Genomic DNA, 56264 nt, shown 5'->3' with positions numbered 1-56264 from the left:
GTATTCGAGCTTGCGCAGTTTATTGCCACCGAAGGCAAGGCCGGAATTGCAATCCTCCCGCTTGGCATAGAGATCGACCTTCCCGCCGAGATGACCACCAAGCCGCTCCAGTTTCTCGATATGGGTCGGCCCGAATGTGAGCGGATAACGTTCGAATTTCTCGAGCATGAGAGTGCCCTCGCTTGTTCCATTCATTGCGGTGTGGTGCGATGAACACTATCAGCTCTGCCGTGAAATGTACTCTCAAAGATCGAGCCAGAATATCCAAAATATCGCTTCATGGCATTGAAATGTCATATATATTCGAGTCTTAATCCGAATAACGGAAGAATCTTTCATGCGCGCAGCGCTCGACCGGATCGACCTGAAAATGTTGCGCCTGCTCCAGGGCAATGGGCGACTGACCAATGCGGAGCTGGCGCAGTCGGTCGCTGTTAGCCCGGCGACGTGCCACCGCCGGACGCAACGCCTGTTCGATGAAGGCTACATCAGCCATGTCAGGGCGATGGTGACCCCGCAGAAGGTCGACAGAGGCGCGTTGGTGATGGTTGGCGTCGTACTCGACCGTTCGACCCCGGAGAGTTTCGCGGAATTCGAAAAGGCCGTCGCCAAGCTGAAATTCATCCTCGACTGCCATCTGGTGGCAGGCGACTTCGACTATTTTCTGAAGATCAGGGTTGGTGACATGGCGGATTTCAACCGAATCCACGGGGACCAATTGATCGCACTGCCTGGCGTTCGCCAGACGAGAACCTTCTTCGTGATGAAAGAGGTCGTCGACAATGCGCCTCTGGATTTTTGAACGGACGGCTTCGAAGCGTCAAACCATTGCACTCAGCCAGCAGACGCGATCGGCGCTGGATTTTCACTGCAGAACCGTCGGCGACATTGCCCCCTTACGGGGTCTGGCTGCTCTTTTCCTCGAAAAGCTCAAAAAGCGATAATCATTTCAGCCGCTTGTCCGGTTTTGGCGGCTGCTGTCTTGAATCGCCGTTTTCTTCATCCCATTTCGATTCCACGCAGCCGGAATTGGCTGTCTCCAACTGAAGGATTGGGAGAAATGAACACATCTGCATTGATCCGTCCGGCCTGGACGCCGGCGACCATCGCGTTGATGGTGATCGGGTTCATGGTGTTCTGGCCGCTCGGCTTAGCCATGCTCGCCTACATCATCTGGGGCGACCGGCTCGAGGGCTTCAAGCGCGACGTCAACCGCGCCACCGACGGCATCTTCGCCGGTTGCCGCCGCGGTTCCGACAGGGCCGCGCGCTGGGGCCATGGCTCCGCACGCACCGGCAACGTCGCTTTCGACGACTGGCGCGAAAAGGAACTCGAGCGGCTTGCCGAGGAACGCCGCAAGCTCGACGAGATGCTGAGCGAGTTCGATGAATATGCCCGCGAATTGCGCCGCGCCAAGGACCAGGAAGAGTTCGATCGCTTCATGGCCAACCGCAACAAGTCGACGTCGCCCACGACGGGTGGGTCAACTGGCTCGACGACGAACAACAAACGCGGCGGCAACTCCACGCCAGGCCTGCTCGACGAGTAAGGTCCCGTGCCCAGATAGATAATCCAACGGCGTCGCGTTAGCGGCGCCGTTTCTTTTTTGTTCTAGTCGTTTCCCTCGAATCACGTATCGTCCCGGAATGTCCTTCGGCTTCTTCCGCACCCCGACGAAACCCAAGCCCACGCCCGTCGTGGAGCGCGAGCATTGCGTTGCCGGCCGCACGCTGCCGCTCAAGATCGTCGAGAACGACCGGGCGCGGCGCCTGACGCTGCGCATCGATTCCGGCGGCCGTGGTCTGCGCATCACCGTGCCGCCGGGGCTGCGCCGCGGCGAGGTGGAAAAATTCCTCGACCGCCATCAGGACTGGCTGGAGCAAAGGCTGGCCAAGGTACCCAACCGGCCGCAAGTGCGGCCCGGCATCAAGGTACCGGTGCGCGGCGTGCCGCATCGCATCGTCCATGAACCGTCGAAACGCGGAACCGTCACGCTGTCGCGCGACGATCGCGGGCCGCTGATGATCGTGCATGGCGAACGCGTGCATCTGCCGCGCCGCATCGCCGATTTCCTGAAGCGCGAAGCCAAGCGCGAGATCGAAGCGCTGGTGACCAAACACAGTGCGGCGGTCGGCAAGCGCGCCAAGGCGATCCGCTTCAAGGATACGTCGAGCCGCTGGGGATCGTGCACGTCGGATGGCAATCTGTCGTTTTCCTGGCGCATCATGATGGCGCCGCGGCCGGTGATAAACTACCTCGTCGCGCATGAGGTGGCGCATCTCAAGGAGATGAACCACGGCCCGAAATTCTGGAAACTATGCGAGCAGCTTTGCCCGGATACCGAGCGCTGCAAGGATTGGCTCAAGCGCAATGGCGGCGCGCTGCAGGCGATCGCGTTCGAGTGATTGATGCCTGCGCGGATCGAATACCGGCTGATTGGAGCGGGCTGGGCGATGTGCGATGTCACGGTTGGGGACCTTCAGGCGACCGTGTCGGCGTCTTATCTGGGCGATGCCCTCAACGAGCTGCTTGGCGCTACGCTGAACGCGCTGAAAGGCACCAGGTATTCGGTCGCACGCTTCTGTGATGAACCCGGTGAGTATCGCTTCGTACTGGTGCCGGAAGGCGCTTTTGTCAGAGTGCAGATACTGGAATTTTCAGAAATTTGGTCTGACGAGCCAGACGACTTCGGCGAGGTGAAACTTGAAGCCACATGCGGGTTGCGAGAGTTCGCAGAAGCAGTTCTCAGTGCCGCGCGTGAGGTTTTGAACACACATGGCCTCGAAGGTTATAAGGAAAACTGGCGCAAACATGACTTTCCGTTGGAGGCCATGAACAACCTAAGTCGCGCGTTGAGAGGAGGAACACTCCATTGACAGAGTGCGCTTTTGATCAGGGCTTAATTGCTCAATCGTCATTCGCCGCGTTCAACTCCTCCGGCCGCAACCCCTCATCGACATGGCGCGGCCAGGGCAAGAAATCCTTCTCGAAGCCATCGTTGCTGAAATAAGCCAGCGCCCGGTGCGCCTCGGCGCCATTGAAGGCTGCCTTGTCCATCAAATGAGCGATGACCTCATGGGCCTGCGCCAGCTTTTGCCTGAGTTCCGCGACGGTCTTTTCCGGCATGATCTTTGTTCTCCCGCCTCTGTGCCTGAGCAAGTAGCGTTGCGCTCTTATATTAGCAAGGCAGCGCGTTGCGCTCTTACTTAGCAAGGTAGCGCGTTCCGCGCTGGCGGCAAACAGGACGCTTTTTCTCGACTCTTTGGCCGTTTCGTGCCAATCCCGCGCCATGGCGCTCGACATCAAGATATGCGGGTTGAAGACCGACAAGGCACTGGCTGCGGCATTGGCCGGCGGCGCCAGCCATGTCGGCTTCATTTTCTTTGCCAAAAGCCCGCGCTATGTCGAGCCGGCGGAAGCCGGCCGCCTGCGCGAAGCAGCGCGCGGCAAGGCCAAGGCGGTTGCCGTGACGGTCGACGCCAGCGATGCGTTCCTGGACGAGATCGTCGAAAAGATGCAGCCCGACATGCTGCAGCTTCACGGCGCCGAGCCCCCCGAGCGGGTGGCCGAGGTGAAGGCCCGCTACGGCTTGCCGGTGATGAAGGCGCTGCCGGTCAGCGAGGCCGCCGATCTCGGGCGGGTCAAACCCTTCATCGGCATTGCCGACCGCTTCCTGTTCGATGCCAAGCCGCCTAAGGGTTCGGAATTGCCGGGCGGCAACGGCCTTGCCTTCGACTGGCGCGTTCTGGCCGGCCTTGACGCCGGCGTCGATTACATGCTTTCCGGAGGGCTCAATGCCGGCAATATCGGCGACGCCCTTCGGCTGGCGAACCCGCCCGGAATAGATGTTTCCTCGGGCGTGGAGAGCGCGCCGGGCATCAAGGAACCGGCGCTGATCGAACAGTTTTTCCGGGCCGTCGGGGCAGCACGCGACAACCGCGCCGCCTGACCGCGCTTCAAACCACAGACCAGGAGATCGGCGATGGACAAGCCGGCGATACCGAATTCCTTCCGCACCGGCCCCGACGAGCAGGGCATGTTCGGCATTTTTGGCGGTCGTTTCGTTGCCGAAACGCTGATGCCGCTGATCCTTGAGCTGGAGCGGCACTGGAACGAGGTCAAGAACGACCCGGATTTCAAGGCCGAACTGACCGATCTCTCGACGCATTACGCCGGGCGGCCGTCGAAGCTCTATTTCGCCGAAGGCCTGACCAGGCATCTTCGTGAGGTGTCCTCGGCGAAGGGCCTCGGCGGCGGCGCAAAGGTCTATTTCAAGCGCGAGGACCTGAACCACACCGGCTCGCACAAGATCAACAACTGCCTCGGCCAGATCCTGCTCGCCAAGCGCATGGGCAAGACGCGGATCATCGCAGAGACCGGCGCCGGCCAGCATGGCGTCGCTTCCGCTACGGTGGCGGCGCGCTTCGGGCTTCCTTGTATCGTCTATATGGGCGCGACCGATGTCGCCCGGCAAAGCCCCAACGTCTTTCGCATGAAGCTTCTGGGCGCCGAGGTGCGGCCGGTGACGGCCGGCCACGGCACGCTGAAGGATGCCATGAACGAGGCCCTGCGCGACTGGGTGACCAATGTCGAGGATACCTATTACCTGATCGGCACCGCCGCCGGCCCGCATCCCTATCCGGAGCTGGTGCGCGACTTCCAGTCGGTGATCGGCACCGAGGCGCGCGCCCAGATCCTCGAGCAGGAAGGCCGGCTGCCGGACACCATCATCGCTTGTGTCGGCGGCGGTTCCAACGCTATCGGCCTGTTCCATCCCTTCCTCGATGACAGGCAGGTCCGCATCATCGGCGTCGAAGCCGGCGGCCGCGGGCTCGACGGCATCGAGCATTGCGCCTCGATGAGTGCCGGCGCGCCCGGCGTGCTGCATGGCAACCGTACCTACCTCCTGCAGAACGCCGACGGCCAGATCATGGACGGCCACTCGATCTCGGCCGGCCTCGACTATCCCGGCGTTGGGCCGGAGCACTCATGGCTGCGCGATTCCGGCCGCGTCGACTATGTGCCGATCCTCGACGACGAGGCGCTGGAGGCGTTCCAGCTGACGACACGCGTCGAGGGCATCATTCCGGCGCTGGAATCGGCCCATGCCATCGCACAGGCGGTGAAGATCGTGCCTGATATGGACAAGGACCAGATCGTCATCGTCAACCTGTCGGGCCGCGGCGACAAGGACGTGCATACGGTGGCCAATATGCTGGGCATGGAGATCTGATCATGGCCACCCGTATCGACCGCCGCATGGCAAAGCTGAAGGCCGAGGGGCGACCGGCACTCGTCACCTATTTCATGGGCGGCGATCCGGACTACGACACGTCCCTGTCGATCATGAAGGCGCTGCCCGGCGCCGGCAGCGACATCATCGAGTTAGGCATGCCGTTTTCCGATCCGATGGCCGACGGCCCGGCGATCCAGGCGGCCGGCCTGCGGGCGCTGAAGGGCGGCCAGACCTTGGTCAAGACGCTGAAGATGGCCTCGGAATTCCGCGCCGGCGACAGTGAAACGCCGATCGTCTTGATGGGCTATTACAATCCGATCTACATCTACGGCGTCGAGCGCTTCCTGAGCGATGCGCTGGCCAGCGGTATAGACGGGCTGATCGTCGTCGACCTGCCGCCTGAGATGGACGAGGAACTTTGTATCCCGGCACTCAAGGCCGGCATCAATTTCATCCGGCTGGCGACGCCGACCACCGACGACAAGCGCCTGCCCAAGGTGCTGCAGAACACCTCCGGCTTCGTCTATTATGTGTCGATGACCGGTATCACCGGTTCGGCGCTGGCCGACACCGGCAAGGTGGCGGCAGCGGTTAAGCGCATCAAGAGCCATACCGACCTGCCGGTCTGCGTCGGCTTCGGCGTCAAGACCGCAGAGCAGGCGCGCACCATCGGCGCGTCGGCCGACGGCGTCGTTGTCGGCACCGCGATTGTCAATGCCGTCGCCAACGTGCTCGGGCCGAAGGGCGAAAAGACCGCCGATCCGGCCGAGGCCGTCGCCACGCTGGTCGGCGGGCTTTCGCAAGGGGTTCGCGCGGCTCGCCTTGCTGCGGCCGAATAATCTTCCTACGTCTTCTTAAGGGACAGGAGCCGAAGCGATGAACTGGATCACCAATTACGTCCGTCCGAAGATCAATTCGATGCTCGGCCGCCGCACCGACATGCCGGAAAACCTGTGGATCAAGGATCCCGAGACCGGCGAAATGGTGTTCCACAAGGATCTGGAGCAGAACCAGTTCGTCATCCCGTCCTCCGGCCACCACATGAAGATCTCGGCCAAGGAACGGCTGAAATTCTTCCTCGACGACGGCAAATACGAGACACTGGAAAACCCCAAGGTGGTGCAGGATCCACTGAAGTTCCGCGACGAGAAGCGCTATGTGGACCGGCTGAAGGATGCCAAGGCCAAGACCGGCCTGGAAGATGCCATCATCAATGCGCTGGGTACGGTCGAAGGCCTGCCGGTGGTGGTGACGGTGCAGGATTTTGCCTTCATGGGCGGCTCGCTCGGCATGGCGGCCGGCGACGCCATCGTGCATGGTTTCGAGGTCGCCTTGCAGCGCAAGCGGCCGCTGATCCTGTTTGCGGCCTCCGGCGGCGCCCGAATGCAGGAAGGCATCCTGTCGCTGATGCAGCTGCCACGGACCACGATCGGCGTTGACAGGCTGAAGGAGGCCAGCCTCCCCTATATCGTCGTCCTGACCAACCCGACAACCGGCGGCGTCACCGCCTCCTACGCCATGCTGGGCGACGTGCATATTGCCGAGCCCGGCGCCCTGATCGGCTTTGCCGGACCGCGCGTCATCGAGCAGACCATCCGCGAAAAGCTGCCCGACGGCTTCCAGCGCGCCGAATATCTGATGGAACACGGCATGGTCGACATGGTGGTGTCGCGGCTGGAGATGCGCCAGACGGTTGCGCGGCTGCTGAGAATGCTGCTCAAGCTGCCGGAAGAGCAAAACCCGCGGGAGCCGGAAATCCTGCCGCCGGTGGCGATACCGGCCGAAGCCCGGCCGCAAGCCTGACGCGACATCACGCGGCGCGAGCGGCTGTTGTGTGCCGTTGTGCGCGCGCGTAGGATTCCTTCATGACCACGCTTGCCGCCGACCGCGAAATCGAAAGCCTGATGGCGCTTCACCCGAAGGGCTTCGACCTTTCGCTCGACTGCATTTCGCGGCTGCTCGAGCGGCTCGGCAATCCGCAGGACCAGCTGCCGCCGGTCATCCACATCGCCGGCACCAACGGCAAGGGCTCCTGTGCTGCTTTTTCACGGGCGCTGCTCGAAGCCGCCGGCTACCGCGTCCACGTCCACACCTCGCCACATCTGGTGAACTGGCACGAGCGCTACCGGCTGGCCGCAGATGGCGGCGGCAGGCTGGTGGACGACAAGGTCTTCGCCGAAGCCATCGCCCGCGTCGCCAAAGCCAATCAAGGCCAGAAGATCACCGTCTTCGAAATCCTCACCGCCGTCACCTTCCTGCTGTTTTCCGAACATCCGGCCGATGCCGTCATCCTCGAGGTTGGCCTTGGCGGCCGCTTCGACGCCACCAATGTCATCGCCGAGCCGGCCGTGTCGGTGATCATGCCGGTGTCGCTCGACCACGAAGCCTATCTCGGCGACCGCGTCGAGCTGATCGCCGCCGAGAAGGCCGGCATCATCAAGCGCGGATGCCCGGTCGTCATCGGCGCGCAGGAAAGCGAGACGGCCCAGCAGGTGCTCATCGAAACCGCCGAGCGGCTCGACTGCCCCGCCTTCGTCTATGGCCAGGATTTCCTTGCCTATGAGGAAAACGGCCGCATGGTCTATCAGGACGAAGACGGATTGATGGACCTGCCGCCGCCGCGCCTGCCGGGGCGCCATCAATTCGCCAATGCGGCGGCGGCGATCGCGGCGGTCAAGGCGGCCGGCTTCGAGATCAGCCACCGCGCTGCCGAGAAGGCGATGGCGAACGTCGCCTGGCCGGGCCGCATGCAAAAGCTGCCACAAGGCCGGCTGAGCGAACTGGCGCCGAAGGGCGCCGACATCTGGCTCGACGGCGGCCATAATCCCGGCGCCGGCGTGGTCGTCGCCGAGGCCCTGGCCGAGCAGGAGGAAAAGAACCCGCGTCCGCTGTTCCTGATCTCGGGCATGATCAACACCAAGGACCAAAGCGGCTATTTCCGCGCCTTCAAAGGGCTGGTGCGGCACGTCTACACCGTGCCGGTGAGCCTGAGCGACGCCGGCGTGCCGAACGACGAACTGGCGACCCGCGCCATTGAGGCAGGCTTGTCGGCCGAACCGGTTAGTTCCGTTGCAAACGCACTGATGCTGCTGCGCGACACATGGGACGGACCGCCGCCGCGCATCCTGATTGGCGGGTCACTTTACCTGGCCGGCGCGGTATTGGCCGAAAACGGCACGCCGCCGGTTTGAGGCGTGCTTCAGCCGGGCCACGGTGACGCCACATTTATCAGACCACCGCGAGGAGCCAATCATGATCAAGGTAAAGCAGCTCGCTCACGTTTGCATTTTCGCGAATGACCTGGAGATGACGCGAAGCTTCTATCGGGACGTCCTCGGCATGGACACCCAGTTCAATTTCCTGCGCGACGGGAAGATTTTCGGCTTCTACCTCAATTGCGGCAGCCGTAGCCATGTCGAGGTGTTCCAGAAAGACGGCGCCAGCTATGGCGACTTGAACCAGATCAACCACTTCTGCCTCGAAGTGGAAAACATCGACGCCGCGATCGCCCATCTGAGGTCAAAGGGCGTTGATGTCACTTCAAAGAAACGCGCGTGCGATGACACCTACCAGGCTTGGATCCGCGACCCCAACGGCGTGAAGATCGAACTGTTTGAATATACTGAGAAAAGCGCACAATTCGTCGGTGGCGATCGTATCGCGGATTGGTGATCGCGCCTCGCCGGGACAATTGTAGCGGCGCAGCCGATGGTAGGTGGACTACCTCAGCTCGACCTCGATGAAGGCGAATTCGCCATCGTTTGCGCTGATGACGTCATGTTCGACGCCCTCGTTGCGGAAATACGGCGTGCCCTTCTTCATCTCGGCAAAGGATTCGCCATCCTTGGTCAGGAGCTTCACCTTGCCGTCGGTCAACGGCACGATCACATAGTCGTGGCCATGGCGATGCCAGCCGGTGTTGTCTCCCGGGGCGAAGCGGTATTCGGTGACGATGACGCGCTCATTGTCGATGAAGACGGTGGCCTTGGCGGATCCGGTCATATCGCTTCTCCTTTGAATTCAGAAGAGAAGAATACCGGGCGGCAAGCCGCGAGTGCCAGAGCGGCCCACCAATGACGCCAGCAAAAGAAGGCCCGGCGCGAGGCCGGGCTTTTCTGCAAAATTTTGATCGGATCAGGCGAGGCTGCCGTTGATCCAGTGCGACAATGCCGTTTTCGGCGCAGCACCGACCTTCATGTCGGCGACTTCACCGCCCTTGAAAATCATCAGCGTCGGGATCGAGCGTACGCCGAACTGCGCGGCCAGCTCAGGATTCTCGTCTATGTTGAGCTTGGCGATCTTTATCTTGCTGCCGAGTTCGATGGCGATGTCCTCGAGCGCCGGGGCGATCATCTTGCACGGGCCGCACCATTCCGCCCAGAAATCGACCACGACCGGCTCCTTGGCGTTGAGCACGTCGGCCTGGAAATTGCTCTTGTCGACCTTGACGGTGGCCATGCTGAGATCCTTTCGATTTGTTCGTCGCACCAAATGTGGTGGTGATCGCGTCCGTCTTCAAGCAAGTGTTGTGTCACGCTCCCGTGAGTCTAGCAAGCGCATCGTCCATGGCCGCCGCCGGCAGCTCGATCAGCCGCGGCACCTCGGTGAACAGCAGCGCCGCCGAGACCTCGCGTCCCGGATAGAGCGGCTGAAGCAGCGCGCGATAAAGTGCGAGTTGCAGAACATAGGCTTGCGGCACTTCGGCGAGCGTAGCTGGCGCTGGCCGATTGGTCTTGTAGTCGACGATCGAAACCTTGTCCGGCGTTGCTGCCAACCGGTCGATCTTGCCGGAAATCGAGCGCAGTTTGCCCCATACCTCCAGGCTGCCCATGATGGCGACTTCGGCGCGCGAGTTTGGCGCAAACAGCGGCGCGAAGCGGCTGTCGGCAAGAATTCTGAAAACGCCAGCCACGGCCTTGTCGTGCTCGTCGTCGGGCCATTCCGCGCCGGCTCTTGCCAGATAGCGTTCGGCGGCATCCCGGCGTTTTCCCTCGGCGATGCCGGGCAGCATCTGCAGCAATTTGTGCAGCGCCAGCCCGCGCATGACGGCAAAGCCGGGCTCGGCGTCGGCATCCAGTACCGGCGAACGCGTGTCGGCCACCGCTTGCCGCGCCTCATCGATCAGCACCGAGGCGCCGGACGGTGAGAGCGGCCGCGGCAATTCCTCGAAGGGCGGCAGAGGCCGGAACAGGGTTTCAGGCAGTGGTGCAAAGCGTTCCGCCTGTCGTGCCTCATTCACTGCCGCCAGTGGCATGGGCGGCAGTTTCGTCACCTGGAAACGATGCACGGTCTCGCCAGTGGCGGGATGCCGGCGTTCTTCGCTCTCCGCGGCACCGACCAGTGCGCGGCTGACGATCGAATGCCAGGTGCCGGTATTCGGCGCCCGCTTGCCATGGTAGCCGCAGACGATCAGCCGATCCTCGGCGCGGGTCATGCCGACATAGAGCAGCCGGCGGTATTCGTCGTCGGCGAGCTCGCGGGCGCGGGCCGATGCGGAGCGTGAAAACCCATTGGCGACATCGCTGGCCGAACGCCAGAGATAGCCCTTGCCCTCCCAGCAGTCGCCCGAGCCTTCGAACGGCATCAATCTCGGCAGATGCTGGTCGCTGAACGGCGCGGAGCCGCCATCGACAAGGAATACCACCGGCGCTTCCAGGCCTTTGGCGGCATGCACGGTCATGACGCGAACCTCGTCGCGGGTCTGGTCCATTTCGCGCTTGATCTCGGGGCCGGCGTTTTCCAGCGTCGACAGGAAGGATTCCAGCCCTGGCAGGCCGGTTCGCTCCTCGGCCAGGCAGAAATTCAGGAATTCGTCGAGGATATCGCCGGCTTCCGGACCGAGCCGCCCAATCATCTTCTTGCGCAGGCCGTCGCGGGCGAGAGCTGCGGCATAGAATTCGAACACCGGCTTGAATGCGGCCTCGTTCGACCATTTGTCGAGCCGGCTGACGACGGCGGCCAACGCCTCGCTTTCGCCGGCATGCCGGCGCAGCGAGGCGATCAGCGAGACGCCCGACGGCCTCTCGGCAGCAAGCGCGAAAAGCTGCTCTTCCGAAACATCGAAGATCGGGCTGCGCAGCACGGCGGCCAGCGACAGATCGTCCTCGGGCTGGATGAGAAAATGGCCAAGTGCGATCAGGTCTTTCACCGCGACGTGGCCGGGCAGGCTGAGCCGGTCGGCGCCGGCCACCGGAATGTCGCGGCGCTTCAGCGCCCGCGTCAGCGCATGGACGAAGCGATCGCGCTTGCGCACCAGCACCAGCACGTCGCCGGGGCGGAGTTTCTTGCCGCGGCCTTCGATGACCTCACCGTTGCCGATCCAGCCGGCAATCGTTGCGGCGACGTTTTCAGCGACGCGGACTGCCGGCGCGTGGGCATGGTCGACCGCTTGCGTCCAATCGTCTGGTTCGTCGACGACGTCGGCGCCGATCGACGGCCAGACCTCGACATGACCCGGCGCATCGGTGCGGATCGCCTTGTGGTCGAGCGGATCAGGATCGTGGCTGATGCCGCGCCGCACGTTCGGGTCGGCAAAGACCCGGTCGACGGCGGCAAGAACATCTTCGGTCGAGCGGAACGACCAGGTCAGCTTGAGATCGGCGAAGGCGGCGGCGGCGGATCTAACTTTGCCGGCAAACAAAAGCCGGCTGTCGGCAAAGGAATCCGGGGCGGCTCCCTGGAAGGAATAGATCGACTGCTTTTCGTCGCCGACAGCAAAGATGGTGCGGTGGACCGCATCGCGTGCGCCGAGCCCGGCAAAGAACTCCTCTGCCAGCCGCTTGACCACCTCCCACTGGTCGGGACTGGTGTCCTGCGCCTCGTCGAGCAGGATGTGGTCGATGCCCTGGTCGAGCTTGTACTGCACCCAAGGGCCGGCATCGGGCCGTGCCAAAAGGTTGACCGTACTGGTGATCAGGTCGTTGAAGTCGAGGAAGCCGCGGGCGCGCTTCAATTGCTCGTAACGGGCGATCAGCCAGTCGGCGATGGTCAGCGCCGCACGCGTGCCTTCCAGCATCCTGAACAAGGCCAGCCGGTCGGAGATTTCGAGAAGGGCGTCGACCGCCGCCAGATAACGTTCGGCAAGATCGGGCAGCCGGTCAAGCAATGCCCTTTTAAATGTCTTTGCCGGATAGTAAGGCTCGCCGTCGGCCCTCAGGAAAGCCTTGGAGATCAAATTCAGGCGACGTACCGGATCCTCCTCGGCAAAGGCAAGGCGGGCGTAGGGTAAGAGATTGTTCAGCACGATGCGCGCATCGGCGGCCTCGGCCGCCCGTGAAAAGGTGACGAGATAATCCGGCAGGAAGCCGGGCAGCGGCCAGACCGAGGCGGCTATACCTTCGGCCGTCTGGCCGGCGCGGAAATGGAACTCGTCGAACAGCGCCTGAAACCCATCGCCGCCGGCCGCGGCGATGAACGCACGCAAACCATCGCGCTTGCGCACGATCTCGGCCAGCAGTGCGTCGAGCCCATGCTCGCCGCCGCGCTCCAGCACGGTGGCGAAGGCCTCGGACAATGCCGCATCGCCTGCAACGCCGCCCGAAATCATGTCGCGGCGGGCGGCGGCAAACAGCGAAGCCTCCATTTGCGGATCGAGCATTTCGAAATGCGCAGGGATATTGGCTTCCAGCGGGAACTGATGCAGCACCGATTCGCAGAAGGCGTGGATGGTCTGGATCTTCAGCCCGCCGGGTGTTTCCAGCGCCTCGGCAAACAACCGCCGCGCCCGGCGCATGGTTTCGCGGTCGGGCTGGCGGCCGTCCAGCGCCTCTATCCGTGTCGAGAGCTCGGCATCGCCCAGGGCCGTCCATTGCGACAGGGTCGAAAACACCCGGTTCGACATGTTGGCGGCGGCGGCACGCGTATAGGTCAGGCACAGGATCTTGGACGGATCGGTGCCGCGCAGCAACAGCCGGATAACGCGCTGGGCGAGTACATGGGTCTTGCCGGATCCGGCATTGGCCGACACCCATGCGGAATTGCGCGGATCGGAGGCGCTTGCCTGACTGGCGGCAGTGTCGCTTGGAATGGGATAGGCCTTTTTCATGCCTCCCCTCCCTCGTCATCGGCGTCGCCGCCGGCGGACCATTCGAGCACGCGGGCGAGATGGTCGTAGTCGCCGTCGGTCTCGCCCTCGCGGAACGGCAGCGCCCGCGACAGATAGCCGGTCGCCGGGTCGGCGTAGTGGATCAGCAGTTTTTCCAGCCGCGCCCACGCTTCTTCGGCGAGATCGGCGGCGGTTCGCGGCTTGCGGTTGTATTCGAGGATGGATTCCTCGAACACTTCGCCATTCGGCCTCAGCCGCACGAAGGCCAGTTGCGACGGCTCGCAAGCGCCAAGCTCCTTGAAAGCGCCGCGCCTGAGCAGCGCGCCCTCCAGTGCCAGTTGCGGCGCGAGCAGCGTGTGCGCCTGTGCTTTGGATGGCGAGGAGCCGGTCTTGTAATCGAGGATGTCGGCCATGCCGCCGGCCAGCAGATCGATGCGATCGGCATAGCCGGACAGGGTCACACCGGATCGGCCGACACCGGTCTTTTCGGCGCGTTCCTCGGCGTGCCGCCGTGCCACGGCTGCGGCCCGGCCGCGCTCCCATTCGATGATGCCGGCGGCAAGCTTTTCGAAGCGTGGCCACCACACCGCCTCGACATCGGCGGGCAGGGCCGCGCCTGCAAAGCAGGAGCGGCCTGCGGCGATGAGCCCGACCAGCGCCTCCGGCGCGCACGGGTCGGCCACCGTCGCTGAGAAGAGGTGCAGAACGGCGTGAAACAGCGTGCCACGCTCGGCAGCGCCCGGATCGCGAATGACCGGATCGAGCGGCATCAGGCCGAGTATCCTTCTGGCATAGACCGCATAGGGATCGCGACGCAGCGTTTCGATCTCGGTGACCGAGAAGTGGTGCGGCCGTGCGGCGATCGGCGGTTTCGGCTGCGGCCGCGGCGCAAAGTCCTGCTTTTCGCCGGCATCGAGCACACGCGCCCAGGCAAGCAGTTCATCGCCGCGCCGGCGAAGTGCAGCAGCGTGGTCCTCGCCAACGAATGTAAGGATGCGCTGCAGCCAGCGCGAAGGTACCGACGGTGCGTCGCCGGAGCGGCCGGAGCGAGCCAGCACCACTTTTTTGGCGCCCATGGCCATCTGGAAATCATGGGCGGCAAGGCCGATGCGCCGCTCGGGCGGTTCAAGATCGATGCCGGTCTTCATCAGCCGCGACATGAAGCGGTCGCTCTCCGGCTTGCGCGGCCACACGCCTTCGTTGAGCCCGCCGACGACCAGCGTGTCGACATCCTGAAGCCGCGCTTCCAGCACACCCCAGATTGCGATGTTCCTGTCGGTGCCCTGCGCCGGCTTGACCGTCTCGGGCGCGATCAGCGCCTCCATCACGTCAGGCCATTCGTCAGCGGCGAAGGAGAACGACACCGAGGCCGCGACCAGCCCGCGCAAGAGCTCGGCGAGCTTTTCGCCGGCATCGCCCGCATAGAGTTCGCTCAGGCTGCCGTCAGCGGCGCGGCCGAGACTTTCGAGCGCAACGACGCTGGCGCGCACAAGGGTGGCAAGATCGGCATTCTCGTCGCCGCGAAAAGCAACCAGCGGCGCCAGCGCGGCCGTTAGCCGGATCAGCAGGTCGCGCGCCTGTTCGATGCGCCTGACCGAAAGCCGCGGCCACCAGAAGGGTGGGCGGCGATTGCCGCCGCCGTCGAATTCGAGGAGCCGGGTGTCGAAGAGCTGCGGCAGCGACGCCACGTCCGGACGCCCTGTGCCGCCGCGCAGCCCCACGAGTTCGACGATTTCGGCCGCATAGCGCACGCTTGCCCGCTCCAGGCCGAGGCCAAGCAGGGGATGCTTGAGCAGCGACAGCAGGGCGACGGGGTCGCCCGGGCGGAAGGCTGCCTGAAGCGCCAGCCTGAGCAGGCTGGCGGCTGGTGTGTTGATCAGCGGCGTGCCGCCGGAATCGTCGGCGGCAACGCCGAAGCGCAGCAGCTCGACTGAGACGCGCCGCGCCAGAGCGCGGTCGCCGGTGACGAGTGCGGCGCGCTGGCCGGGCCGTTCGACGGCCTGTTTGAGCGCGACGGCGATCGCCACGGCTTCGTCGCGTTCGCTGGCGGCTTCGAGAAGCGTCACATCGGCGAAGGCCTCGGCAATATCGCCGGCCCTAAAGCGGGCGCGCGTCTCGGCCCAAAGCTCGGTGGTCTCCGCCGGGCGCAGCGCGTCGCCGACAAGTGCGGCGCGCAGCGCAAGCGGTCGCGGCGCAACAGCAATCTCCTCGACATCGGCGCGCGGCACGCCGATCTTGCCGATCAACTTTGCCAGGCCGTATTGCGGGTGGCCAAGCACGGCTGGGCGCGCGCCCGGTGTGGTGATCGCGGCAAAGGACGGCTCGTCCAACGCCCGGTCGAGCCCGGGCAGCACAACGGCGCCATTGGGCAGACCGGCGATCACGGCAAGCAGCTCGGCCGTGGCGGGAATGGAGCCGGTGGAACCGGCGGCGATCACCGGTCCGGCTGGCGGATTACGCTTCAGCCGCGCCGCCTCCAGCCTTATCAGGGCATTACGATGCGCGGCCGGATTGGAACGATGGCGTTCCTCGAGCAGGTTCGGCCAGTTCTCCGTCACGATGGTCAGGAAGTCGAGTGTCACCTGCCACCAGCCTGCAAGATTGCCGGTTACAAGCTCGGCGAGCCTTGCCCAATCCGTGCCTTCGGTGTCGATCTCATCCATCAGGCGTGCAAGGTCGCGCGCCAGCCAGATGGCGTCGGCGGCGGAGGCCGGTATGACGATCTCCTCGTCGAACAAAGCCGCGACATGTGCCGGCAGGCGGCGTTTCCACGCCCGCACCAGCGGCGCAAGCAGCAGAAGACGCTCGACCGCGGCGATCGGCGGCGCAAGGTCGATGGCGGCCGAAGCTCCTGCCTCGAAGGCGGCTTCATCTTCATCGAACTCACCAAGCGGGCGGATGACCGGCAGGATCGCCGAGCGGCTTCCCGAGCGCGAGAGAGCATCGACGAAGACGCCGCGAAGCGCCCGCGCCGCACGGCGCGTCGGCACATAGATGGTGAGATCGGCCAGCGCCAGCGGATCGCCGTCATAGGCGAAGCCGGGAACCAAGCGCCCCGCAAGCAGCGCCTCGGCCAGCGTCGGCAGGAACGGCGCTCCGGGCGGGATCGAGAAAACGCGGCGGGAGCCGCTCATTTCGACTCGGTAAGAGCGCCGGGTGCCTCAGCAACAGCATTGGGCGTGCCGGCAAGCGCGGCGGCGACCGCTGCTTCCGCCCGCGGGATCGCGTCAGGTGTGCCGACAGTAATCCAGTGACCCTGCATTTTCATGCCGAACAGGCGGCCGGCGGCGATTGCCGCATCGAAATAGGCGTTGAGAGAGTGTGGACCGGCCGGCGCATCCTTGAAGATGCGCGGATGGACGATTGCGGCGCCGGCATAAATCAGGCCGGCCGGATCGTTGTTCGCACGCCGCAAGGCGCCGTCCGGCGCCACCAGGAAATCGGTGCCGCCGCTATGTCCGGTTGCCGACTGGAGATCCGCAAGCATCAGCAGAATGTCCATTGTCGCGCCCTCCCATGCAAGGGCAAGACGCCTGAGATTGGAAACGCCGCTGTCGATCCAGAAGGTGTCGGCGTTGAGCACATAGAAGGGCGCCCCTAACCTGGGCAATGCCTTGACGATACCACCGGCGGAGTCAAGCAAGCCCCTACTCTCATCCGAGATGACGATTCTCGGCGCACTGCGGCGGGCTACATGGTCCACGATCTGTTGCGGGAGGTAATGGACGTTGACGACGGCCTTGGCGACGCCGGCTTCGGCTAGGCAGTCCAGCCCCCAGTCGAGCAATGTCTTGCCGGCGACCTTGACCAGCGGCTTCGGCATGGTGTCGGTGATCGGCCGCATGCGCTTGCCGAGCCCGGCGGCGAGCACCATGGCGGTCGTCGGCATCGGCTGCTCATCCGACGCCTTCGGGCCCAAATCCTTAGCCGTCAAATCGAGCGTTCCTCCAGCAAGCCGTGGGCGATGTAGAAATCCTGCAGCCCGGCCAGCGCCGGATGCGCCAGTGCCCGGCGAAGATAGTCGCGGATGCGCGGCAGATGCTTCAGATAATAAGGCTTGCCGTCGCGTTTTTCGAGCCGCACGAAGATGCCGAGGATCTTGGAATTGCGCTGTGCGGCCATGATTGCATAGGTTTCGCGGAATTCGTTCTCATCGAAGGCACCGGCCGCGCGTCGCGCGGCGATGTAGGCGGCGAGCGTGTGCTTTTCGATTTCGGGTGAGATAGTGACGCGCGCGTCCATGGCGAGCGAGGCGACGTCGTAGGCGGACGGCCCGATCAGCGCATCCTGGACATCGACGACGCCGAGGCGGTCATGACCGGAACGGTCAGCACGCCAGATCAGGTTGGGCGAATGGAAGTCGCGCAGCATCAGCGTGTATTCGCGCCCCTCCAGCCGATCGAGCACCGCACTCCATTCGCTGCGGTAACCGGCGCGCAGCGCCTCTCTCGGCGGAGCGCCTGATATCGCCGGGACATACCAGTCGACCAGCAATTCGGCCTCGATCATCATGGCGTCGCGGTCGAAAGGCGGCACCTCGTGGAAGACGCCGGGGCCGGCCTGCATGCGAGCCGGCCATGTTTTGCCGTGCATCATGGCAAGCAGTTCGGCCGCCGCCGCATAACGCGCGGCCACCGGCTGGCCGCGCTTGTCGAGAAACCCTTGGGAACCGAGATGCTCCAGCAGGAGAAAACCCTGCTCGAGATCCTGGGCATGGATTTCCGGGACGCTGACGCCGCCGGCCCGCAATGCCCGGTCGATGGCGACGAACGCCGAAACGGATTGCGCGGTGTGAGCGATCTCGGCATAGGGTTTGCCGTCGCGGACTGGCGGTCCGAGCACCAGCCTTGGCGAGTTCATCAGCACCCGTGGCGGAAATCCGGCGAGCGTGACGATCTCGTAGGAGCGAGCCGAGGCATCACCGATGAAATATCGTCGCTGCGCTTCGCCCCAACCGGCCTGCCCGAGAAAATCGCGCATTGCCAGCGATCGCGCCGCGCGCTCGAAGGCGGCGCCCTCTCCCGATAGTCTCGCCAGTCGGCCGTCGCCCTGCTGGAGAAGTTCGACCAGCACCGAGGTTTTCGGCAGATATGCCTCTGCCCGCTCCGGCCATTCGACCAGCGCGGCGCCTTGCGTCAGCGCCTCGTCGAAGCCCAGCTCGTCCAGCTCGGATGCCGTGCCCAAGCGGTAGAGATCGAAATGATGAACCGGCACACGCGTGTCGTAGCTCTGGACCAGCGTGAAGGTCGGGCTCGGCACGTCGAGTCCGGCATCGTCGGCCAGTGCCCTGATCAGCGCCCGTGCCAAGGTCGATTTGCCGGCGCCGAGATCGCCCTTGAGGGCGAGCACGTCGCCAATGCGCAGCGACATGGCGAGATCCTCGCCGAACCTTGCCGTCGCAGCCTCGTCGGCGAGAAAACGCTCCAGCACCAATACCGCCATCGAACGCGCTACTCGGCCGCCGCGCGGATGCCGGACGGCGTGTCGGGAAAGGCGCAAACAACCGTGGTGCCCTTATCCCTGCCGGTCTCGATGCGGACGCTGCCGCCATGCAGTTCGACAAAGCTCTTGACGATCGACAGGCCGAGCCCGGCGCCACGGCGGCGGCCGCCATTGGTGCGCGGCTCGAAGCGCCGGAACACTGAGTCAAGCAGGTCCGGCGGCATGCCGGGGCCGTCATCGTGAACGGAAAATTCCACGCCGTCGGCAAGTTGGCGGCAGGCGAGCGTTATGGTGCTCGCCTCCGGCGCGTAATTGGCGGCATTGCTGAGCAGATTGTAGAGGATCTGGCGGACGCGGATCTCGTCGCCGTGGAAGGTTTTCGGCGCGGCCGCCGCGTCGATCCTAAGCTTGATCGCATGTTCCTCCAGCCGGTCGGCGACCAGTTCGGCGGCAGCCGTAATGGTTCGATCGATGTGAACTTCGGAAATGTCGAGTTCCATGATGCCGGCATCCACCGTCGCCAGGTCGAGGATGTCGTTGACGATGGTGAGCAGGACCGAGGAGGACGAGCCGACATGCCCGATATATTCGCGTTGCTTCTGGTTCAGCGGACCAGTCGACGGCAGTGAAAGAAGCTCGGTAAAGCCGATGATGTTGGTGAGTGGCGAGCGCAGCTCATAGGAGACGTGCTGCACGAATTCGTTCTTGATCTGGTCGGACTTTTGCAGCGCCTCATTCTTGTCCTTCAGCGCCCGCTCGACATTGACGCTGTCGGTAACGTCGACGAAGGTCATCATCACCTGGCCGTTGGGCAAAGGGATGACGGCGTAGCGCAAAACGGTGCCGTTGTTCAATTCGGTTTGGCCGTGGCGGTCGCGGCGCTCGTTGTCGAAGCCGGTGATGGCGGCAACGAACCCGCCCCACGGACTGTCGACGGCACGGCGGTCGCAAAGATCGCGGATCGTCGAGACATGGACGTTGGGTTTTGAGGCATCGGCATCCAGCCCCCACAATGCCGCGAACGCCGGGTTCGACAATCTCAGCCTGCCGTCGGGGCCGAACACAGCGACGCCTTCGGCGAGGTTGTCGAGCGTCTCGCCCTGGACCCGGACGGCGGTCTGGTAGCGGCTTTCAAGGTCCATCTTCTCGGTCAGGTTCTCGAACACCCAGGTGACGCCGCCCTTGGGCTGCGGATTGGCGACGACGCGAATGGTCTTGCCGTCCGGCAGATGCCACCAATGCTCCTGCGATTCAACCGCGCGGTAAGCGCCGAGCAGGCTCTCTTTCCAGCGCCGCCATTCGGGCTGCTCGGCGATCTTGCCTTCGCTGCGCAGGCGGTCGAGCAGTAAGGCGTTGTCCGGCGCGCTGTGCAGGAAGCCGCTGTCGAGGCCCCATAGTTTCTGGAACGCCTGATTGAAAAACCGCAATTTCTCGTCGGTGTCGAAAATCGCCACGGCGGAGTTGAGCTGATCGAGCGTGTCGGCGTGGCTCTGCATGGTCCGCTCATATTCGGCGCGAATGGCCTCGATAGCGCTGATGTCGCAGGCAAGACCAGCCGAACCATCCGCTCCGGCAAAATCGGTCACGGCAAACATACGGCGGTCGCCTTCGATGACCGTGGAGAGCGTCTGTTCAAAGACCGCGCGCGACTTGTGCTGCGCAGCGATCGTGTCGCGCGCCTGGCCGCCGAGGAATTCCTTGCCATCGCGGACCGCCGCTTCGGCATTCTCGGCCTCGACCGCTTCGGCATAGGCGCGGTTGACCCATTTCAGCCGCCCGTCGACAGTACGCAGCCATGACGGCATCTTGAGCGCATCCAGAAGACCGATCAGCGTCTCATGGTCGGCGGCTAAGCGCTGGTTCTCGATCTTCAGCCTGGCCTGGCTTCGCTGTGTCTCCGAAAGCGAGACGAAGCGAACCAGCACATGCGCCGCACTCTTGCGGCCGTGAACCTCGAGCGGCTGGCCGGCCTGCGATTCGATGACCAGATCGAACGGCTTTGCCTTGTCCCGCAGTGCCGCGACGGCATGTTCGAGTGCGGCCGCCGAACGCGGCATCAGCCAGCGGCCGAAAGCCAGGAAGGCCGCCCGGTCCTCCGGCGCGCCGCTCTCGATCGGCAATGTCCCGACAAGCTCGGGCTTCTTGTTCTCGGCCGCCCATACCACCACGCGCTGATCGCGGGAATGGAGCAGCGCCTCCGAGCGCTGCAGCGCGGCATTGACGTCGGCGATACGGGTCCTGAGCTCGGCATTTTCCGCCGCGGTGCGCGCCCGTTCGCGGATCAGAAAGATGGCCGACAGCAATGCCGCCCCCATGACGCCGACGAACATGGCGAGTTGCATGACCTCGACCGTGCTGACCGACAGCCCGGCCTTTTGCGCCACGCGGGTTTGGGCATGTGCAGTAAAGCCAAGCAGCGGACCAACCAGCGCGGAAGAAGCAAGCAGCACCCCGACACGGCTGCCGGCGCGCCAAAGAAGGCTGCCGCCTCTGGCAGCGGAGCCCGTGATCGAATCGTTATGGCCGCCGGAAACGGCCTGTCCCGCGCAAGGCGGGTTATCCCCCGGCATGTCTTGGTCCTCTTCGCCGCCTGAATACAAGACCGCCCTGATGCGTGCGCCCGGGCCTCGTCCCCGGACCGCGAATCAGCACCATAGCGCTTGCGCGAATCGGCGTGAAGAATCAATCAGCGCAAAAATAAAGCCGGGCGAAAAGTCAATCGCCCGGCTTCAATATCTAGTGGCAAGTTTCGCCGTGGTTAATAGCGGTAGTGTTCCGGCTTGAACGGTCCCTGCGGAGTGACGCCGATATAGGCGGCCTGTTCGCCGGACAGTTCGGTCAGGCGGGCACCGAGCTTGTCGAGATGCAGGCGCGCGACCTTTTCGTCGAGATGCTTCGGCAGGACATAGACCTGGTTCTCGTACTGGCCGGGCTTGGTGTACAGCTCGATCTGGGCCAACACCTGGTTGGTGAAGGACGCCGACATGACGAAGCTCGGGTGGCCGGTAGCGTTGCCGAGGTTGAGCAGGCGGCCTTCCGACAAAAGGATCATCCGCTTGCCGTCCGGGAAGGTGATCATATCCACCTGAGGCTTGATGTTGGTCCATTTCAGGTTGCGCAGCGACGCCACCTGGATCTCGTTGTCGAAGTGACCGATGTTGCCGACGATCACCATGTCCTTCATCAGGCGCATGTGGTCGAGGGTAACGACGTCCTTGTTGCCGGTGGTGGTGATGACGATGTCGGCCGTCGGCGCTGCGTCTTCGAGCGTGACCACCTCGAAACCGTCCATCGCCGCCTGCAGCGCGCAGATCGGATCGACCTCGGTGACCTTGACGCGGGCGCCGGCGCCCTTGAGCGAAGCCGACGAGCCTTTGCCGACGTCGCCATAGCCGCAGACAACCGCGACCTTGCCGGCCATCATCGTGTCGGTGCCGCGGCGAATGCCGTCGACAAGCGATTCCTTGCAGCCATATTTGTTGTCGAATTTCGACTTGGTGACGGAATCATTGACGTTGATCGCCGGGAACGGCAGCAGGCCTTTTTTCTGCAACTGATAGAGCCGGTTGACACCGGTCGTCGTTTCTTCGGTGACGCCGCGGATCGCTTCCTTCTGTTTGGTGAAGAAGCCGGGCGATGCCTGCATGCGCTTCTTGATCTGGGCAAACAGGATCTCTTCCTCTTCGCTGCCCGGATTGGACAGCACATCCTCGCCGGCCTCGGCGCGGGCGCCGATCAGGATGTACATGGTGGCATCGCCACCGTCGTCGAGGATCATGTTGGAGGTGCCGCCATCGGCCCACTGGAAGATCTTGTCGGTGTAGACCCAATAATCCTCCAGCGTCTCGCCCTTGACGGCAAACACCGGAATTCCGGCCTCGGCAATGGCCGCGGCAGCGTGGTCCTGGGTCGAGAAGATATTGCAGGAAGCCCAGCGGATATCGGCGCCGAGCGCCTTAAGCGTTTCGATCAGCACCGCCGTCTGGATGGTCATGTGCAGCGAGCCGGTGATGCGCGCGCCCTTGAGCGGCTTCTTGTCGCCGAATTCTTCGCGGCAGGCCATCAGGCCCGGCATTTCGGTTTCGGCGATCTCGATCTCCTTGCGGCCCCAGCCGGCAAGCGCGATGTCTGCGACCACATAGTCCTTGCTACCCGTCATGGCAGTGCTCCGATGCGAATTGATTGCGGGACGCGCCCGCCCCGAAAGCGTGTCGGAGGGCGCGAGGTGCCGGCCTGACTAGCAGATCGGGAGTCGGACGACAATGGGATATAAAGAAATCTTTATCCGTGCATGTCTTCAGAAGCGATCAGCACGTCAGCATTCCTCGCCAAAACGGGAAGCAACCAGTTGCTCCAGCGCATCGATGACCTCTTCGGCCTCCGGGCCGGTGGCGGTGACGCGGATCGAATAACCGAGGCTCGCCGCCAGCATCATCAGGCCCATGATCGAGGTGCCGCCGACCTTGACGCCGTCCTTCTCGACCTGGACCGTGGCGTTGAAGCCGCTGGCGATTTGAACGAACTTGGCCGAGGCGCGTGCGTGCAGGCCGCGCTGGTTGACGATCGGAAAGTCGCGAACGATCTTGTCCTTTTCCGGCAACAGCGCGCTCATTTGCTGCTCAGGAGTTGACTGGCGACATTGATGTATTTACGGCCGGCAGCCTGCGCCTCATCCAGCGCGGCCGTCATGTTGTCGCCCTTGCGAACGCTGGACAGCTTGATCAGCATCGGCAGGTTCATGCCGGCAATGACCTCGATACGCCCGGATTCCATCACGGAAATGGCGAGGTTAGAGGGCGTGCCGCCGAACATGTCGGTCAAAACGATGACGCCTGATCCCGTATCGACGAGGCCGACTGCCTCGATAATGTCGCGGCGGCGCTGTTCCATATCGTCGTCGGCACCGATCGCCACGGTCTCGAAATTGTCTTGTGGCCCAACGACATGTTCCACGGCATTGCGGAACTCGGCGGCCAGTTGACCGTGCGTTACAAGCACGAGTCCGATCATTCTTTGGTGGCTCCCGTCATCGCCGCTTCACAGGCGCATTTTATGCTCGCCGACCGTTCCAGGTGGCGGGAGCGCTATCTTGTCGACGCAAGGCCCGTTGACAAGCCCAAAATTGCGCCGGCCCAAGCCAATTTGACGCATTGCAGCAAAAAATCGAAATCGGATCACAGGAAAGGCGCAATCGACAGGCGCGACATCACTGCCGGCAAGGCCGCCGCTACATTGCGCCCGGCAAGATCGATGCGCGGCACTGGTACGCCGACAACGAGTTCGCTGCAGTCTTCCTGGAAGCGGGCCATTTTGCCGGCTGGCACCAGCCGGATAATGAGGTCGATCACGCAGCTTGGCTCGAACCGTATCGGTTTGGGGCCGAATCCCGGCACCTCGACGAGGCCGGCTATGCTGGCCGGTGCGCGGCAGACCAGCCGCCCGTCGCAATCTGCAGCATAGAGCTGGTCATCGCCGATCAGCCGGGAAAACAGCCCACGCTGGCTGCAATGATCGATCAAGGCGAGCGCCAGCGTCGTCTTGCCCAAGCCGGACGGTCCGGTGATGAGAATGCCGCGATCCCCTATCAGGATCGCGGTGCCGTGAATGTTTTCAGGCTGCACAATAGGACCAGGCGTGATTGGAATTCATCCGTCAGCCTTCCGCCGGCAGCGTCACCACGAAGCGCGCGCCCTTGATCTCGCCAGGCTTGGTGCCCGGGATGTTCTCGGCGCTCAGCGTGCCGCCATGGGCTTCAACGATCTGCCTGGATATCGACAGGCCAAGGCCCGAGTTCTGACCGAACGCCTCGCCGGCCGGCCGATCGGTATAGAACCGCTCGAAAATGCGGTCGATGTTATCGGCACGGATACCGGGTCCATTGTCGTCGATGGTGACGATGTTGAACTTGCCGGCGCGCGCCAGCGATATGGTGATGTGGCCACGTTCCTCGGGAACGAACGAGCGGGCATTCTCGATCAGGTTGGTGATCACCTGGCCGATCCTCAGGTCATGACCGACGACGAAGTAGCCTTTCACGCCCTGTGGCAGTTTGGCGACCTTGAATTCGATCTCGACCGCCTTCTTGTTGCGCGTGGCCTCGCGCGAGACGGCGACCAGATCGGTGATGAACTTCTTGAGGTCGACGGTTCCCGCATCTTCCCGCGCCAGCTCGGCATCGAGACGGGAGGCATCGGAAATATCGGTGATGAGACGGTCAAGCCGCCTCACATCGTGCTGGATGATATCCATCAGCCGGCTGCGCGAATTGTCGTTCCTGGCCAGCGGCAATGTCTCCACCGCGCTGCGCAGCGAGGTAAGCGGGTTCTTCAACTCGTGCGAGACATCCGCGGCAAAACTTTCGATCGCCTCGATGCGGGCGTAGAGCGCATTGGTCATGTCGCGCACGGCGATCGACAGATTGCCGATCTCGTCCTGGCGGTCGGAGAAGTCGGGGATTTCCTCGCGGTTCTTGACGCCGCGGCGAACCCTGACCGCCGCCGCGGAAAGCCGGCGCAGCGGGTTGGCGATAGTGGAGGCCAGCAGCATCGACAGGATGGCGGTAACCAGGGCGGCAATGCCGAACACGCGCAGGATCGCCTTGCGCTCGGCCGCGACGATCTTGTCGATGTCGCCGCCTTCGGTCGACAGCATCAGCACGCCGAGAACGGCACGGAAGCGCTGGATCGGCACCGCCACGGAAACGATCTGCTCGCCCTGCTCCGATATCCGCACGATCGTCGACGGACTGCCGGTAAGCGCCTTGACCACTTCCGGAAACGCGGCACCGTTGCCGCCCGGCTGCTCGCGATAGACGGGCAGCTGCTTGTTGCGGAAGAAATCGAAGACGAATTTCTGGATGCGCTCCAGAAGGTCCGGCTGCTCCTCTTCGACCGGCGGCAGGTCGTAGCGAAGGATCTGGCCGCGCGAATAGAGATGGCGGGAATCGAGCAGCAGGTTGGCGTCACGGTCGTAAATGCGGGCGCGTGTGCGCGTCGGCGAGATCAAGCGCCTGAGCACCGGCGCCACGCGCTCCGGATTGATCGGGAAATCGAGATTGTCGAGCTGATCGGAGCCCGGGCCGAGGCTTTCGCCGGCCTGCAACTCGAGCAGCTTCTCCGGATCGATGCTGATCGAATCGGTCTCGACCGTCGCCGAGGCGGCGATCGCGCCGGCGATGATCTCGCCTTGAGTCATCAGGCTCTCGACACGGGCGTCGATCAGCCCGTCGCGAAAGGTATTGAGATAGAGAATGCCGGTGACCAGGACGGCAAGGCCGGCAAGGTTGAGAAAGAGGATACGCCGCGTCAGGCTGGAAAAGATGTGATGGCCGAGAAACCGGCGCATCGGCACCGTAATTTTCGACACGAAGGCGGGCAGAATCCGCGGCGGGCGCCTGGCGGCGCCCGACCGTCTCACTCGCTCTACTTGCACTGCCATCGAATAGCAGCTCCCGCTCGACTCAAGCTTCGCGGAACCGATATCCGACTCCGTAAAGGGTTTCGATCATTTCGAAGTCATCATCAACGGCCTTGAACTTTTTGCGCAGCCGCTTGATGTGACTGTCGATGGTGCGGTCATCGACATAGACCTGCTCATCATAAGCCGAATCCATCAGCGCATCACGGCTTTTTACGACCCCCGGACGCTGTGCCAGCGAATGCAGGATGAGGAACTCGGTGACGGTAAGCGTCACCGGCTCGCCCTTCCAGGTGCAGGTGTGGCGCTCCTGGTCCATGACAAGCTGGCCGCGCTCAAGCGACCGGGCCTGCTGGTTGGGCGCCTTGGCCGCCGCCTCGCGGGTGCTGGCGCGGCGCAGCACGGCGCGGACGCGCTCCACCAGAAGACGCTGCGAGAAGGGTTTGCGGATGAAGTCGTCGGCGCCCATCTTGAGGCCGAACAGTTCATCGATCTCATCGTCCTTGGAGGTCAGGAAGATTACCGGCAGGTCGGATTTCTGACGCATCCGGCGCAGCAACTCCATGCCGTCCATGCGCGGCATCTTGATGTCGAGGATGGCGAGGTTCGGCGGGCGCGCCGCCAGTCCCTCCAGCGCCGATGCCCCATCCGTGTAGGTTTCGACCCGATAACCCTCGGATTCGAGGGCGATCGAAACCGAAGTCAGAATGTTGCGATCGTCGTCGACAAGCGCGATTGTTGCCATTTCAAGCGGCTCCCTCATGAGCTGTCCCTTCTTTCGTCGAGAAGGGGCTTTTGCAGGACAAATTAGGTACAAAATGTGGCACAGGCTGTATCCGCTGTCACGCGCGGCATGTCGACGGCCACAATTGTACCTCGATATGGATTGGACGAATGAACATCGCCAATCCTTGGGCAACCATCAGTGTTTTTGCACATATAAACGATTTAAACAACTTTCAAAATATTTAAATCGATTAATGATTTGATATCATTCGCCTTTTCTGGTTTTGACGTTTTTAGCTCCTGCAATGGGGGTTCCGGAATTCGCCGGTAAAGACGCGGTAAATCGAAGAAGGGACACCCATGTCGGAAGCCGGCAAACGCAATCCTGCATGTGCAATCGATCGCATCGGCCTGAGAACCACGGGGGTGGTGCGCTATAATTTCGGCGCGGCCGCGCTCTACGAGGAGGCAATCCGCCGTGGCGAGGCCCGACTCACCGCGCATGGCGCGCTTGCCGCCGAGACCGGGCAGCACACCGGCCGCTCGCCCAGGGACAAATTCGTGGTGCGCGACGAAAGCACCGCGCCGCATATATGGTGGGACAACAACAAAGCGATTTCGCCGATCCAGTTCGATACGCTGCTTGCCGATTTTCGCGCCCACGCGGCCGGAAAGGATCTTTATGTGCAGGACCTGGTCGGCGGCGCCGACGAGGAACTGAAGCTGCCGACCAGGGTGATCACGGAGCTTGCCTGGCACTCCTTGTTCATCCGCAATCTGCTCATCCGACCGGCCGCCGCCGAACTCGAGCATTTCATGCCCGATTTGACGATCATCGACCTGCCGTCGTTCCGCGCCGATCCCGCCCGCCACGGCACGCGCGGCGAAACGGTGATTGCCGTCGATCTTTCGCACATGATCGTGTTGATCGGCGGTACCTCGTATGCCGGTGAGATGAAGAAGTCGGTGTTCACCGTACTCAACTATCTGCTCCCGGCAAAGGGTGTGATGCCGATGCACTGCTCGGCCAATGAAGGGCCCGTCGGCGACGCGGCCGTTTTCTTCGGCCTTTCCGGGACCGGCAAGACGACGTTGTCGGCCGACCCGTCGCGCACGCTGGTCGGCGACGACGAGCATGGCTGGGGACCGCACGGCATCTTCAATTTCGAGGGCGGCTGCTATGCCAAGACGATCAAGCTTTCGGCCGAAGCCGAGCCGGAGATCTTCGCCACCACCCAGCGCTTCGGCACGGTGCTGGAGAATGTGGCGCTCGACGCAGGCCGCGTGCCGGATTTCGACGACGGCGGGCTGACCGAAAACACACGCTGCGCCTATCCGCTCCACTTCATCCCCAACGCCAGCAAGACGGGGCGCGCCAGCCACCCGAAGAACATCATCATGCTGACCGCCGACGCATTCGGTGTGATGCCGCCGATCGCGCGGCTGACCCCGGCGCAGGCCATGTACCATTTCCTCTCCGGCTATACCGCCAAGGTGGCGGGGACCGAGAAGGGCGTTACGGAACCCGAAGCGACATTTTCGACATGCTTCGGCGCACCGTTCATGCCGCGGCATCCGTCGGAATATGGCAATCTGCTGCGCGAGCTCATCGCCCGCCACGGCGTCGATTGCTGGCTGGTCAACACCGGCTGGACCGGCGGCGCCTACGGCACCGGCAAACGAATGCCGATCAAAGCAACACGGGCGCTGCTTGCGGCGGCGCTCGACGGCTCGCTAAAAGCGGCCGACTTCCGCACCGACCCCAATTTCGGTTTCGACGTACCGGTGACGGTTGCCGGCGTCGACCGCGCCATTCTCGACCCTAGATCGACCTGGATCGACAAGCCCGCCTACGACCGGCAGGCGGCAAGGCTGGTCGGCATGTTCGTCGACAATTTCGAGAAATTCGAAGCCCATGTCGACGCCACGGTGCTCGGCGCCGCACCACGCATGCAGGTAGCGGCTGAATAGCCGTCGCCCCTGGTGATGCTTCAAGGCCCGGCTTCGATCGGGCCTTTTCTTTTTTCGCCTGCCGCGCCATGAGTGCGGCATGAACGCCGACGACAAGATCATCATTACCGACGATGCGGTGATTAATCCGGGCGACCTGCACGAGGACTTCATCCGTTCGTCCGGCCCGGGCGGCCAGAACGTCAACAAGGTGGCGACGGCAGTGCAATTGCGCTTCGATGCCGCCAATGCGGCTGGCCTGTCGGAGCGGGTGCGCGAACGGACCATCAAGCTTGCCGGCCAGCGCGCCACCAAGGACGGCGTCATCGTCATTGAAGCCGGACGCTTCCGCACCCAGGAGCAGAACCGGGCGGACGCCCGGGCGCGGCTGACGGCACTGGTCGCCAAGGCCGCCGAACCACCACCACCGCCGCGCAAGAAGACCAGGCCGTCCAAAGGCGCGGTCGAAAGACGGCTCAAGAGCAAGGCCGGGCGCGGCTCGATCAAGAAACTGCGCGGCCGGGTCGGGGATGAGTGACAGCCGAAGCGGCTTCGGATCTCAGATCGTCGGTTAAAGCGCGCAGCCACCGTCGGAGGCGGCTTTCGGGTCGCCGTTTTCATTTGACGGTGGCATTCTGATTTCTCCAGACCAACGGATTAAGCGACGCGATGCTCGTACTGCCCAAAGGCGTCCGCCATATGCCCGGCTACCTGTCGCGCGCCATGCAGGAAGTGCTGGTTGAAGATATCAGGCAGATCGTGCAGAACGCCCCGCTGTTCGTGCCGGCGATGCCGCGTACCGGCAAGGAGATGAGCGTGCGCATGACCAATTGCGGTCCGCTGGGCTGGGTCACCGACAAGGAGCACGGCTATCGCTACCAGCCGACCCATCCGGTGACCGGAAGGCCTTGGCCGCCGATCCCGGAGATGCTGCTCGAACTGTGGCGGGATGTATCTGCCTATGCGCACCTGCCGGAAGCCTGCCTGGTCAATTTCTATTCGCAGGATGCCAAGATGGGTCTTCACCAGGACCGCGACGAGAGCGATTTCTCCGCGCCTGTCGTCTCGGTGTCGCTCGGCGACGATTGCCTGTTCCGGGTCGGCCAGACGACGCGCGACGGCGCCACCAAATCGTTCAGGCTGAGGAGCGGCGACGTCGTCGTGCTTGGCGGCGAAGGGCGGCTCTGCTTTCACGGCGTCGACCGTATCTACCCGTCGACCTCGGCATTGCTTAGGAGTGGCGGCCGCATCAATCTGACGCTGCGACGGGTGACGATGCCGAAATAGGCTGTTCGGGTGGCCGGTGGCCCGGGCGGACATAATCGTCGCGCAGATAGATGCGCTCGGTCTCGTCCTCGATAAGAATGCGGTAGTGCGCCAGGATGGCGTCAAAGCCAAAACGCTCCATCAGTTGGCTTGTCCACATCGTGTTGTTTTTCTTGAAGACGACGATATCCGGGCGCAGACGCACGAACTCTTCGCGTTTGCTTTCGACGTAGCGCGCCATGATGGCTCGGTAACGCATGGCTTCGGCGGTGTCACCCGAGAGAGCTGCCTGCCGGGACAGGGAAAGTGCGAACGCTCCAAGCCAATCGCTGACGTGGGTCGAAACGAACTGCCCATCGATCATACGGTTCAACGGATGTCCCGAGGAAATATCCGAACTAACCAACGCTACGGTCGGCCGATCGGTGGCGGCGCGAATTGCGGCAACCAGCGCCGGCCCTGGTTTCTGGGTGCTCCAGTACGGCAAGAAAGCGATTGCCACCGCCGCCAATGCCCAAGCTCGCGAAGGAGCCGTCACGAACGTCAACAGCTTCGACGGCTGCTGCACGATCCTGGGCAGTGCCAACAGGCAGAAAATGGCTGCCGCGGCGCAAAGGATCGCGGGATAGGCATGATAAGACCAGCCTTTGGCTTGGTAGAACAGCGGAAACATGCCAGCGATCGATGCCGCCAACGCTACCGCCGCCAGCTCTGGAAACTGTCTGGCAGGCCACAGCCACCAGATCAGGAAGACAAGGAAACACCACGAGAAACCGTAGCCGATCACAATCGGCCAAAAGATGCCGATCTTTGCATAAACGTCCGCCAAGAGGGGATAGATGTCGCGCACGAATTCCGGATGGATCAGCGTGACCGTGCCGAGATAGACAACGCAGATGCCGCCAATGACCCAGTGTTCCAGGGCGAAGATCGATTTCAGACTGCGCCGGCGCACTGCAACGACCAGCGCCGGCGCCAACACCATGATCGCATAGTAGGGCTTGACCAGCAGCAGAATGCTGCCCGACAGGCCGGCGAGTGCGGCGAGCCCGGGGTCTGGTTGGGCAGCTGCATCTCTGCGCGCGCGCCAGGCATGAAGCGCAAGCAGCGGCATGAAAAGTGCCATGCCGATATGCTCCCGCTCGCTGAAGGCATTTCCGGGGAAGACCACCAACATTGCGCAAAACGCTGGCCCCAGTGCAAACAATGATGCAGTTTCGGTGAAACCCGCACGCTTGACGATCACGCCCGAGAGCGAAAGTCCGATAAGCACGGCAAGGTATGTCCAGGCCTCAACCAGGATTTCCGGGGCGGTGCCCAGCAATCTAGCTGCAGCCACTGGCGGCAGATAGAGCCAGACGCTGAATGGGGGATTGGTCTCGTAGATTTGCGAGTAAAGCCGCTCACCGGACAGCATACGCTCGCAGACCGTGATCAGCCAGCTAGTGTCGGGAACAGTCCCCCAACGTCGCTGCCAGAAGATCGAGAAGACGGTGACTGCGGCAATGGCCAGGACATTGCGGCTAGGAAGCAGCGACGCCGCAATATCCCGGTCGCGCCAGCGGCTCAAGCCGCCAATGTCGTTCGAGACGCTCATGCTGTTGCACCGAGGCTCTCGAGATCGAGCCATATGTCGTCCAGTGGAGCGATTGGATCCAGCCGTGTCATGGGTTTCCGGGGGCTCCTGCTCAATCGGTTTGGAGCGGCGCAGGCGCCGTGTAACGCAGATAGACAGTGATTTCCGGCTCGGCGTGCAGCAGACGATAGCCGGCCAAGGCGACCTGGATCCGCTTGTCCTGCAGCATCAGGGCAGTCCACGCCGGCGAGCCTGACAGCACGATATCGGGCTTCTTCGCTGATATCTCGGCGGCGTTTTCGCCGATCACCCGATCGCGGATGCTTTCAAGTTCCGGTCTCCGTTCGAGATCGCCGGTGACGCGGGCGAGCGTGTCCGCGTTGGAGACCGCCCAGGCGCTCGGATGGCGTGATATGAACCTGCCGCCGACCAGCCTGGCGAGGGGATGGGCAACCTGCATCTGGTCGGCAATCGACATGATGGCCGGGGTTTCGACCGTTGCGCGGATCGCGGCGACAGACCGGGCGATCGGGCCGTTATCCGTCGTCAGCGCCGCGTACTGTGCCCTGACCGCTATTTGCAGCACCAGCACGCAGCCGAAGATCAGGGCGGCCTTGCGAACGAAGCCTGCACTGCCGAATGTGCCGAACCGCACAAGCTGGATGCCAAATGCAAGTGTCGCAACAACGACCATCGGCAGCGCGTGATTGGGCCAACCCTTGCCCATGACAATGAAGGCCGGAATGAACCCCAGGGCGGTCAGGAGCGGAATCCTGACGTCCCAGTTCGTCTTTCTCAGGCCGCCGGCCGCAAGCACGGTGGCGGCGGCCAGAAGCAGCACCACTTTCGGCCAGTTTGCCAGCATATCGGCGGCAGAGGCCCTCAACGGAAGATAGACCTCCCTGACCAAGGGCAGGACGTCGCTGACGTAAGCGCGGTCGAAGAGCGCGATGGACGCTATATAGGCGGCCACGATCGCAGCGCCCACCAGGTTCTCTGCGACGAAGAGCGGTCTCAGCGACCGCCTTTCAAGCGCAAGACAGAGCGACGGCAACATGAAGGCCAGCACAAAATAGGGCGGCTTGACCATGACCACGACCGCCGCGCCGAAACCCGCGACCATGTGCTCCAGGCGCGAGCCCGCGCTGAAATCCAGGTTCCGCTGACGTGTGCATTGCAACGCCACCCAAGGCAGAATGGCAATCAATGCGAAGTGCTCGCGTTGGCCGAATTGATCCGGCATGAAACACAGGATCAAAAACAGGGCCGCCGCTGCCGCCCACAGCGCATGGGGCTGCCGGTAGACCGGTTCATCGCGCGCGAGAATACGGACGGAACCGAAAAGACTGGCCAGGCTCAGGCAAACGACGCCAAGCGTCAGCCAGAATTCCGCACGTATGCCGGTGAGCTTTTCCAGGAGCATGAATGGCATGTAGAGCCAGATCGAGAAAGGTGGGTTCGTCTCCACGATGTCCGTGTTGAGCCGCTCTCCGCCAAGCAGGCGGTCGCAGACGACCAGAAGCCATGACACGTCGACATTGGTCGGGATTGCAACGGTGGATAGCCAGACGGCGTATGTGACGACCAGGCAGGCCAGCAGCAACAAAGCACCCGCTACGCCCGCAAAGGGCGAGAAGCGGTTGGCGCCGGGCAGCAGTTCATTGAGGGGTCGCGCGCTAGAGACCACGAAACACCCAGCGCCCGAGGACGACATAGTTGATGACCGGCACGGCAATGCAGGTAAGCAGGATCGGGACTGCGGCGGGGATGCCGAGCATCTGGGTCAAAAGCGCCGGCAGGGCGATCGCGACGGCGAGGCCGGAAGCGGTGAGCAGGAGGAAGCGGGGCAGTTCCATCGCGTGGCTGCCGCCCGAGGTGAAGGTGAAATATTTATGGCCGGTGTAGGAGAACAGCGCGGCGACGGCGTAGGCCGCAAACGATGTGAGCGCCGCCGGCAGGGCCGCCGTCGCCTGTCCACGCGACAGCAGGAAAGCGCAAACGGCGTAGATCAGTGTCGACGCAATGCCAATCAGCGCAAAGCGCGATAGTCGACGATACGAGCCGGTGCCCATAACGCGGTCAAGCTGCCAATTTCTCGTCGAGGCGAGCGGTTTCGACGGCGCTGTCCCTGCGGAACACCGCCAGCAGCGAAACGCCGAAGGGCAGGTTTGCATTTGGTATGATGCGGCCTTCCGCCGAAAACACTGCCTTCATCGCCGCATTCAGTGGTTTCGGCGGCGTGGCATGACCGGCTGGCAAGGCCGGCCTGCGCAACCTGTCCACCAGTCGTGCCAGCGCCGCTACCGGGAAGAGCGCGGCATTTGTGTAGCTCAGCCGGTCGATCGCGAAACCAGCCTTTTCAATTCGTTCACGCAGCAGATTGCGTGAATAGCGCCGCATGTGATGCAGCCCAACATCATGCGTGCTCCACAACCATTGGTGTGCTGGCACCGTGAGGACGACGCCGCCGCCCGGCTTCAGCATCTGGCGGATCGCGGCAAGCGACGCCTCGTCTTCGGCGACATGTTCCAGCACGTCGAACAGGCAGACGAGGTCGCAGCTTTGCGGCGCGACAGGAATGTTGTCCGGCAGATGTCCGGCGAGGAAGTCGCGGCCGGTCTTTTCCCAGGCAATCCTGCGCGCGAGATCGCTCATCTCGACTGCCGTCACTGCGCCGAACTGCTCCAGCATCCGGATGTTGCCGCCGGTGCCGGCGCCGATCTCGACGATGCGCGCGTTTTCAGGCAGGCCGATGCTGCGAATGACCGCCTCGGCGATGGCGCGACGCCCGCAGAACCACCAATGCTCGTCTTCGGTGGCAGCCATCTGTCGGTAGGCGTCGATCTCCATCAGCTCATTCCCTCATATTTGCGGCGCACGATGTAGATCGGACGCTGCTTGATCTCGGCGTAGACCCTGCCGAGGTATTGTCCGATGATGCCGATGCCGAGTAACTGGATGCCGCCAAGGAAAAGAACACTGACCAGCAGGGAGGCGTAGCCGGGCACATCAACGCCAAAGATCATTGTCTTGGCGACGATCAGCAGGCCGTAGAGGAACGACAGCGCGGAAATCGTCGCGCCGACATAGGTCCAGATTTCAAGCGGAGCGGTGGAGAAGCTGGTGATGCCTTCGAGCGCGAAGTTCCACAGCTTCCAGCCGGAGAATTTCGACTGGCCGGCGATGCGCTGATCGCGGACATATTCGACGCTTGCGGTGCGGAACCCGACCCAGGCGAACAGGCCCTTCATGAAACGACGGCGTTCGGGCAAAGACCGCAGCGCCTGGATGACCTGGCGGTCGATCAAACGGAAGTCGCCGACATCGTGCGGGATCTTCTGCTGCGCGATCCAGTTGTGAACGCGGTAGAACATCGAAGCGGAGCGCTGCTTGAGAAAGCTGTCGCTCGACCGATTGGCTCGCTTGGCCAGAACAACCTCAAAACCCTCGCGCCACTTTTCCACAAGCAGCGGAATGACATGCGGCGGATCCTGCATATCGACATCCATCGGGATCGCTGCATCGGCATCGCAGCTGTCGAGCCCCGCGGTCATCGCGGCTTCCTTGCCGAAATTGCGTGAAAGGTCGATTACGTGGATGCGTGGATCGGTCTGTTGGGCTTCGATCAGCTTTTCGAGCGTCGTATCGCTGCTGCCGTCGTTGACGAAGATGAACTCGAGGGCAACGCCTTTGTCCTTCAGCGGCGCGGTGCTTTCGCATACCGCCTTCAGGAATGGAGCAATTGCGCCTTCCTCATTGTGGACAGGCACGATCAGGGCAATCGTTGCGCCGCCGCTGCCCGGACGTGCGATGCGGTCAGCTGCCGGCCGATCGATGTTTAGGAATGGCGCATTCATTTGTTTGCCGAGCCCGCAGATCAGGCCCGACAATAGAAAGACTGGGTTAAGATGACTTTAAGGAATGCCCCGGGATTTCACAGTTTCCTGAGCGCCACTTCCTCGACCAGATGGTTGGCGCCCTTGCGCAGGATGAGATCGGCACGGGCGCGGGTCGGCAATATATTCTCGCGCAGATTCTTCAGGTTGATGTTGGTCCACAGGCCCTCGGCGATGGCGCGGGCCGCATCCTCGGAAAGTTGCGAATAGCGGTGAAAGAAGGAGGCCGGGTCGCGGAAGGCGGTTTCGCGCAGCCGCATGAAGCGGGCGATATACCAGTGATGGATCAGCGCCTCCTCGGCATCGATGTAGATGGCAAAGTCGAAGAAATCCGACAGGAAAGGCACGATCTTGCCGTCCTTCGGCAGCTTACCCGGCTGCAGGACATTAATGCCTTCGAAGATCAGGATGTCGGGCCGGTCGATGGTCTGGAACTCGCCCGGAATGACGTCATAGGTCAGGTGCGAATAGACCGGCGCGCGGACGTTGCGCTGCGCCGATTTGATGCCGGACAGGAAGCGCAGCAGCGCGCCGACGTCGTAGCTGTCGGGAAAGCCCTTGCGCTCCATCAGGTTGTTGCGGCGCAGGACTTCGTTCGGCAGCAGGAAGCCGTCGGTGGTGACCAGGTCGACCTTGGGACTCGACGGCCAGCGCGCCAGCAGCTCCTTTAGCACGCGCGCCGTGGTCGATTTGCCGACCGCCACGGAACCGGCAATGCCGATGATGAACGGTGTCTTGGCCGCGTCCAGCGCGTTGAAGAAGGCCTGGCGTTGCCTGAACAGGAGTTGACTGGCTTCGACATGAGCCGACAACAGCCGCGACATCGAAAGATAGATGCGCTCGACCTCGTGGAGATCGACCGGATCGTTCAGCGACCGCAGACGACGGACCTCGTCCTCGGTGAGCGTCATCGGCGTATCGGCGCGGAACCGCGACCATTGCTCGGCCGAGAAGAAACGATAGGGTGAATACTTCTCGGTAGGAGCGAGCTGGTCCATCGAGTTCCTCCGCAGCGATCAGCCCCGGTCCAGCCGAGACGCCTTTTCGGCGATACCCGAACGACCGGTGCGGCGTTCAAGCTCGTTGAGCACATCGCTCAGCGGAATGTCCGCTATGCCGAGAACGACAAGCCAATGATAAATGAGATCGGCGCTTTCCGAAACAAGCGCGGCCCTATCGGCGCTGACGGCTGCGATCACCGTTTCGACCGCCTCTTCGCCGAGTTTCTGCGCTGCCTTGCTCATGCCGCGCTGAAAGAGCTTGGCCGTCCACGAATCCGGATCGCCGGAACGTGCGCGTTCGCCAATAATCTTCTCCAGATCGGAGAGCGAGAACTCGGTCATGACGGCGTTTACAGCCTCTTCTTAGCCGGAAAGGCTCTAGGACCGATTACCCGGCGAGTCCAGCCGCATCGGCAGTCCGGCCTGAGCCATGTGCAGCTTGGCTTCGGCGATGCTGTAGGTGCCGAAATGGAAGATCGACGCCGCCAGCACCGCGCCGGCATGGCCGTCGCGAATGCCTTCGACAAGGTGGTCGAGCGTGCCGACGCCACCGGAAGCGATGACCGGCACGCGTACGGCATCGGCGACCGCGCGGGTAAGGGCTATGTCGTAGCCGGCCTTGGTGCCGTCGCGGTCCATCGATGTTAGCAGGATCTCGCCGGCGCCGAGATCGACCACTCGCCGAGCGAACTCGACGGCGTCGATGCCGGTCTTCTCGCGGCCGCCATGGGTGAATATCTCCCAGCGATCAGCCTCGCTCGCAGCGGACACTTTCTTGGCATCGATGGCGACGACGATGCACTGGTTGCCGAATTTGTCGGCAGCCTCGGCGACAAAATTTGGGGTCTTCACCGCCGCCGTGTTGATCGACACCTTGTCGGCGCCGGCCAGTAGCAGCTTCCTGATGTCGGCGACCTGACGGACGCCACCGCCAACGGTCAGCGGCATGAAACATTGTTCGGCGGTGCGGGCGATGACATCGAAAATGGTCTCGCGGTTTTCCGACGAGGCGGTGATGTCGAGAAAGCAGAGCTCGTCGGCGCCGGCCGCGTCATAGGCTTTTGCCGCTTCGACGGGATCGCCGGCATCGACCAGGTCGACGAAATTGACGCCCTTGACGACACGGCCGTTCTTGACGTCGAGACAGGGGATGACGCGGGCTTTCAGCATCAGATCCTCTCGATCGCCGCAAGAAAGTCGACAAGCAGCTGGCCGACGACGGGCGGAACTTCGGACTGGGAATCAAAGGCCGGGTCGTAGGCCGAGAGCGTCACGCCGACGATTGGGATTGACCTGGCCAGTCCGCAGGCAAGCTGCCGTAGCTGTTCCGGACTCGGGCCTCCCGGGTGCGCGTAGCGGTTCACCTGCAACACATCCGGATCGAGGACATCCAGGTCGAGATGCAGATGCGCCCGCACAGTCCCTGTCGCCGTGAGCTTTCCGACCATATCGAGTGCACCGGCACATTCGGTGCGCACGATCGGCAAAGTTTCCAGCAGTCGCTTTTCGTCGGGATCGAGGTCGCGGGCATCGACCAGCATGCAGCGCGCCGGGTCTATCGGCCGGAACCCCGGAATTGCTGCCGCCATCGGATGCCAGCAGAGCCCGAGCGTCGCCGCCAGCGCCATGCCGTCGAGAAAGCCGTAGGAGGACGTCTCCGGCGTGTTGAGATCGCCATGCTGGTCGATCCAGATGATCGAATCCGCAACTTCACCGGCGACCGCACCGGCGGCGGTCAGGCAATTTCCAGCAAGGATAATGGGGAAGCGTCGTCCATCGCGGGCGAGGTTAGCCTTGGTCGCGACGGCGTTGCAGACGGCGAAGCCGGTTGCAATTTCGCGCCCCTGCTCGTCTCCGACCTTGCCGATATCTTCGACGGCGACGTCATGGCCAGCCACGGTCAGGGCTTCGACCAGCCCACCGCCGATGATGGCATCCGGCCCCTGGCCGCACCCTTCGTGATAGTGCCCGCTGTCGTAGGGAGCAACGATAATCGAGACCTTCACGTTTCACACCCCTGCCATCGGTTTGCCGCGCAGGATCGCCAATGCCTCGGCTGGGTCGATGCGGCCGTCGTAGAGGGCGCGTCCGGAGATCGCGCCTTCGAGCTTGCGGGCATCGGGCATGGTCATGCGCACGATGTCGGCGATCGAGGCGAGCCCGCCCGAGGCGATAACCGGGATCGACACCGCGTCGGCGAGATCGATGGTGGCGTCCCAGTTGATACCGGTCAACACACCGTCGCGGTCAATATCGGTGTAGATGATGGCGGCGACGCCGGCACCCTCGAATTTCCTCGCCAGTTCAATGACGCCGAGGCTCGAGGCTTCAGCCCAGCCTTCGACCGCGACCTTGCCGCCCTTGGCGTCGATGCCGACGGCGATCTTGCCCGGGAATGCCTTGCAGGCCTGCCTGACCAGATCCGGATCGCGCACCGCCACGGTGCCAAGAATGACGCGGGCCAGCCCACGGTCGAGCCAGTCCTCGATCTGCGCCAGGGTGCGGATGCCGCCGCCGAGCTGCACCGGATTGCTCGTCGCCTTCAGGATGGCGCCGACCGCGGCGCTGTTGACGCTCTGGCCCTTGAAGGCGCCGTTGAGGTCGACGACGTGCAACCATTCGAAGCCCTGCTCTTCGAAGGCGCGCGCCTGAGCGGCGGGATCGTCATTGTAGATGGTGGCGGTGGCCATGTCGCCATGCCTGAGGCGCACGCATTTGCCGTCCTTGAGGTCTATCGCCGGAAACAGAAACACCTTCAGGCGCCTTCGACGATGACAAAGTGGCCGGTCGAGCCGGCTAGCCTGTACTTCAAGGCCTCCTGGTATTCAGGCGAGCCGTAGCATTCCAGCGCCTTTTCATAGGATTCGAATTCCACCAGCACGTGGCGATTGCCTGCCGGTCCTTCCGGGCTGGTGTACCGCCCGGCGCGCACCGGGAACTTCGCGCCGTATTTCGCGAAAGCCGCGGCATTGGCCTCGATGTACTGCTTGTAGATCTCGGGATCGTGGACATCGACCATTGCCATCCAATAGCCCCTCTTGCTCATGGTTCAGGGCCTCCAGCCTAGGAAATTGGTGATCAGCGCCAGGCCCAGCGCCTGGCTCTTCTCGGGGTGGAACTGCGTTCCGGCTAGGTTGTCGCGGGCGACAGCGGCCGTTACCGGGCCGCCATAGTCGGCAACCGCCAGCACCTCATCCTCCTTCCGTGCATCGAGATGGTAGGAGTGGACGAAATAGGCGTGCAGTCCCTTGCCACCCGTCGCAATGCCGGAAAACAGCGGATGCTTGCGCTTCAGGTCAATCGTGTTCCAGCCGATCTGCGGGATCTTCAGTGTCGGATCGGCCGGCGTGATCTCCTTGACGTCGCCGGCGATCCAGCCAAAGCCCTTTGTGACGGTCTTTTCCAGGCCTCGCTCCGACATCAGCTGCATGCCGACGCAGATGCCGAGGAACGGCCGAGCCTTGGCGATCGCCACCTCCTCGACCGCTTCCCACATGCCGGCGACCGCACGCAGTCCAGCGGCGCAATCGGCATAGGCACCGACGCCGGGCAGGACGATGCGGTCGGCGGTCCTGACCCGCTCGGCATCGGCGGTGAGTTCGATCGCGGCGGCAATGCCGGCTTCATGCGCGGCACGCTCGAAGGCCTTGGTGGCCGAGCGCAGATTGCCCGACCCGTAATCGATGATCGCCACCCTCATCTCAGGGCTTTCCCGGAATATGGTTCAGCCCCAGCGCCAGGCCCATCTGCGCCGACCGGGCATGTGCTGCGTCTGGGACGATGCGTTGCACCGTCGGTTGTTCAGCCGACTGAGCATCGGCTTCCAACGCATAGCGGACGTCTGCGTCGTCGAGCCTGTCGGCCTCGACCACGCCCCATTCATGCCAGCCACGACGACGCAGGGCTGCGATCCGCAAGGCCTGCCCTTCCAGTCCGACAAAGAGCATGACAAGCAGGGATAAAAGCGAGCCGGCTGTTTCCAGGTCCAGCCTTTCGCCCAGCATCGAGAGCAGGCCCATGGCGACAAACGCCAATGCCGCCTCGACCCAGAGCCGGTGCCAGGCCAGCCACAGCGGCGGCACCAAGAAGCCGAGCCAGGCAAAGCCGTCACGGATAAAAGTAGTGTCCACGCTTTCGCTGCGGCCTGGCGGCTCCATCACGACAAAGATGGCCATGACGCTATCCTTTCAGGGATCCCTTGGTGGAGGGAACCGCGTCCGGCTGGCGCGGGTCGCGCTCAAGCGCCGAACGCAGCGCACGCGCCACGGCCTTGAAGCAGGTCTCGGCGACGTGGTGGTTGTTGGCGCCGTAATGATTGGTGACATGAAGCGTGATGCCGGCATTCTGCGCCAGCGCGTGGAAGAATTCGCGCACCAGCTCGGTGTCGAACGTACCGATCTTCGGCGACGAGAATGAAACATTCCAGACCAGAAAAGGCCGGCCGGAGACATCGATTGCCGCCCGCGTCAGTGTCTCGTCCATGGCGAGATCGATCGAGGCGTAGCGCATGATGCCGCGCCGCTCGCCCAATGCCTTGGCCAGCGCCTGGCCGAGCGCAATGCCCGTATCCTCGACCGTGTGGTGGTCGTCTATGTGCAGGTCGCCCTTGGCCTTCACGGTCATGTCGATCAGCGAATGGCGCGACAACTGGTCCAGCATATGGTCGAAGAAGCCGACGCCCGTCGAAACGTCGGATTTGCCCGAGCCGTCGACCTGAACCGACACGGCGATGTCGGTTTCCCTGGTCTTGCGGCTTATCTCGGCGGAACGGGGCGCCATGACCTCATCCTTGTCTCAGATTTTGCACGATTCAGGCGTTCACATGCCTGAAAACGAAAGCCTTCTAGCAGCATGATCCGGCGATTGCCAGTTACCGCTGCGGAGCACAGTCCGGCCCGGCGGATGGCCGGTTTGCAATCGTCCGGCCTATGCATACATATGGCCGATCAAGTCACTCGTAACGCGCCGATCGCCTCGATGGGATCGGTGCTTATCGGAGCAGAAAATGTCGAATGAACTGACCATGCATGCCACGACCATCCTGACCGTGCGCAAGGGCGGCAAGGTGGTGATCGCCGGCGACGGCCAGGTCAGCCTCGGCCAGACCATCATGAAGGGCAACGCCAAGAAGGTGCGCCGCATCGGCAAAAGCGGCAACGTCATCGCCGGTTTCGCCGGCGCCACCGCCGATGCTTTCACGCTGCTTGAGCGACTCGAAGCCAAGCTCGAACAATATCCCGACCAGCTGACACGTGCCTGCGTCGAGCTCGCCAAGGACTGGCGCACCGACCGCTATTTGCGGCGGTTGGAAGCGATGATGCTGGTGGCCGACAAGTCGGTGTCGCTGGCGCTGACCGGCACCGGCGACGTGCTGGAGCCCGAATTTGGCATCATGGCCATCGGCTCGGGCGGCAATTACGCGCTGGCAGCGGCACGCGCGCTGGTGGACAGTGACAAGGGCGCAGAGGAGATCGCCCGCAAGGCGATGCAGATCGCGTCAGACATTTGCGTCTACACCAACAACAGCTTCGTCGTCGAAACCCTCGATGCCGCCTGAGCGGAGCCTCCGCTACGGTTTTCGGCCGGTGACCGAGAGGGACCTGCCGATGATCGCCGGCTGGCTTGCCGAGCCGCATGTTGCCGAGTGGTGGGACGATCCCGAGACCGAGATCGCGCAGATCCGCGAGCACATCGACAGCATTTCGGTCGAGCCGCTGATTATCGAGCTCGACGGCAAGCCCATCGGCTATTTGCAGAGCTACGATCCGCATCTGGAGGACGGCCATCCCTATAGCGACCAGCCGTTCGGCACGCTCGGCATCGATCTGTCGATCGGCGTGCCGGAGCTTGTCGGGGTCGGCCACGGCTCGGCGATCGTCCGGCAGTTCGTCGAGCAGCTTTTCGAGGAAGGTACGCCGCGCGTCATCATCGACCCAGACCCCGCCAATGCACGAGCTACCCGTGCCTATGAAAAGGCCGGTTTCACGGCTATCGATCGCAGGAAGTCGGAATATGGCGATGCCGTGCTGATGGCGATTGATGCCCCAGAGGGTGATGCCGGACAGGGTGACGCAAAAGAGGGGCAATAGCAGCATGAGTGTATCCAGCGACAAAACCGTCTCGGCCTACTACGACAGTTGGCGAATGGGGCTTCTGCTGGTTCTCGGCCTGGTCATCTTCCAGGCCGGGGTCCTTTACGGCATGGGGCGGACGCCGATCTGTACCTGCGGCTATGTCAAGCTGTGGCACGGCATCGTGCAGAGCTCGGAGAATTCCCAGCATATTTCCGACTGGTACAGCTTCTCGCACATCATTCACGGTTTCCTGTTCTATGCGCTGGCGTGGTTCCTTTTCCCGCGCTCGCCGATCGGGCTCAGGCTGGCCTTTGCGGTGGTTATAGAGGGCGGCTGGGAGCTGCTCGAGAACAGCCCTTTCATCATCGATCGCTATCGCGCCGGCACGATCTCGCTCGACTATTATGGCGACAGCATCATTAATTCGGTGTCGGACACGCTGGCCATGGTGCTGGGGTTTGTCATGGCGCGAAGGCTTCCTATATGGGTGGTCGTAACCCTCGCCCTCATCTTCGAATTCGGTGTCGGCTATCTCATCCGGGACAATCTGACACTCAACGTGATCATGCTGCTGCATCCGTTCGAGTCCATTCGGCAGTGGCAAAGTGGAATTTAGTGACATGAGCACCTTCTCTCCTCGCGAAATCGTTTCGGAACTCGACCGCTTCATCATCGGCCAGAAAGACGCCAAGCGTGCCGTGGCGATTGCCTTGCGCAACCGCTGGCGCCGCCAGCAGCTCGAGGGCCAGATGCGCGAAGAGGTGATGCCGAAGAATATCCTGATGATCGGCCCGACCGGCGTCGGCAAGACCGAGATTTCGCGCCGCCTGGCACGCCTTGCCGGTGCGCCTTTCGTTAAGGTCGAAGCCACCAAGTTCACCGAGGTCGGTTATGTCGGCCGCGATGTCGAGCAGATCATTCGCGACCTGGTCGAGATCGCCATCGGGCTGGTTCGCGAGAAGATGCGCGAGGACGTCAAGGCGCGTGCCCACATCAACGCCGAGGAACGGGTGCTCGAAGCGCTCGTCGGCAAGACGGCGAGCCCGGCCACCCGTGACAGTTTCCGCAAGAAGCTGCGCGACGGCGAGCTCGACGACAAGGAGATTGAGATCGAAGTGGCCGATACCGGCAATGGCGGCATGCCCGGCTTCGAGATCCCCGGCATGCCGGGCGCCAATATCGGCGTGCTCAACATCAACGATATGCTGTCGAAAGCGATGGGCGGCAAGAAGACCAAGTTGCGCAAGACGACCGTCAAGGAGTCCTACGGGCTATTGATCAGCGACGAGTCCGACAAGCTGCTCGATCAGGACGAAGTGGTGCGCAGGGCACTCGAATCGACCGAGAATGACGGCATTGTCTTCCTTGACGAGATCGACAAGATCGCCTCGCGCGAAGGCGGCATTGGTGCCGGTGTTTCGCGTGAAGGTGTGCAGCGCGACCTGCTGCCGCTGGTCGAAGGCACCACGGTTGCGACCAAATACGGACCGGTGAAGACCGACCACATCCTGTTCATCGCCTCGGGTGCGTTCCACGTCGCCAAGCCCTCCGATCTGCTGCCGGAATTGCAGGGCCGCCTGCCGATCCGCGTCGAGCTGCGGGCGCTGGAGAAGGGCGATTTCGTCCGCATCCTCACCGAGACCGAAGCCAGCCTGATCAAGCAGTATATCGCGCTGATGAAGACCGAAGGCGTCGACCTGGTCTTCACCGACGACGCCATCGATTCGTTGGCCGGCATCGCCGTGGACCTCAACGCCAGCGTCGAGAATATTGGCGCCAGGCGGCTGCAGACGGTGATGGAACGGGTGCTGGACGATATCTCCTATGACGCGCCGGACCGCAACGGCACCTCGGTGACCATCGATGCCGCCTATGTCGAGAAGCATGTCGGCGACCTCTCCAGAAACACGGACTTGTCGCGTTTCATCCTGTAGGAGACGCTTCACTCTCGAAGAGGGTCGGGGAATTGCTCCCGGCCTCCCCAATTTGGCCCAGCATTCCCGATGTGTGGCCAAATGGAAGCATCCGGCAAGCTTTCGTCCCGTCGGGTGCAGGCGTCTCTCGACTCCCGGTGGAGCATTACCTAGTTTGCCGGCGACTATTTGGGCGGCGGCGCATGAAAAAACTGATCCTCGTCATTTTGGGGCTGACGCTGGCGGCAGCCATGTTCGCCGCGCAAGCGGCAACGATGGTGCCGCCGGGCAACCGCAACACCGAGCAGCCCGACATACCGGGCGCTTCGAGCCGGCGCACCCAGGCGACCAACACCACCTTCCAGGCGAAATACCGCAAAGTCTTTGCGCTGCTCCAGAACGATGCCGAGCTGCGCGGTAAGATCAAGCAGGCAGCCGCGGCCTATGACATCGACCCAATCCATATCGTTGGAGCCATCGTCGGCGAGCATACCTATAATGTCGATGCCTATGACCGGCTGCAGACCTATTACGTCAAGGCGATCTCGTATCTGTCGAGCAAGCTCTCCTTTGCCTATGATGGCGAGGACATCACCGATTTCGTGCAACGGCCGCAATTTGCGAAATGCGCAGGGAAGTCCGACAGCTACGATCTGTGGGAGTGCCGCGAACAGGTGTGGAACCGGTCGTTCCGCGGCAAAACCGTCAACGGCGAGAGCTTTCCCAACGACCGCTTCGGCGCCACTTTCTTCCAGCCTTATTATGCCGGCCAGACTTTTGGCCTTGGCCAGCTCAATCCGCTGACGGCACTGCAGATGAGCGACCTCGTGCACAAGGTTTCCGGCCTGCCGGAACTCGACGTCGGCGACCCCAATGCGGTGTACAAGACAATCATGGACCCTGACCTGACACTGCCTTATGTCGCGGCGACGATAAGGAAGTCGATCGACGCCTATAAAAGCATTGCCGGCTTCGACATCTCAGGCAATCCCGGCATCACGTCGACGCTCTACAATGTCGGCAATCCCGAACAGCGCGCCTATGCGCTGAAAGCCGAGAACGACAAGCGCCGCGCTGCGGGCGAGCCGGAAAAGCTGCCCGAGGAAAATTACTATGGCTGGCTGGTCAACGACAAGCTGCCGGAGCTGAAAGCGCTGTTTTAGCCGAACGCGTTCGGTCAACTATCCACGCGGCGGATCAAGCCGCCAGCAGCGATTTTAATTTGACCGCCTGCGAGACTAGCGATTCCGGCGCCGGCCTTGCCTGCTTTGCAATCAGCATCTCGGCCAGCCTTATGTCGCGGGCGACCGCGTTGCCGGGGCCGATGCCGCTTGCCGCAACCAGCCTGCCGTCCTCGGCGAGGTGGAACAGGATGAAGGCGCCGTCGCCGAGGTCGCGGCGCACGATGCTGCGGCCTTCGTCCGACAGGCCGGCGATCTGCAAGGTCAGGCCGTACTGATCCGACCAGAACCACGGCACCGCCGCATGGGACTCGCCGGCGCCAAGCATATTCCTTGCGGCGAGCGCGCCCTGCTCCTGTGCATTGCGCCAAGCTTCGAGCCGCACGCGCCGGCCGCCATAGATGGCGAGCGGAAACGAACAGCAATCGCCGGCGGCAAAGATATCCCGGTCGCTAGTGCGAAGCTCGGCGTCGACGGCGACACCATTGTCGACGGTCAGCCCCGCCTCCGCGGCAAGTCCGGTCACCGGCACGGCGCCGATGCCGATCACGGCAAGATCGGCGACAATGTCGTGTCCACCGGCGAGCGCGATGCGCACTTCGGCGCCATCATCGGCAATGGCGGCGATGCCCTCGCCGCACAGGATTTTCACGCCTTCGGCTACATGCGCCTGATGGATGACCTCAGCGATCTCGGCCGGCACGCCGCGCATCAAGATGCGCGGCTGCGCCTCGATAACTGTGACCGCCGCACCCAGTCTGCGTGCCGCCGCGGCAAGCTCAAGCCCGATGAAGCCGCCGCCAATGATGGCGATGCGATTTCCGGCGCTGAGATGGGCGCGAATGGCCAGCGCGTCGTTGAAGGTCCGGAGGTAGACGCAGCGCCCGCCAAGGCCCGGCATCGGCAGCTTGCGCGGCACCGAACCGGTCGCCAGCAGGAGCTTGTCGTAGGCCAGGACGGAACCGTCCGAGAGGCGCACGACATGCGCCGCGCGGTCGATCGCCACCGCCTGAACCGAATGGATATGCCTGATCGATCTTTCGGCCAGGATCGCGTCGGTGGCGATTGCTTTGAGCAGGGGCGCGTCGGCAACCATCGCGTCTTTCGACAGCGGCGGGCGCTCATAGGGCAGATGCGGCTCGTCGCCGACCAGCGTCACCGGTCCATTAAAGCCGAGCTCGCGCAGCGCAAGGGCGGCGCGCCCGCCGCATTCGCCGGCGCCAATGATGACCATATCCTTCGTCATCATCAACCGATCCGGACAAGGACTTTGCCGGCGTCGACCTTGACCGGATAGGTCCTGAGATCGACGCAGACCGGCGCGCCCCTGGCAGCCCCTGTCTTGTAGTTGAAGCGGCCATTATGCTTCGGGCATTCGATGATATCGTCCATCACCAGCCCGTCGGCCAGATGCACCTTCTCATGCGTGCAAAGCCCGTCGGTGGCGAAATACTCGTCGTCGGGGCTGCGATAGATGGCAAAGGTGCGGCCGCCATGGTCGAAGCGCATCACGTCCTCTTCGTCGATGTCCTCGGCGTCACAGGCCTCGACCCAGTCGCTCATTTACGGGTCCCTCGATGTTTGGTGCCTTGGCATGGGCTTGTCATTCGGCAGCCACCGCAACAGCAGCGTTATCGCTGTGGAAATCCTCGCGATAGGGCCTCGCCGTCGGCGGCAGTTCGCGCTTGATGAAATAATCCTCATTGCGCAGCTGGCGCAGGAAAGCCGGTATCATCTCGCGGTAGCCGGCCAGGATGGACGATGTCGGCGCCGGCAGATCGTGCTTGATCAGTTCGTGCAGCCTGGGCAGCGCGTGATAGGGCACCATGGGAAACATGTGATGCTCGACATGGTAGTTCATGTTCCAGTAGATGAAGCGGCTTATCGGGTTCATGTAGACGGTGCGGCTGTTGAGCCGGTGATCGGTGACGTTTTCAGCCAGGCCGCCATGCTGCAGCAGGCCGACCATGACATGGTGCCAGGCACCGTAAAGCCTGGGCAGACCGACCAGCATCAGCGGCAGGAACGAGGCGGTATAGAGCGCCAGCGCAATGGTCGCGGCATAGATTGTCGTCCAGATGCGGGCAATGCGAATTGCCTTCGGCTGCTCCTGGTCGGGAATGAAGGTTCTTTCGGCCGGACTGACGATACCGGCTGCATTGCGCAGCATGTCGCTCATCGCGTGCCAGGCGTCGAGAATGCCGACGAAGTTGAGCACCACGCGCAGCAGATCGGGCGGACGCATCACCGAGATCTCCGGATCGCGGCCGACGATGATGGTATCGGTATGATGGCGCGTGTGGCTCCAGCGCCAGGTCACCGGGTTGCGCATGATCATGAAGCAGGCGACCTGATAGACCACGTCGTTCATCCACTGCGTCCTGAAAGCGGTGCCGTGGCCGCATTCGTGCCAGCGTGAATCGGTGGAGGAACCGTAGAGGACGCCGTAGACGAAGAAGAACGGCACGCACCACCAGCTGCCCCAGAACCAGGCGGCGCCGGCGCCGCTGAGGATCATGGCGCCGAGCCAGACGATGGTATCGCGGATCGCCGGGCCGTCGGAGCGCTGCATCAGCTCCTTCATCTGCTTGCGCGGCACGTCGGTGTGATACCACTCGGCCGCCGCCAGCCCGCTCTCGACGGCAAGCTTCGCGTCGCGGCCGATCAGGCTGTAGTCGCGTCGGGACGCCGCTGCGGAGCTCGTATTCCCGGTTCGGAGTCCAATATCCACCATAGCGGAGGCCTCGATCATATTCGGTCAGCGTTCAAAATAACGCCGAGCCCTGATAGGCTCAATATCACAAAGATAGTTTCTATCATTTTCCATCAGAATGGTGTAAAAGGGCCAAACAGTGGAATGAGGCAGCGATGGCGAAACGGCCGACGATCACCGACCTGGCGCGCATTTCGGGGGTCAGCGTTGCCACCGTCGACCGGGTGCTGAACAACCGCTTGCCGGTGCGCGAGGAAACCGCGCGCCGCGTCTATGAGGCCGCGACCAGCATCGGCTATCACGCAGCCGGATTGATCAAGCAGCGGATGCGCCATGAATTGCCCGAATACCGGCTCGGGTTCCTGCTGTTGAGACGGGAGGACGTCTTCTACAGTGAATTTGCCCGCGAGCTTGAACTGGCGGTATCGCAGTCGCCGCGCTTTCGCGGCGTGGCCACCATCGACTTCGCCGCTTCGCTGGCGCCGGACGAGATCGTCGAGCGGATGCGCAAGCTGGCCGCCAAATCCAGGGCCGTCGCCCTGGTCGGGCCTGATCACCCGACGCTGACGGTCGCCGTCGAGGCTCTCAAAGCCAATGGCGTACCGGTGTTCTCCCTGCTTTCCGACTTTGCGTCCGGTATTCGCGAGGGCTATGTTGGCCTGGACAATCGCAAGGTCGGCCGCACCGCTGCCTGGATGATCTCGAAGGCCGCGAAGAGACCTGGCAAGGTTGCCCTCTTCGTCGGCAGCCATCGCTTCCATGGCCATGAGCTTCGCGAGATCGGTTTTCGCTCCTTCTTTCGCGAGCAGGCGCCGGAATTCACTCTCCTCGAGACGTTGGTCAATCTGGAAGCGAACCAGATCACACATGATGCAATGATCGAGCTTCTGGCCCGCCACCCTGATCTCGCCGGTTGCTATGTCGCCGGTGGCGGCATGGAAGGCGCGATCTCGGCGCTGAGGGAGGCAAAGCCGGCTGAGATGCCGGCGGTCGTCTGCAACGAGATCACGCCCGACTCCCGCGCGGCGCTGGCAGATAATTTCCTGACCATGGTGATCTCTACGCCACTGGCGGCGCTTTGCCGCGAGCTTGTCGGGCTGATGGCGCATGCCATCGAGACCGGCGCTGCGAATGCGCCGGGCCAGACCTTTCTGCCCTTCGACATTTATCTGCCGGAAAACATCTGACGTCGCGGTCATCGGCGGCAGACATGATGTAATCTATCAGAACGCTTTCAGGCCTGGCTTGCGTTAGCGTCCGTCTAAAAGCGCTCGAAATGCCGAAAATCCATTCCTCATGGCGAAATCTCGCTTGACGCCCAAGCGAAATGGAATAAATATTTCACCAACTGAGAATTTTGGTTCTTTCGTTCCGGAAGATCTGTTTCAGGCAAAATGCCTCCGGAACCAAAAATGGCAATCGGGAGAGAATTCCCTGCGAGATCGGGGATTCCGGGTAGATCGGTGCAGCCGGACACCAATGTGGAGGAGAAATAAAATGAAAAAACTGCTTTTGGGCGTCGCGTTCGCGGCGCTGATGAGTTCGTCCGCCTTTGCTGCCAAGATCGGCGTGTCGATGGCGTTGTTCGACGACAATTTTCTCACCGTGCTGCGCAACGGCATGATTGAACAGGCCAAGGGCATGGACGGCGTCGAGCTGCAGGTGGAGGATGCGCAGAACGACGTCGCCAAGCAACTCGACCAGATCAAGAACTTCGCCGCCTCAGGCGTCGACGCCATCATCGTCAACCCGGTCGACACCTCGGCGACTCAGGCGATGTCGGACGCAGCCGCCGCTGCCAAGATTCCACTGGTCTATGTCAATCGCGAGCCGGTCAACGTCGACACGCTGCCCGAAAACCAGGCCTTCGTCGCCTCGAACGAAGCCGATTCCGGCACGCTCGAGACCAAGGAGGTCTGCCGCCTGTTCAAGGAGGCCGGCAAGACTGAAGCCAACGTCTATGTGATCATGGGCGAGCTGTCGAACCAGGCAGCGGTGCAGCGCACCAAGGACATTGACGACGTGATCGCCACGCCGGAGTGCAGCTTCATCAAGATCATCGACAAGCAGACGTCGAACTGGAAGCGCGAAGAAGCGCAGAACCTGATGACCAACTGGCTGTCGACCGGCAAACCGTTCGACGGCGTCATCGCCAATAATGACGAAAGCGCCATCGGCGCCATCCAGGCGATGAAGGCCGCCAACATCGACATGAAGTCGGTTGTCGTCGGCGGGGTCGACGCTACCCAGGATGCGCTTGCCGCGATGCAGGCGGGCGACCTCGATGCGACGGTGTTCCAGGACGCGGCCGGCCAGGGTGCCGGCGCGCTTGACGCGGCGCTCAAGCTGGCGAAGGGCGAGAAGGTCGAGCACAAGGTCTACATCCCGTTCCAGCTGGTCACGCCGGCAAATATCGACAAGTTCCTGAAGAAGAACTGAGGCGGACCTGTCCGATACGGAGCGGCGCGCCGAAGTAAGACAGCGCCGCTCCGCTTTTTCCCTCTCGGCCTGAACAGCGCCGAGTGGAGACCGTGGCTGACGGAGGAAGCACGATTGGCACAGACATCTCACGGCGTCGGCGGGCTCAGCTATGATGCGAAGCGGCGCGCATGGCCGGCCGAATTCAACGTCTTCCTGGCGCTCGTCATCCTGGTCGGCGCTTTCGAGCTGATCGGCCGGGTTTTCCTGGGCGACAGCTTCCTGTTCAACACCCGCGACAATATCGATGCGATCTTCAACGAAGCGCGCCTGCAGATCATCATCCTGCAGGTGTCGATCGTCGGCATTATTGCCATCGGCGTGACGCAGGTGATCATTACCGGCGGCATCGACCTGTCCTCAGGTTCGATCGTCGGCGCCACGGCAATGATCGCCATGAGCTTCGCCCAGGTGGCGACGGTCAACGGCAACCCGAACCCCAAGGCGATGTTCATCGCCCAGGGCTGGACCGACCTGCCGGTGATCGTGCCGGTGCTGGTCGCGATCGGCTGCGGACTGCTGGCCGGCCTGGTCAACGGCGCTTTGATCGCCTACACGCGCATCCCGCCGTTCATCGCCACGCTCGGCATGATGGTCACCGCACGCGGCATCGCCAAATGGTGGTCAAAGGGGCAGCCGATCTCGTTTCCGACCGAGAGTTTCGCCGCCATCGGCAAGGGGCTGATGCCGGTCATCATTTTCATATCGCTCGCAGTGCTGTTCCAGCTGATCCTGAGTTACACCAAATATGGCAAGCACTGCTATGCAATCGGCTCCAATGAGGACGCCGCGCGCATGTCCGGCATCAACATCGCCAACCACAAGATCCTCGTCTACGTCATTGCCGGCGTCCTCGCCGCGCTCGCCGCCGTGGTGCTGAGCTCCAAGAATCTCACCGCCCAGGCCGGCATGGGTGTAATGTACGAGCTCGACGCGATCGCCATGGCGGTTATCGGCGGCGTCTCGCTGTCGGGCGGCCGCGGTTCGATTATCGGGACGGTGATCGGCTCGCTGATCTTCGGCGTCATCATCTCCGGCTTCACCTTTCTGCGCCTCGACGCCTATTATCAGGAGATGGTCAAAGGCGTGATCATCGTCGGCGCAGTCGTACTCGACCAGTGGCGCCAACGCCTGCGGGCGATGAGGGCTTGATCATGTCGGACATCGTCCTGAAGACCGAAAACCTGACCAAGTATTATGGCGGCGTCCATGCGCTGGAGGGTGCCAACTTCGAGCTGCGCAAGGGCGAGCACGTCGCCATCATGGGCGACAACGGCGCTGGCAAATCGACCTTCGTACGCCAGATCACCGGCGTCGAGCAGCGCACCAGCGGCAGGATGTGGTTCGACGGCAAGGAAGTGAATTTTGCCGGCCCGATCGAAGCCCGCGAGGCGGGCATCGAGACGGTGTTCCAGAACCTGGCGCTCGCCGACGACCTCGACGTCCCGTCGAACCTGTTCCTCGGCCGCGAGCGGGTGCTTTTCAATCTCGGGCCCTTCTCGATCCTCGATCGCAAGTTCATGCGCAAGGCGACCGAGGCAGCCTTGGTCCGGACAGCGGTCAAGATCCCCAATCTTTCCAATACTATCCGCCACATGTCGGGCGGCCAGCGCCAGTGCGTGGCGATTGCCAGAACCGCGACCTTTGCTTCCAAGCTCATCATCATGGATGAGCCGACGGCGGCACTCGGCGTGCAGGAGACGATGCAGGTCGAAAACATCATCCGCACGCTGAAGGAGAATGGCGAACCGCTGATCCTGATCTCTCACAACATGCGCCAGGTGTTCGACCTGGTCGACCGCATCGTCGTTTTCCGGCGCGGCCGCATCGTCGCCAATTTGCGCAAGCAGGACACCGACGGCAACGATATCGTCTCCTACATCACCGGCGCCAAGACCGGGCAGGCGGAACTTGCGGCGTAACGGCCAACGCCGAGCCACAGGCGCTGACACGCCCTCCCTTCCGAACCATCCTCAAAGGAAAATTCTTCATGCCTCTTCGCTTTGCTCTTCTCGGTGCCGGCCGTATCGGCAAGGTCCATGCCCGCGCCGTTGGTTCCAATCCGCAGGCCAGGCTGGTTGCGGTTGCCGATGCCTTCGAGAAGGCGGCGACCGATCTGGCCTCTGCCTATGACGCCGAAGTGCGCAGCATCGATGCCATCGAGAAGGCCGGCGATATCGACGCGGTCGTCATCTGCACGCCGACCGACACTCATGCCGACCTGATCGAACGCTTCGCCAAGGCGGGCAAGGCGATTTTCTGCGAAAAGCCGATCGATCTCGACGCCGGCAGAGTGGAAGAATGCCTGGCCGTCGTCGACAAGGCCGGCGCCACCCTGATGGTCGGCTTCAACCGCCGCTTCGATCCGCATTTTGCCGCCGTGCGCAAGGCGATCGACGACGGCGCCATCGGCACTGTCGAAATGGTGACAATCACCTCGCGCGATCCCGGCCCGCCGCCGCTCGACTATATCGGCCGCTCGGGCGGCATCTTCCGCGACATGACCATTCATGATTTCGACATGGCGCGCTTCCTGCTCGGCGAGGAGCCGGTGGCGGTCAGCGCTCACGCTTCGGTGCTGATCGACAAGAAGATCGGCGAGGCCGGCGACTTCGACAGCGTCAGCGTCATCCTCGAAACTGCCTCCGGCAAGCAATGCGTCATTTCCAACTCACGCCGCGCCACCTACGGCTACGACCAGCGCATCGAGGTGCATGGCTCGAAAGGCATGATTGCGGCCGAGAACCAGCGGCCGGTGTCGATCGAACTGGCCAATGAGAAGGGCTATACGCGGCCGCCGCTGCACGATTTCTTCATGACCCGTTATCTCGACGCCTATGCCAACGAGATCGCTGCCTTCATCGCGGCAGCGACGTCAGGCAAGAAGGCGGCGCCGAGCGGCAAGGACGGGCTGGTGGCGCTCAGGCTGGCGGATGCGGCGCTGAAATCGGCCAAGGAAGGCAAGACCGTCCGCCTCGACAAAACAATCTGACTATCAAGCACAGGAGCAAGGCGATGAACGGTTCAGCCGGTCGCAATTCCGAAACACGCGCCATCGTCACCGGCGGCGCACAAGGCATCGGCTTTGCCGTCGCCGAAGCGCTGGCCGATGAGGGCTGCCGGGCGCTGGCACTGATCGGCCGCTCGCAGGAGAAGGGCGACAAGGCTGTCGCCATCCTCAACGGGGCAGGCGTCGATGCCATCTTCATCAGCGCCGACGTCTCAAAAGTGGCCGACTGCAAGCGTGCGGTCGAAACGGCGATTGGCCATTTTGGTTCCGTCAACGCGCTGGTCAACGCCGCTGCCACCTCGGCTCGCGGCTCGCTGGTCGAGACCTCCGAGGATCTGTTCGACCAGATATTCCAGACCAATGTGCGGGGCCCGTTTTTCCTGATGCAGGGCGTGGTGGCGCATTTGCTGGCGCGCCAGGCACCGGGCTCGATCGTCAACGTGCTGTCGATGTCGGCGCATTGCGGCCAGTCGTTCCTGGCGCCCTATTCGTCGAGCAAGGGAGCGCTGGCGACACTCACCAAGAATGTCGCCAATGCCTATCGCGGCAATCGCATCCGCTGCAATGCGGTGCTGCCCGGCTGGATGGACACCGAGGGCGAAGCGATCGTGCAGAAGAAATGGCACGACGCGCCGGACGACTGGCTGGAAAGGGCCGAGGCCGCGCAGCCGATGGGTCAATTGGTGAAGCCGGCACAGCTTGCCCGGTTGATCAGCTATATGATCAGCCCGCAGTCCGGCGTCATGACCGGGTCGCTGGTCGATTACGACCAGAGCGTCGCCGGGTCGTCGCCGGAATAACGCCGGCAAGTCGAGCGGAACGCCGCCCATCACTTCGTCATCCACGGGCGGAGCAAGGAGCGCAGCGACGCGGCGCAGACCCGAGGATGACGAAGTTCGGGGGGTTCAGCCAATCGCGAATGGGCTGGAGTAAACCTCCTCCTCACCAGACACGTGACAAGCGCCTACGCTTCGACTATATGAACCGGATGATCCACCTGACCGCCTCGTTTTGGTACTTTAGCTACTCGCTGGCGGCGGGAGGATTGCGCTCGATCTGAAGATTGCAGCAATAACATCCGAACAGCCGCCAGACCTGGCGGCTTTTTTGTTTCAGCCGGCAGGTCTCCCAATCAGGAGCAGAAGCCGTGTTGACGACCACAGACGATCTTCGGGTCAAGGAAATCAGAGAACTGAGCACACCCGACGAGGTGATGCGGGAAATACCGCGCACGCTGACGGCGACGCGCACCGTTGCCGCATCACGCAATGCCATCCACGCCGTGCTGACCGGCGCCGACGATCGGCTGGTGGTCGTCGTCGGCCCCTGTTCGATCCACGACCCGGCCGCCGCCGTAGACTATGCCAGCCGTTTGGCATCGCTGCGTGAAAGCCTGTCGGACCGGCTGGAGATCGTGATGCGGGTTTATTTCGAGAAACCGCGCACGACGGTCGGCTGGAAGGGCCTGATCAACGATCCCGACCTCGACGGCAGCTTCAACATCGACAAGGGGTTGCGGATGGCCCGCAACGTGCTCTCCGCCGTCAACAATCTCGGCCTTCCGGCGGCCACCGAATTCCTCGACATGGCCACCCCGCAATATATTGCCGACCTCGTCGCCTGGGGCGCGATCGGCGCGCGCACGACCGAGAGCCAGATCCACCGCGAACTCGCATCAGGCCTGTCCTGCCCGGTCGGCTTCAAGAACGGCACCGACGGCAATTTGCGGATCGCGGCCGAGGCCGTGAAATCCGCCGCCCAGCCGCACCATTTCATGGCGGTGACGAAAGGTGGGCGCAGCGCCATCGCGACGACCACCGGCAACGAGGACTGCCACGTCATCCTGCGCGGCGGCATTGTGCCCAACTACGACGCGGCAAGCATAGCTGCTGCCTCCGCTGAGCTCGGCCGGATCGGCGTGGCACCTCGGCTGATGATCGATGTCAGTCATGCCAACAGCAACAAGAAGCCGGAAAACCAGCCGCTGGTGGCGGCTGACGTGGCGGGCCAGATCGCGGCAGGCGACGAGCGCATCATCGGCATCATGATCGAGAGCAACCTTGTCGCCGGCCGGCAGGACGTCGTGCCCGGCAAGCCGCTCGTCTATGGCCAGAGCATCACCGACGGCTGTATCGACTGGGAAACCACCGAAACGGTGCTGCACGGCCTTGCCGACGCCGTCGAGCAGCGCCGGTCGGCGCGCCGGAGCATGATATTAAGCCGTTCAGGCGCCGCCTGAGCACCTCCTTCTCCCCTTTGTTTGGACTGGGGACATCGCGAACAGATGTGCGAGGACATCGCGAACAGTTTTGCATGCTATCGCGCCAGGACATTGAGGTCGA

Annotated in this window: 57 protein-coding genes (1 of these 57 running past the window's edge); 25 read left to right on the top strand and 32 right to left on the bottom strand. The window is 62.8% G+C overall.

All coding sequences use genetic code 11. The features are described 5' to 3' along the window. Positions 1–168: the 5' portion of a 1-aminocyclopropane-1-carboxylate deaminase gene (locus NKI97_RS24970; RefSeq protein WP_352454793.1), read on the bottom strand. 846 nt of this gene lie to the left of the window's left edge; the window shows 168 of its 1014 coding nt (coding positions 1–168); its start codon is at positions 166–168; its stop codon lies off the left edge, out of view. Positions 169–337: 169 nt separating this feature from the next. Between NKI97_RS24970 and NKI97_RS24965 the strand changes: the two genes are divergently transcribed. The 4 genes from NKI97_RS24965 to NKI97_RS24950 all read left to right on the top strand — a co-directional run bounded on the left by NKI97_RS24965 (position 338) and on the right by NKI97_RS24950 (position 2876). Next, on the top strand, positions 338–802 hold the full coding sequence (locus tag NKI97_RS24965; RefSeq protein WP_352454794.1) for an Lrp/AsnC ligand binding domain-containing protein: 465 nt from the start codon (positions 338–340) through the stop codon (positions 800–802). Between the two features lie 258 nt (positions 803–1060). Next, positions 1061–1549 (top strand): DUF2852 domain-containing protein, encoded by a 489-nt coding sequence (locus NKI97_RS24960; RefSeq protein ID WP_352451639.1) that lies wholly within the window; start codon positions 1061–1063, stop codon positions 1547–1549. Between the two features lie 97 nt (positions 1550–1646). Next, complete coding sequence (locus tag NKI97_RS24955) at positions 1647–2405, top strand: M48 family metallopeptidase (RefSeq protein WP_352454795.1); 759 nt, start codon at positions 1647–1649, stop codon at positions 2403–2405. 3 nt (positions 2406–2408) lie between these two features. Then, positions 2409–2876, top strand: coding sequence for a hypothetical protein (locus tag NKI97_RS24950; protein WP_352743906.1), 468 nt, complete (start codon positions 2409–2411; stop codon positions 2874–2876). A gap of 31 nt (positions 2877–2907) precedes the next feature. On the opposite strand, the gene NKI97_RS24945 is transcribed toward NKI97_RS24950, so the two are convergent. Next, positions 2908–3126 (bottom strand): hypothetical protein, encoded by a 219-nt coding sequence (locus tag NKI97_RS24945; RefSeq protein ID WP_023718294.1) that lies wholly within the window; start codon positions 3124–3126, stop codon positions 2908–2910. 163 nt (positions 3127–3289) lie between these two features. Between NKI97_RS24945 and NKI97_RS24940 the strand changes: the two genes are divergently transcribed. The 6 genes from NKI97_RS24940 to NKI97_RS24915 all read left to right on the top strand — a co-directional run bounded on the left by NKI97_RS24940 (position 3290) and on the right by NKI97_RS24915 (position 8908). After that, complete coding sequence (locus NKI97_RS24940; protein WP_352743910.1) at positions 3290–3949, top strand: phosphoribosylanthranilate isomerase; 660 nt, start codon at positions 3290–3292, stop codon at positions 3947–3949. A 33-nt stretch (positions 3950–3982) separates the two neighbouring features. Further along, the gene (trpB, locus tag NKI97_RS24935; protein ID WP_352743912.1) at positions 3983–5233 is read left to right on the top strand and encodes a tryptophan synthase subunit beta; all 1251 of its coding nucleotides are present in this window, start codon (positions 3983–3985) and stop codon (positions 5231–5233) included. Positions 5234–5235: 2 nt separating this feature from the next. After that, positions 5236–6075: a tryptophan synthase subunit alpha gene (gene trpA, locus NKI97_RS24930; RefSeq protein WP_352837094.1), complete on the top strand. Its 840-nt coding sequence runs from the start codon at positions 5236–5238 to the stop codon at positions 6073–6075. 37 nt (positions 6076–6112) lie between these two features. After that, positions 6113–7039, top strand: a complete 927-nt coding sequence (gene accD, locus NKI97_RS24925) for an acetyl-CoA carboxylase, carboxyltransferase subunit beta (protein WP_352454799.1) — start codon at positions 6113–6115, stop codon at positions 7037–7039. A 62-nt stretch (positions 7040–7101) separates the two neighbouring features. Beyond that, on the top strand, positions 7102–8427 hold the full coding sequence (locus NKI97_RS24920; protein WP_352837091.1) for a bifunctional folylpolyglutamate synthase/dihydrofolate synthase: 1326 nt from the start codon (positions 7102–7104) through the stop codon (positions 8425–8427). 61 nt (positions 8428–8488) lie between these two features. Continuing rightward, positions 8489–8908 (top strand): VOC family protein, encoded by a 420-nt coding sequence (locus NKI97_RS24915; protein WP_352454801.1) that lies wholly within the window; start codon positions 8489–8491, stop codon positions 8906–8908. A gap of 48 nt (positions 8909–8956) precedes the next feature. Here NKI97_RS24915 and NKI97_RS24910 read toward each other — a convergent pair whose 3' ends face one another. From NKI97_RS24910 to NKI97_RS24850, 13 genes are all read right to left on the bottom strand, one after another. Further along, on the bottom strand, positions 8957–9238 hold the full coding sequence (locus NKI97_RS24910) for a cupin domain-containing protein (protein ID WP_352454802.1): 282 nt from the start codon (positions 9236–9238) through the stop codon (positions 8957–8959). A 132-nt stretch (positions 9239–9370) separates the two neighbouring features. Beyond that, the gene (gene trxA / locus NKI97_RS24905; RefSeq protein WP_023677558.1) at positions 9371–9694 is read right to left on the bottom strand and encodes a thioredoxin; all 324 of its coding nucleotides are present in this window, start codon (positions 9692–9694) and stop codon (positions 9371–9373) included. Between the two features lie 73 nt (positions 9695–9767). Further along, on the bottom strand, positions 9768–13280 hold the full coding sequence (gene addA, locus NKI97_RS24900; protein WP_352837088.1) for a double-strand break repair helicase AddA: 3513 nt from the start codon (positions 13278–13280) through the stop codon (positions 9768–9770). Next, complete coding sequence (gene addB, locus NKI97_RS24895; protein ID WP_352451648.1) at positions 13277–16414, bottom strand: double-strand break repair protein AddB; 3138 nt, start codon at positions 16412–16414, stop codon at positions 13277–13279. Before addB ends, addA begins: the two co-directional genes overlap by 4 nt. After that, positions 16411–17169 carry a nucleotidyltransferase family protein gene (locus NKI97_RS24890; RefSeq protein WP_352837085.1) on the bottom strand — a complete coding sequence of 253 codons (759 nt, stop codon included), beginning with the start codon at positions 17167–17169 and terminating at the stop codon, positions 16411–16413. The genes addB and NKI97_RS24890 overlap by 4 nt, the downstream gene beginning before the upstream one ends. A 41-nt stretch (positions 17170–17210) precedes the next feature. Then, a complete protein-coding gene (tsaE, locus tag NKI97_RS24885) occupies positions 17211–18722 on the bottom strand; it encodes a tRNA (adenosine(37)-N6)-threonylcarbamoyltransferase complex ATPase subunit type 1 TsaE (RefSeq protein WP_352837082.1) in 1512 nt (503 codons plus the stop codon). Positions 18723–18730: 8 nt separating this feature from the next. Beyond that, positions 18731–21292: a sensor histidine kinase gene (locus NKI97_RS24880; RefSeq protein ID WP_352837080.1), complete on the bottom strand. Its 2562-nt coding sequence runs from the start codon at positions 21290–21292 to the stop codon at positions 18731–18733. A 188-nt stretch (positions 21293–21480) separates the two neighbouring features. Further along, complete coding sequence (gene ahcY / locus NKI97_RS24875) at positions 21481–22881, bottom strand: adenosylhomocysteinase (protein WP_023677552.1); 1401 nt, start codon at positions 22879–22881, stop codon at positions 21481–21483. A 156-nt stretch (positions 22882–23037) separates the two neighbouring features. Beyond that, positions 23038–23334 (bottom strand): HPr family phosphocarrier protein, encoded by a 297-nt coding sequence (locus NKI97_RS24870; protein ID WP_352837077.1) that lies wholly within the window; start codon positions 23332–23334, stop codon positions 23038–23040. Then, entirely contained in the window at positions 23331–23732 is a 402-nt protein-coding gene (locus tag NKI97_RS24865) for a PTS sugar transporter subunit IIA (RefSeq protein WP_352454807.1), read from the bottom strand. The genes NKI97_RS24870 and NKI97_RS24865 overlap by 4 nt, the downstream gene beginning before the upstream one ends. A gap of 164 nt (positions 23733–23896) precedes the next feature. Further along, the gene (locus tag NKI97_RS24860; RefSeq protein ID WP_352568484.1) at positions 23897–24343 is read right to left on the bottom strand and encodes an HPr kinase/phosphorylase; all 447 of its coding nucleotides are present in this window, start codon (positions 24341–24343) and stop codon (positions 23897–23899) included. A gap of 31 nt (positions 24344–24374) precedes the next feature. Beyond that, complete coding sequence (locus NKI97_RS24855; protein WP_023677548.1) at positions 24375–26159, bottom strand: sensor histidine kinase; 1785 nt, start codon at positions 26157–26159, stop codon at positions 24375–24377. A gap of 22 nt (positions 26160–26181) precedes the next feature. After that, on the bottom strand, positions 26182–26883 hold the full coding sequence (locus tag NKI97_RS24850) for a response regulator transcription factor (RefSeq protein ID WP_023677547.1): 702 nt from the start codon (positions 26881–26883) through the stop codon (positions 26182–26184). A 341-nt stretch (positions 26884–27224) separates the two neighbouring features. Here NKI97_RS24850 and NKI97_RS24845 point away from each other — a divergent pair, with 341 nt between their 5' ends. The 3 genes from NKI97_RS24845 to NKI97_RS24835 all read left to right on the top strand — a co-directional run bounded on the left by NKI97_RS24845 (position 27225) and on the right by NKI97_RS24835 (position 30101). Further along, positions 27225–28835, top strand: a complete 1611-nt coding sequence (locus NKI97_RS24845) for a phosphoenolpyruvate carboxykinase (RefSeq protein ID WP_352837074.1) — start codon at positions 27225–27227, stop codon at positions 28833–28835. Between the two features lie 79 nt (positions 28836–28914). Continuing rightward, positions 28915–29352 carry an alternative ribosome rescue aminoacyl-tRNA hydrolase ArfB gene (arfB, locus tag NKI97_RS24840; RefSeq protein ID WP_023677545.1) on the top strand — a complete coding sequence of 146 codons (438 nt, stop codon included), beginning with the start codon at positions 28915–28917 and terminating at the stop codon, positions 29350–29352. A gap of 131 nt (positions 29353–29483) precedes the next feature. Continuing rightward, positions 29484–30101, top strand: coding sequence for an alpha-ketoglutarate-dependent dioxygenase AlkB family protein (locus NKI97_RS24835; RefSeq protein WP_352743924.1), 618 nt, complete (start codon positions 29484–29486; stop codon positions 30099–30101). Here NKI97_RS24835 and NKI97_RS24830 read toward each other — a convergent pair. From NKI97_RS24830 to hisB, 14 genes are all read right to left on the bottom strand, one after another. Continuing rightward, positions 30064–31326, bottom strand: a complete 1263-nt coding sequence (locus tag NKI97_RS24830) for a hypothetical protein (protein ID WP_352837071.1) — start codon at positions 31324–31326, stop codon at positions 30064–30066. The genes NKI97_RS24835 and NKI97_RS24830 overlap by 38 nt on opposite strands. 442 nt (positions 31327–31768) lie before the next feature. Further along, complete coding sequence (locus NKI97_RS24825) at positions 31769–33343, bottom strand: hypothetical protein (RefSeq protein ID WP_352837068.1); 1575 nt, start codon at positions 33341–33343, stop codon at positions 31769–31771. Further along, positions 33333–33728 carry a GtrA family protein gene (locus NKI97_RS24820; protein WP_352451659.1) on the bottom strand — a complete coding sequence of 132 codons (396 nt, stop codon included), beginning with the start codon at positions 33726–33728 and terminating at the stop codon, positions 33333–33335. The genes NKI97_RS24825 and NKI97_RS24820 overlap by 11 nt, the downstream gene beginning before the upstream one ends. 7 nt (positions 33729–33735) lie before the next feature. Continuing rightward, positions 33736–34506 carry a class I SAM-dependent methyltransferase gene (locus tag NKI97_RS24815; protein ID WP_352616823.1) on the bottom strand — a complete coding sequence of 257 codons (771 nt, stop codon included), beginning with the start codon at positions 34504–34506 and terminating at the stop codon, positions 33736–33738. Continuing rightward, positions 34506–35513, bottom strand: a complete 1008-nt coding sequence (locus tag NKI97_RS24810) for a glycosyltransferase family 2 protein (protein ID WP_352454814.1) — start codon at positions 35511–35513, stop codon at positions 34506–34508. Before NKI97_RS24810 ends, NKI97_RS24815 begins: the two co-directional genes overlap by 1 nt. A 77-nt stretch (positions 35514–35590) precedes the next feature. Further along, positions 35591–36550, bottom strand: coding sequence for a type I pantothenate kinase (gene coaA, locus NKI97_RS24805; RefSeq protein ID WP_352451662.1), 960 nt, complete (start codon positions 36548–36550; stop codon positions 35591–35593). 18 nt (positions 36551–36568) lie between these two features. Then, a complete protein-coding gene (locus NKI97_RS24800) occupies positions 36569–36895 on the bottom strand; it encodes a phosphoribosyl-ATP diphosphatase (RefSeq protein WP_352576337.1) in 327 nt (108 codons plus the stop codon). A 36-nt stretch (positions 36896–36931) separates the two neighbouring features. Next, complete coding sequence (gene hisF, locus NKI97_RS24795; protein ID WP_023677537.1) at positions 36932–37726, bottom strand: imidazole glycerol phosphate synthase subunit HisF; 795 nt, start codon at positions 37724–37726, stop codon at positions 36932–36934. Then, positions 37723–38559: an arginase family protein gene (locus NKI97_RS24790; RefSeq protein ID WP_352743933.1), complete on the bottom strand. Its 837-nt coding sequence runs from the start codon at positions 38557–38559 to the stop codon at positions 37723–37725. The genes hisF and NKI97_RS24790 overlap by 4 nt, the downstream gene beginning before the upstream one ends. 3 nt (positions 38560–38562) lie before the next feature. After that, complete coding sequence (hisA, locus tag NKI97_RS24785; RefSeq protein WP_352454816.1) at positions 38563–39306, bottom strand: 1-(5-phosphoribosyl)-5-[(5-phosphoribosylamino)methylideneamino]imidazole-4-carboxamide isomerase; 744 nt, start codon at positions 39304–39306, stop codon at positions 38563–38565. A 2-nt stretch (positions 39307–39308) separates the two neighbouring features. Then, on the bottom strand, positions 39309–39599 hold the full coding sequence (locus NKI97_RS24780; protein ID WP_352743935.1) for a DUF1330 domain-containing protein: 291 nt from the start codon (positions 39597–39599) through the stop codon (positions 39309–39311). Positions 39600–39602: 3 nt separating this feature from the next. Continuing rightward, complete coding sequence (gene hisH / locus NKI97_RS24775) at positions 39603–40253, bottom strand: imidazole glycerol phosphate synthase subunit HisH (RefSeq protein WP_352505976.1); 651 nt, start codon at positions 40251–40253, stop codon at positions 39603–39605. Position 40254: 1 nt separating this feature from the next. Beyond that, entirely contained in the window at positions 40255–40728 is a 474-nt protein-coding gene (locus NKI97_RS24770; RefSeq protein WP_352743937.1) for a DUF2628 domain-containing protein, read from the bottom strand. 4 nt (positions 40729–40732) lie between these two features. After that, positions 40733–41332, bottom strand: coding sequence for an imidazoleglycerol-phosphate dehydratase HisB (hisB, locus tag NKI97_RS24765; RefSeq protein ID WP_352454820.1), 600 nt, complete (start codon positions 41330–41332; stop codon positions 40733–40735). 226 nt (positions 41333–41558) lie between these two features. On the opposite strand from hisB, the gene hslV reads away from it, so the two are divergent. From hslV to NKI97_RS24740, 5 genes are all read left to right on the top strand, one after another. Then, positions 41559–42110 (top strand): ATP-dependent protease subunit HslV, encoded by a 552-nt coding sequence (hslV, locus tag NKI97_RS24760; RefSeq protein ID WP_352743939.1) that lies wholly within the window; start codon positions 41559–41561, stop codon positions 42108–42110. Then, positions 42100–42642 (top strand): GNAT family N-acetyltransferase, encoded by a 543-nt coding sequence (locus tag NKI97_RS24755; RefSeq protein ID WP_352837062.1) that lies wholly within the window; start codon positions 42100–42102, stop codon positions 42640–42642. The genes hslV and NKI97_RS24755 overlap by 11 nt, the downstream gene beginning before the upstream one ends. Before the next feature lie 4 nt (positions 42643–42646). Continuing rightward, complete coding sequence (locus NKI97_RS24750; RefSeq protein WP_023677528.1) at positions 42647–43243, top strand: DUF2585 domain-containing protein; 597 nt, start codon at positions 42647–42649, stop codon at positions 43241–43243. A gap of 4 nt (positions 43244–43247) precedes the next feature. Further along, positions 43248–44561: an ATP-dependent protease ATPase subunit HslU gene (gene hslU, locus NKI97_RS24745; protein ID WP_352454824.1), complete on the top strand. Its 1314-nt coding sequence runs from the start codon at positions 43248–43250 to the stop codon at positions 44559–44561. 182 nt (positions 44562–44743) lie between these two features. Next, positions 44744–45703 carry a DUF1402 family protein gene (locus tag NKI97_RS24740; protein ID WP_352743943.1) on the top strand — a complete coding sequence of 320 codons (960 nt, stop codon included), beginning with the start codon at positions 44744–44746 and terminating at the stop codon, positions 45701–45703. A gap of 34 nt (positions 45704–45737) precedes the next feature. Here the strand turns inward: NKI97_RS24740 and NKI97_RS24735 are convergent, their stop codons facing one another. From NKI97_RS24735 to NKI97_RS24725, 3 genes are read right to left on the bottom strand one after another with little or no spacing between them, the layout of a single operon-like run. Next, positions 45738–46967, bottom strand: a complete 1230-nt coding sequence (locus tag NKI97_RS24735) for an NAD(P)/FAD-dependent oxidoreductase (RefSeq protein WP_352451679.1) — start codon at positions 46965–46967, stop codon at positions 45738–45740. 2 nt (positions 46968–46969) lie between these two features. Continuing rightward, positions 46970–47284 carry a MocE family 2Fe-2S type ferredoxin gene (locus tag NKI97_RS24730; protein ID WP_023677524.1) on the bottom strand — a complete coding sequence of 105 codons (315 nt, stop codon included), beginning with the start codon at positions 47282–47284 and terminating at the stop codon, positions 46970–46972. 40 nt (positions 47285–47324) lie between these two features. Then, positions 47325–48455, bottom strand: a complete 1131-nt coding sequence (locus NKI97_RS24725) for a fatty acid desaturase family protein (protein WP_352837059.1) — start codon at positions 48453–48455, stop codon at positions 47325–47327. 134 nt (positions 48456–48589) lie between these two features. Between NKI97_RS24725 and NKI97_RS24720 the strand changes: the two genes are divergently transcribed. From NKI97_RS24720 to NKI97_RS24690, 7 genes are all read left to right on the top strand, one after another. After that, entirely contained in the window at positions 48590–49621 is a 1032-nt protein-coding gene (locus NKI97_RS24720; RefSeq protein ID WP_023677522.1) for a LacI family DNA-binding transcriptional regulator, read from the top strand. Between the two features lie 310 nt (positions 49622–49931). Beyond that, a complete protein-coding gene (locus tag NKI97_RS24715) occupies positions 49932–50873 on the top strand; it encodes a sugar ABC transporter substrate-binding protein (protein ID WP_352451673.1) in 942 nt (313 codons plus the stop codon). A gap of 114 nt (positions 50874–50987) precedes the next feature. Then, positions 50988–52064, top strand: coding sequence for an ABC transporter permease (locus NKI97_RS24710; RefSeq protein WP_292655972.1), 1077 nt, complete (start codon positions 50988–50990; stop codon positions 52062–52064). 2 nt (positions 52065–52066) lie between these two features. Next, positions 52067–52834 (top strand): ATP-binding cassette domain-containing protein, encoded by a 768-nt coding sequence (locus NKI97_RS24705; protein ID WP_254815918.1) that lies wholly within the window; start codon positions 52067–52069, stop codon positions 52832–52834. Between the two features lie 68 nt (positions 52835–52902). After that, positions 52903–53904: an inositol 2-dehydrogenase gene (iolG, locus tag NKI97_RS24700; RefSeq protein ID WP_352451674.1), complete on the top strand. Its 1002-nt coding sequence runs from the start codon at positions 52903–52905 to the stop codon at positions 53902–53904. 23 nt (positions 53905–53927) lie between these two features. Then, positions 53928–54722, top strand: coding sequence for an SDR family oxidoreductase (locus NKI97_RS24695; RefSeq protein WP_352451675.1), 795 nt, complete (start codon positions 53928–53930; stop codon positions 54720–54722). 347 nt (positions 54723–55069) lie between these two features. Further along, complete coding sequence (locus tag NKI97_RS24690) at positions 55070–56161, top strand: 3-deoxy-7-phosphoheptulonate synthase (RefSeq protein ID WP_352451676.1); 1092 nt, start codon at positions 55070–55072, stop codon at positions 56159–56161. Positions 56162–56264 lie beyond the last annotated feature (103 nt).

The organism is Mesorhizobium sp. M0296, assembly GCF_040321675.1.
Lineage (GTDB): Bacteria > Pseudomonadota > Alphaproteobacteria > Rhizobiales > Rhizobiaceae > Mesorhizobium.
This window is presented reverse-complemented; position numbering and strand designations above follow the sequence as displayed.

What these genes read in the sequence shown, in the direction of transcription:
- NKI97_RS24945 (WP_023718294.1), bottom strand. Translation starts at nt 3,126, where the DNA reads ATGCCGGAAAAGACCGTCGCGGAACTCAGGCAAAAGCTGGCGCAGGCC.
- NKI97_RS24890 (WP_352837085.1), bottom strand. Translation starts at nt 17,169, where the DNA reads ATGCCGACGACCGCCATGGTGCTCGCCGCCGGGCTCGGCAAGCGCATG.
- NKI97_RS24865 (WP_352454807.1), bottom strand. Translation starts at nt 23,732, where the DNA reads ATGATCGGACTCGTGCTTGTAACGCACGGTCAACTGGCCGCCGAGTTC.
- NKI97_RS24750 (WP_023677528.1), top strand. Translation starts at nt 42,647, where the DNA reads ATGAGTGTATCCAGCGACAAAACCGTCTCGGCCTACTACGACAGTTGG.
- NKI97_RS24715 (WP_352451673.1), top strand. Translation starts at nt 49,932, where the DNA reads ATGAAAAAACTGCTTTTGGGCGTCGCGTTCGCGGCGCTGATGAGTTCG.
- trxA (WP_023677558.1), bottom strand. Translation starts at nt 9,694, where the DNA reads ATGGCCACCGTCAAGGTCGACAAGAGCAATTTCCAGGCCGACGTGCTC.
- NKI97_RS24940 (WP_352743910.1), top strand. Translation starts at nt 3,290, where the DNA reads ATGGCGCTCGACATCAAGATATGCGGGTTGAAGACCGACAAGGCACTG.
- NKI97_RS24725 (WP_352837059.1), bottom strand. Translation starts at nt 48,455, where the DNA reads ATGGTGGATATTGGACTCCGAACCGGGAATACGAGCTCCGCAGCGGCG.
- coaA (WP_352451662.1), bottom strand. Translation starts at nt 36,550, where the DNA reads ATGGACCAGCTCGCTCCTACCGAGAAGTATTCACCCTATCGTTTCTTC.
- hisH (WP_352505976.1), bottom strand. Translation starts at nt 40,253, where the DNA reads ATGAGGGTGGCGATCATCGATTACGGGTCGGGCAATCTGCGCTCGGCC.
- hisB (WP_352454820.1), bottom strand. Translation starts at nt 41,332, where the DNA reads ATGGCGCCCCGTTCCGCCGAGATAAGCCGCAAGACCAGGGAAACCGAC.
- NKI97_RS24950 (WP_352743906.1), top strand. Translation starts at nt 2,409, where the DNA reads ATGCCTGCGCGGATCGAATACCGGCTGATTGGAGCGGGCTGGGCGATG.
- NKI97_RS24850 (WP_023677547.1), bottom strand. Translation starts at nt 26,883, where the DNA reads ATGGCAACAATCGCGCTTGTCGACGACGATCGCAACATTCTGACTTCG.
- hslU (WP_352454824.1), top strand. Translation starts at nt 43,248, where the DNA reads ATGAGCACCTTCTCTCCTCGCGAAATCGTTTCGGAACTCGACCGCTTC.
- accD (WP_352454799.1), top strand. Translation starts at nt 6,113, where the DNA reads ATGAACTGGATCACCAATTACGTCCGTCCGAAGATCAATTCGATGCTC.
- iolG (WP_352451674.1), top strand. Translation starts at nt 52,903, where the DNA reads ATGCCTCTTCGCTTTGCTCTTCTCGGTGCCGGCCGTATCGGCAAGGTC.
- NKI97_RS24810 (WP_352454814.1), bottom strand. Translation starts at nt 35,513, where the DNA reads ATGAATGCGCCATTCCTAAACATCGATCGGCCGGCAGCTGACCGCATC.
- tsaE (WP_352837082.1), bottom strand. Translation starts at nt 18,722, where the DNA reads ATGGCGGTATTGGTGCTGGAGCGTTTTCTCGCCGACGAGGCTGCGACG.
- NKI97_RS24910 (WP_352454802.1), bottom strand. Translation starts at nt 9,238, where the DNA reads ATGACCGGATCCGCCAAGGCCACCGTCTTCATCGACAATGAGCGCGTC.
- hslV (WP_352743939.1), top strand. Translation starts at nt 41,559, where the DNA reads ATGTCGAATGAACTGACCATGCATGCCACGACCATCCTGACCGTGCGC.
- NKI97_RS24740 (WP_352743943.1), top strand. Translation starts at nt 44,744, where the DNA reads ATGAAAAAACTGATCCTCGTCATTTTGGGGCTGACGCTGGCGGCAGCC.
- NKI97_RS24915 (WP_352454801.1), top strand. Translation starts at nt 8,489, where the DNA reads ATGATCAAGGTAAAGCAGCTCGCTCACGTTTGCATTTTCGCGAATGAC.
- NKI97_RS24695 (WP_352451675.1), top strand. Translation starts at nt 53,928, where the DNA reads ATGAACGGTTCAGCCGGTCGCAATTCCGAAACACGCGCCATCGTCACC.
- NKI97_RS24820 (WP_352451659.1), bottom strand. Translation starts at nt 33,728, where the DNA reads ATGGGCACCGGCTCGTATCGTCGACTATCGCGCTTTGCGCTGATTGGC.
- NKI97_RS24705 (WP_254815918.1), top strand. Translation starts at nt 52,067, where the DNA reads ATGTCGGACATCGTCCTGAAGACCGAAAACCTGACCAAGTATTATGGC.
- NKI97_RS24730 (WP_023677524.1), bottom strand. Translation starts at nt 47,284, where the DNA reads ATGAGCGACTGGGTCGAGGCCTGTGACGCCGAGGACATCGACGAAGAG.
- NKI97_RS24835 (WP_352743924.1), top strand. Translation starts at nt 29,484, where the DNA reads ATGCTCGTACTGCCCAAAGGCGTCCGCCATATGCCCGGCTACCTGTCG.
- NKI97_RS24720 (WP_023677522.1), top strand. Translation starts at nt 48,590, where the DNA reads ATGGCGAAACGGCCGACGATCACCGACCTGGCGCGCATTTCGGGGGTC.
- NKI97_RS24960 (WP_352451639.1), top strand. Translation starts at nt 1,061, where the DNA reads ATGAACACATCTGCATTGATCCGTCCGGCCTGGACGCCGGCGACCATC.
- NKI97_RS24845 (WP_352837074.1), top strand. Translation starts at nt 27,225, where the DNA reads ATGTCGGAAGCCGGCAAACGCAATCCTGCATGTGCAATCGATCGCATC.
- NKI97_RS24955 (WP_352454795.1), top strand. Translation starts at nt 1,647, where the DNA reads ATGTCCTTCGGCTTCTTCCGCACCCCGACGAAACCCAAGCCCACGCCC.
- NKI97_RS24800 (WP_352576337.1), bottom strand. Translation starts at nt 36,895, where the DNA reads ATGACCGAGTTCTCGCTCTCCGATCTGGAGAAGATTATTGGCGAACGC.
- NKI97_RS24870 (WP_352837077.1), bottom strand. Translation starts at nt 23,334, where the DNA reads ATGAGCGCGCTGTTGCCGGAAAAGGACAAGATCGTTCGCGACTTTCCG.
- ahcY (WP_023677552.1), bottom strand. Translation starts at nt 22,881, where the DNA reads ATGACGGGTAGCAAGGACTATGTGGTCGCAGACATCGCGCTTGCCGGC.
- addA (WP_352837088.1), bottom strand. Translation starts at nt 13,280, where the DNA reads ATGAAAAAGGCCTATCCCATTCCAAGCGACACTGCCGCCAGTCAGGCA.
- NKI97_RS24815 (WP_352616823.1), bottom strand. Translation starts at nt 34,506, where the DNA reads ATGGAGATCGACGCCTACCGACAGATGGCTGCCACCGAAGACGAGCAT.
- NKI97_RS24965 (WP_352454794.1), top strand. Translation starts at nt 338, where the DNA reads ATGCGCGCAGCGCTCGACCGGATCGACCTGAAAATGTTGCGCCTGCTC.
- NKI97_RS24770 (WP_352743937.1), bottom strand. Translation starts at nt 40,728, where the DNA reads ATGGCCATCTTTGTCGTGATGGAGCCGCCAGGCCGCAGCGAAAGCGTG.
- NKI97_RS24780 (WP_352743935.1), bottom strand. Translation starts at nt 39,599, where the DNA reads ATGAGCAAGAGGGGCTATTGGATGGCAATGGTCGATGTCCACGATCCC.
- trpA (WP_352837094.1), top strand. Translation starts at nt 5,236, where the DNA reads ATGGCCACCCGTATCGACCGCCGCATGGCAAAGCTGAAGGCCGAGGGG.
- NKI97_RS24880 (WP_352837080.1), bottom strand. Translation starts at nt 21,292, where the DNA reads ATGCCGGGGGATAACCCGCCTTGCGCGGGACAGGCCGTTTCCGGCGGC.
- addB (WP_352451648.1), bottom strand. Translation starts at nt 16,414, where the DNA reads ATGAGCGGCTCCCGCCGCGTTTTCTCGATCCCGCCCGGAGCGCCGTTC.
- NKI97_RS24735 (WP_352451679.1), bottom strand. Translation starts at nt 46,967, where the DNA reads ATGACGAAGGATATGGTCATCATTGGCGCCGGCGAATGCGGCGGGCGC.
- NKI97_RS24855 (WP_023677548.1), bottom strand. Translation starts at nt 26,159, where the DNA reads ATGGCAGTGCAAGTAGAGCGAGTGAGACGGTCGGGCGCCGCCAGGCGC.
- trpB (WP_352743912.1), top strand. Translation starts at nt 3,983, where the DNA reads ATGGACAAGCCGGCGATACCGAATTCCTTCCGCACCGGCCCCGACGAG.
- NKI97_RS24920 (WP_352837091.1), top strand. Translation starts at nt 7,102, where the DNA reads ATGACCACGCTTGCCGCCGACCGCGAAATCGAAAGCCTGATGGCGCTT.
- arfB (WP_023677545.1), top strand. Translation starts at nt 28,915, where the DNA reads ATGAACGCCGACGACAAGATCATCATTACCGACGATGCGGTGATTAAT.
- NKI97_RS24755 (WP_352837062.1), top strand. Translation starts at nt 42,100, where the DNA reads ATGCCGCCTGAGCGGAGCCTCCGCTACGGTTTTCGGCCGGTGACCGAG.